Source organism: Kribbella sp. NPDC051770, from assembly GCF_040681455.1.
GTDB lineage: Bacteria > Actinomycetota > Actinomycetes > Propionibacteriales > Kribbellaceae > Kribbella.
Genome location: NZ_JBFAYT010000014.1, coordinates 1 through 55,655 on the forward strand (window position 1 = coordinate 1; position 55,655 = coordinate 55,655).

A 55,655-nucleotide genomic window follows, 5' to 3' on the forward strand; every position below is an offset into this window, starting at 1 on the left:
TACCCGACGCTCTTCGAGCTGCCGCCGCCCCACACGCTGCGGAGGCGCCGGCTCGCGCGCCGCTGGGACGCCGGCCCGCGCCGTCGCTCGTGCTTGAGCTGCCGCCGCTCCACGCGCCGCGGAGGGGCCGGCTCGCGCGCCGCTGGGACGCCGGCCCGCGCGCCGTGCGCGCTCGACCTGCGGTCGCCGCAGGTGCGCAGCGCCCAAGGTCTCGCCGGAGTGCCGGGCCGAAACCAGCACGTAGAGGCGATGCGAACGCTCGGGCGGGGCGCTCCGACTGGCTGGTGTCCGGGGCGAAGTCTCCGGCCAGTGGCGCCTCAGACGCTCTGGCCAACAGGCGGCTCAGGGGCGCGAAGGGATCGGCCCGCGCGCCCGCCCTGCGGGCGAGACTGGCTGTGCGCCCGATCAGCACACGTCCGCATCGAACCCGACGACCAGGCGGTGCGGCCGGAGCTTGCTCGCGACGACTTGCTGGAAGCCGTCCATTTGTTCCACCTGGGCTGCGAAGTCGCTGGGGGTCATCCCGAACGACCACAGGTTGTCCGGCGCAATCGCCTCCAGTTCGGCGACCACGTCGTACTTGAACGTGCAATGGAGCTGGCTGATGCCTTCGCCGATGAACTGCCGGGTGAAGTCGAGGGCGAAGTGCCGGCCGCTGGTGTCGCCGAAGTCGGCGACGCCGTACTGGACGAGCAGGCCGTCGCCGTCCTCGTCCGGTCCGAGGACGTCCTCGACCGGGACGGCGCTGAAGGCGTGGAACGTCTTCCAGGTGCGGAGGACGGTGTCGGGCGAGGGGTGTTCGAGGTCGATGCCGGCTGCGAGCAGCCGGGCGCGCAGCAGACCGGCGGTGTCGGCTGCGATCACGGGTGGGCGCTTGCACGCCACCGGCCGGGGCCTGGGTGGAGCGGGCGCTTGGCGTGGCGCCAGTACGTCGCCCAGTCGCTGGCTCGTTCGGGGTCGGGCTCGGGAGCGGGGGCGGCGGCGCGGGCGGAGACCACGGCGAGCAGGGCGGCGAGTTCCTCGGGGGAGGGGTCGCCCTTGACGACGCGGAGGACGGGAGTGCTCGCGACGGACGGGGAGTCGGCCGCGGAGAGCGAGTCAGCCGCGGGTAGCGCATCAGCCGCCGGCAGCGAGTCGGCGGCGGGCAGCGCGTCGGCGGGGCCGCGCGAGGCGCCCGCGGCGCCGGGGGAGTTGGAGGTGTCGGTCATCGGAGGGCTCCCGTCAGAGGGGGATGTTGCCGTGCTTCTTCGGGGGCAGGGTGTCGCGCTTGGTGCGGAGCAGGCGCAGCGCGCGGATGATCTCGGCGCGGGTTTCGCTGGGCTTGATCACCGCGTCGATGTAGCCGCGTTCCGCCGCGATGTACGGGTTGGCGAGGTGGTCCTCGTACTCCGTGATCAGTTGCTGGCGGCGGGACTCGACGTCGTCGGCGCCGGCCAGTTCGCGGCGGTGCAGGATGTTGACGGCGCCCTGGGCGCCCATCACGGCGATCTGGGCGGTCGGCCAGGCGATGTTCATGTCGGCGCCGAGGTGCTTGGAGCCCATCACGTCGTACGCGCCGCCGTACGCCTTGCGGGTGATCACGGTGATCATCGGGACGGTCGCCTCGGCGTACGCGTAGATCAGTTTCGCGCCGCGGCGGATGATGCCGTTCCACTCCTGGTCGGTGCCGGGCAGGAACCCGGGGACGTCGACGAAGGTCAGGATCGGCAGGTTGAACGCGTCGCAGGTGCGGACGAACCGGGCGGCCTTCTCGGAGGCGTCGATGTCGAGCGTGCCGGCGAACTGCATCGGCTGGTTCGCGACGACGCCGACCGGGCGGCCCTCGACGCGGCCGAAGCCGACGATCAGGTTCGGCGCGAACAGCGCCTGCACCTCCAGGAAGTCGCCTTCGTCGACGACCGCTTCGATCACCGTGTGCATGTCGTACGGCTGGTTCGGCGAGTCCGGGATCAGCGTGTCCAGCGCGGCGTCGGTGTCGCTGAGCTCGAGGTCGGCGGCGAAGTCGTACGCCGGCGGGTCCTCCAGGTTGTTCTGCGGCAGGTGCGCGACCAGGGCCTTCACCCAGTCGACCGCGTCCTCCTCGTCGCTGCCCAGGTAGTGCGCGTTGCCCGACTTGGTGTTGTGCGTCCGGGCGCCGCCGAGCTCCTCCTGGGTGACGTCCTCACCGGTGACGGTCTTGATCACGTCCGGGCCGGTGATGAACATGTACGACGACTCGTCGACCATCACGGTGAAGTCGGTGACGGCCGGGGAGTAGACCGCGCCGCCGGCGCACGGGCCCATGATCAGGGAGATCTGCGGGATCACGCCGGAGGCCCGGACGTTGCGGCGGAAGATCTCGCCGTACAGGCCGAGCGAGACGACGCCTTCCTGGATCCGCGCGCCGCCGGAGTCGTTGATGCCGATCAGCGGGCAGCCGATCTTCATCGCCAGGTCCATCACCTTGACGATCTTCTCGCCGAACACCTCACCCAGCGAGCCACCGAACACGGTGAAGTCCTGCGCGAACACGCAGACCTGACGGCCGTCGATGGTGCCGAAACCGGTCACCACGCCGTCGCCGTACGGGCGGTTGGCGTCCAGGCCGAAGGCCGTCGAGCGGTGCCGGGCGAACTCGTCGAGCTCGGAGAACGATCCCTCGTCGAGCAGCAGCGCGATCCGTTCGCGGGCGGTCTTCTTCCCGCGCGCGTGCTGCTTGTCCACCGCCCGCTCGGACCCGGCGTGCACGGCCTCGTCCAGCCGTTGCTCCAGGTCCGCGAGCTTCCCGGCGGTGGTGTGGATGTTCACGGTCTCTCCCATAAACCGGCAGCCTAACTGGCTAGTAGGTGTTGCGCCTGTGATGTCGGTCGCGCGGGAAGGAGGAAGAGAAAGAAAGGGAAGGAAAGCCGCGGCTGGGGTGGGGGGTGAGGCGGTGATGTGCGCGGGGCGGTGGTTGGTACTTGCTGTGGGGAATGCCGCCTGGGGGTCAGTGGGGGCCCACGGCGAAGATCTTCGTCAGGCGGGCGGCCAGGGCCAGGTCGCCTCGGACCGAGAGGCGCTGCTTCAGTACGGCGGTGACCGGGTCCTCGTTGCCGGTGACGATTCTCAGCAGCGTCGCCGGGTCGGTGCGGACCGAGATCTGGGGTGGGCCGGGTGGGGCCGGGACGAGTTCGCAGCGGCCGTCGGCGACGTGCAGGTGGTACTCGTCGAGCCCCTCGCCGTGGACGCCGCCGGCGGCGCCGGTGATCTGCCAGGTCACCACGGCGTCGAACCCGGTGGCCCGGGCGGGTCGGAGGTACTCCGGCATCCGGCGAAAGATCTCGCGCAACGCGATCTCTCGCACACCCCCGATGAGTCGATGCCGAAGCTCCCGTTCCGACGTCCGGTCCACCAGCCGGGCGAGTTCACCCAGTTCGAGCCCGGACCAGTCACCGGCCTCCAGCCAGTGCGCACTGCCACGTTCGGTCAAGCAGACCTCCCGGTGGCAGTTGCTCGGGAAGCCGCTCCCGGTGCAGGGCGAGCGACTTCCTACCGGACCGTAGGAATTTCCTACGACCTGGTAGGTTTGTCAAGTGGTCAGCCCCGACGAGCCGGTTGCGGAACCTCGCCGCCGGGCCGCGCACCTCGGCCCGGAACGCCGGCGGCCGATGATCCTCGAGGCCGCCCTGGAAGTCTTCTCCGAGCGCGGGTACGCCGGGACCACGATGCAGTCGGTCGCCGACGCCGCCGGAGTGACCAAACCGGTGGTCTACGCGTCCTTCGCGAACCGCGACGAGCTGCTGCTCGCGCTGCTGGCCCGCGAGGAGCAGCACCTGGTGCTCTCGATCATGGCCGCGCTGCCGGCCGACCCGACCGTCGGTACGCCGCAGGAGCACGTGCTGGAGGGCCTGACGGCGTTCCTGGAGACCGCCGCGAAGAACCCGCACTCCTGGCGGATCGTCTTCGGCGCCCAGTACGGCGCGGCGCCGGCCGTCGCCGACCGCGTGCGCGCCGCCCGCGCGTTCCTGGTCGAGGGCCTGCGGCTGACGCTCGTCCAGTCGCTGCCGGGCGTCACCGCGCCGGACGCGAACCTGCCGGTCCTGGCCGAGATGCTCGCCTCGATGACCGAGGCCTGCGCCCGGATGCTCGTCGTGGACGGCACCGACCGGACTCCCGCGGAGCTCGCCCGGGTGGTCTCGCAGGTCGTCGGCGGCGGCTTCGGCTCGGTCTGAGCTGCTGCGTCCGAAGAACCCGAGGCAATACCCTCGCCTTGTTCGGACACCTTCGCCTTCTTCGGACGCTACGTCTGGGGACGAGTACGTTCGGTCACGATCGGCGTTCACTGGCCGGACCATGAGGCGAGAGAGCGCGGCCACAGATATCGTGGGCGAACGTGACCGAGACCGGCAGTCAGGCGAACGCCCGCACCCGTACCCGCGCACGTTTCGAAGTCCCCGAGGAGCTGCGGGGTGATGTCCGCCTGCTCGGCGAGATCCTGGGCCGGATCCTGGTCGAGTACGCCGGGCAGCCGCTGCTCGACGACGTCGAGAAGCTGCGGGAGCTGACCATCGCCGGGGACGGCGAGGCGGCCGAGCAGCTGGTCGCGACCTGGCCGCACGAGCGCGCCGAGGACGTCGCCCGCGCGTTCACCTGCTACTTCCACCTGACGAACCTCAGCGAGGAGCTGCACCGCGCCCGCGTCCTGCGCGAGCGCGACCGCTCCGGCGACGCGCCGGCGGTGTCCGAGCTGGCCCAGGCCGTCGAGCAGATCTCCGTGGACGCCGGCGAGCAGCAGGCCCGCGCCCTGCTCAACGGGCTGGAGTTCCGCCCGGTCCTGACCGCGCACCCGACCGAAGCCCGCCGCCGCGCCGTACTGGCGACGATCCGCCGCATCTCCTCGCTGCTGGAGGAGCGCAACGACCCGCGCGCCGGTGACGCCGAGCTGGCCGAGAACCGGCGCAGCCTGGTCGAGCAGGTCGACATCCTCTGGCGGACGTCGCAGCTGCGGACCAGCCGGCCGACGCCGCTGGACGAGGTGCGTTCGGCGATGGCGGTCTTCGAGGAGACCCTGTTCGATGTCGTCGGCAACGTCTACCGCCGCCTGGACGACGCGCTGGCCGGCGACGCCGCGGGGACCCGCCCGCCGGCGGTCGCGCCGTTCGTCCGGCTCGGTTCCTGGATCGGCGGCGACCGTGACGGCAACCCGAACGTCACCGCCGCGATCACCCGCGAGGCGATGCAGATCCAGGCCGACCACGTCCTGCGCGCGCTGGAGCAGGCGACCGACGAGCTGGGCCGGTCGCTGACGCTGGACGCGGCGACCACCCCGCCGTCCGCCCCAGTACGCCGGATCCTGGAGGACGCCCGCGCGGTCAACCCGGAGCTGATCGCCGACATCGAGACCCGCTCGCCCTCCGAGCCGCACCGGCAGCTCCTGCTGCTGGCAGCGCGCCGCCTGGCCGCTACCCGTGGCCGCGACGCCGACTTCGGCTACCCGCGGGCCGCTGACTTCCTGCACGAGCTCAAGGTCCTGCAGGACTCGCTGGTGACAGCAGGTGCTCCCCGCCAGGCGTACGGGCAGCTCCAGCAGCTCATCTGGCAGGTGAGCTCGTTCGGGTTCCACCTGGCCGAGCTGGAGGTCCGGCAGCACTCCTCCGTCCACGCGAAGGCGCTGGAGGAGGTCCTCGGCGGCGGCGAGCTGTCCGACCAGACCGAGGAGGTGCTGGCCACCCTCCGGGTGATCGGCCAGATCCAGCAGCGCTTCGGCCCCGAGGCCTGCCGCCGGTACGTCGTGTCGTTCACCCGCAACGCCGGTGATCTGGCCGCGGTCTACGAGCTGGCCGACGCGGCGCTGGACGGCCGCCCGATCGAGCTGGACGTCGTACCGCTGTTCGAGACCGGCGAGGACCTGCAGAACTCGGTCGAGGTGCTGGACAACGCGATCCAGCTGACCCGGGTCCGGCACCGCCTGACGGCGAACGACCGGCGCTTCGAGGTCATGCTCGGGTACTCCGACTCCGCCAAGGACGTCGGCCCGGTCTCGGCGACCCTGGCCCTGTACGACGCGCAGGCGCGGATCACCGCCTGGGCCCAGCGCAACGCCATCCGGCTGACGCTGTTCCACGGCCGCGGCGGTGCGCTCGGCCGTGGCGGCGGCCCCGCCAACCGCGCCGTACTGGCGCAGGCGCCTGGCTCAGTTGCCGGCCGGTTCAAGCTGACCGAGCAGGGCGAAGCGATTCCCGCGCGGTACGGCAACGCAGCGATCGCCCAGCGGCACATCGAGCAGGTCACCGCCGCGACACTGCTGGCCTCCACCCCGGCGATCGAGGAGCGGGCCGCTGCGGCCGCTGATCGGTTCGGCGAGGTGGAGAAGGTGCTGGACGAGGCGGCCAAGACGGCGTACCACCGGCTGGTGAAGGCCGACGGGTTCGCGGAGTGGTTCGGCCGGGTCACGCCGCTGGAGGAGCTCGGCCAGCTGCCGCTCGGCTCGCGCCCTGCTCGCCGCGGTGTGGCGGTGTCGTCGCTGGAGGACCTGCGGGCGATCCCGTGGGTGTTCGCCTGGTCGCAGGCCCGTGTGAACGCGCCGGGCTGGTACGGGCTCGGTACGGCGCTCGCCGCGGTCGGTGACGTCGCCAAGCTGCAGGACGCGAACAAGAACTGGCCGCTGTTCCAGGTGATGCTGGAGAACGCGGAGATGTCGCTGGCCAAGACGGACCGGCGCATCCTCGGCCGCTACTTGGAGCTGGGCGACCGGGAAGACCTGTCTCAGCTGATGCTCGACGAGCACGCCCTGACCACTGAGTGGGTCCTCAAGGTGCTCGGTGGCGATCGGCTGCTGGCCGGCCGCCGCGTGCTCGGCCGCGCGGTCGAGCTGCGCAACCCGTACGTCGACGCGCTCAGCTACCTGCAGCTGCGAGCGCTGCGGACCCTGCGCACCGACGACTCCCTCGACGAGGAGCAGATCGTGCGGACCCGCCGACTGCTGCTGCTGACCGTGTCGGGCGTTGCCGCCGGCCTGCAGAACACCGGATGATGTTCGGAGACCTGGAGCGTCCTCCGCTGGACGAGAAGTTCCTGCGAGCGCGCTTGGTGCGTCCTGGTGGCTTGTGGACGCAGATCGACGTACTGACCGAGACGCCGTCCACCAACGCCGTCCTGGCCGCCGCTGCACGCACCGGAGCTCCTGAGGGCCTGGTGGCGACAGCGGAGTACCAGTCGTCCGGACGAGGGCGGCTGGGGAGGACCTGGACCACTCCGCCGCGCTCTGCGCTGCTGACGTCGGTCCTGCTGCGTCCGGACGCCGTACCGGCTGCCCGCTGGCCGTGGCTGGGGCTGCTGGTCTCGCTGGCCGTCGCCTCCGCCGTACGGCGGGTTGCCGAGGTCCCGGCGCAGGTGAAGTGGCCGAACGACGTACTGGTCGAGGACCGGAAGCTCGCCGGCATCCTGCTCGAGCGGGTCGACGGGCCGGCGGCGATCGTCGGGATGGGGCTGAACGTCACGCTGCGCGCCGACGAGCGGCCGCACCCGGCGGCGACCTCACTGGCGCTGGAAGGCGCCGCGACGACCGACCGGGTGACGGTGCTGGCCGCCGTACTGCGGGACCTGGAGGCGCGGTACCGGGAGTGGGTGGACGCGGCAGGTGATCCCGCGGTGATCCTGTCCGACTATCAGGGGCTGTCGGCAACGATCGGCCGGCCGGTCCGGGTCGAGCTGCCGGACGGGAAGTTCCTGGAGGGGACGGCGACCGGGCTCGACGCCGACGGCCGCCTGCTCGTCGACGCCGCCGACGGCCAGCACGCGCTGGCCGCCGGGGACGTGACGCATCTACGTACTAGTGGGTGAACAGCTTCGCCGCGGTGATCAGCGTCTGCACGACGCCGTAGCCGAGCAGGATCGTGACCAGCAGCCAGGACAGGACTAGGCGAGGAGTCTGGTTCATTTGGCCGCCTCCGCGGACTCGGTGCTGGACGGCTCGTGGAACTTGGCGGCGACCGGGCGGATCAGCAGGTTGGCGACGAAACCGATCGCCAGCACGCCGACCATCGTGAACAACGCCGGACGGTACGCCGACTCGGTCAGCGTGCCAGGCTTGCCTTCCCGGTCCAGGAAGCCGTTGATGATGAGCGGCCCGAAGACCCCGGCCAGCGACCACGCGGTCAGCAGCCGGCCGTGGATCGCACCGACCTGGTACGTGCCGAAGAGGTCCCGCAGGTACGCCGGCGCGGTGGCGAAACCGCCGCCGTAGAAGGACAGGATGACCGCGGCCAGCAAGACGAACAGCGCCGTGCTGTTGTGCCCGACGGTCGCCAGCAGCGCGTAGGCGACGATCCCGACGCCGAGGTACAGCGCGTAGATCGGCTTGCGGCCGATGACGTCCGACGTGGTCGACCAGCCGAACCGGCCGGCCATGTTGAAGATCGACAGCACGCCGACGAACCCGGCGGCCGCGGCGACCGCGACCGACGACTTGCCGTCGGCGCCGCGGAAGAAGTCCTGGATCATCGGGCTGGCCTGCTCGAGGATGCCGATCCCGGCGGTGACGTTGCACAGCAGCACCACCCACAGCAGCCAGAACTGCGGGGTCTTGATCGCGTTCGCGGCCGACACGTTCGCCGTGGTGACGAGGGCCTTCTGCTTCACCGTCGACGGGTCGAAGCCGTCCGGCTTCCAGCCCTCGGCGGGGACCCGGATGTTGAAGACACCGAACATCATGATCACGAAGTAGCCGATGCCGAGCGTGAGGAACAGCGCGACCAGCGCGCTGCCGCCGGCCACGGACGCGGAGTTGTTCGGGTCGTAGCCGTCGTCGTACAGGCTGAGCAGTTGGCGCGACAGCGGGCTGGCGACCAGCGCGCCGCCGCCGAAGCCCATGATCGCCAGGCCGGTGGCCAGGCCCGGGCGGTCGGGGAACCACTTGATCAGCGTCGAGACCGGCGAGATGTAGCCGATGCCGAGGCCGATGCCGCCGATCACGCCGTACCCGAGGTAGACCAGCCAGAGCTGGCCGGTTCCGATGCCCAAGGCACCGACCAGGAAGCCGGCGGCCCAGAAGCAGGCCGAGACGAACATCGCCTTGCGCGGGCCGTTGCGCTCCACCCAGGTGCCGCCGATCGCGGCCGACAGGCCGAGCATCACGATCGCGATGCTGAAGATGACGCCGATCGAGGTCTGGCTGGCGTCGAAGTGCTTCACCAGCGACGTCTTGTAGACCGAGGTGGCGTAGGCCTGCCCGATGCACAGGTGGACCGCGAGCGCGGCCGGCGGGATCAGCCAGCGGCTGTAGCCCGGGGGTGCGACGCTGTGCTCCCGGTCGAGGACCGACAAGATGGCCATCAGAACTGACTCCTTAACAGGTAGCCCCCCGGCGCATACTGGCGCACTGTATGCATTCTGTAAAGCATTAAATCATTTCGCCGGTCCGGTGGCGCTCGTCTCGTGATTGACTGATCTCATGGCGATCTCGGCGAAGTTGTTGGGTGAGGACGAGTACATCGTCGTCGACACCCGGACGCACTGGAAGGCGCTGATCTTCCCGGTGTTCCTGCTGCTCGTGGTGGCGGCCGGCGGCGGGTTCCTGGCCGCGATCGTGCCGGCCGGCAGCCTGCAGACCCCGGCCCGGATCGCGATCGGCGTGGTCGGGCTGCTGGTGCTGATCGTGTTCGGCGCCAAGCCGTTCCTGAACTGGTTCTTCTCGACGTACACGCTGACCAACCGGCGCCTCATCACCCGGCACGGCATCCTGACCCGGACCGGCCGGGACATCCCGCTGATGCGGATCAACGACGTCTCCTACGAGCACGGCCTGATCGACCGGATGCTCGGCTGCGGCACGCTGCAGATCCAGTCGGCCAGCGAGGGCGGGCACGTGGTGCTGCCCGACGTACCGCACGTCGAGATGATGCACCTGAAGATGTCCGACCTGCTCTTCGGCGGCCCGGACGGCAAGCCCGGCGACGGGTACCTGGACGACGAGGCGCCGCCGGAGCACCAGCGGATCCGCTCCCAGCGGCCGGCCGACGAGCCGGACTCGGAGACCCTGTTCAGCTCCGACGACAACGACCGGCGCTGATCTGCCCCGGGTTGCCCCAGGTTTCCCCGATCTGCCCCGGATCCGCCCCGAAATCGTCCTGATCTGCCCCAGGATGCCCCGTGATCTGCCCCGGGTTGCCCCACCCCTTCGCGCTAGCCTCGAAGAACTGACCGCAAGGCCAAGAAGTGAAGGGGTTTCGGGGATGATCGAGCAGGCCGGCGAATGGGCGGAGGAGCCGCCGCTCGTCGACGCGAGCAGACCCAGCGACGCGCGCGTCTACGACCTGCTGCTCGGCGGCAAGGACCACTTCGAGGCCGACCGGGAGCTCGGCCGGCAACTCCTCGAGGTCGTGCCGGACCTGCCGCTCTGGGCCCGGGAGAACCGGCGCTGGCTGCGGCGGGTGGTCAGGTGGCTGGCCGGTGAGCAGCAGGTCGGCCAGTTCGTCGACCTCGGCGCCGGTCTGCCGACCGAGGAGAACCTGCACCAGGTCGCCCAGGCCGTGCGGCCGCGGGCCAAGGTCGTGTACGTCGACATCGACCCGTCGGTGATCGCCCACGGCCGGGCGCTGCTGGTCGACAACGACTACACCGCGTTCGTCGCCGCCGACCTGACCCGCCCGCGCCAGGTGCTGGTCGACGAGGCCGTCGTGGTCGGGCTCGACGACAGCCGCCCGATCGCGCTGATCGAGGCCCTGGTGCTGCACCACGTCCCGGACCTCGACGACGCGCGGAAGATCCAGGCGGAGTACCTGGACCACCTGCCGTCCGGCTCGTACGTCGCGATCAGCCACGCCTGCAACCCGCGCGACGGCAGCCCGGCCGCGGAGCTCGCCGACGCCTTCGAGGAGCGGCTCGGCCCGAGCTTCCCCGATCTGCGGTTCCGGACACCCGCCGAGATCCTCACCCTGTTCGGCGACCTCGAGGTGCTCAGCCCGGGCCTGTTCCGGGTATCGGACTGGAACCCGCCCGGGGCACCGGATCCCGACGCGCCCGAGATCGACGCCGATGGCAACTTCTTGTACTGCGCGGTCGCCCGCAAGCGCTGAGCGCTAGTTTGATCCGGTGAGCGACAACCGAGTGGTCGAAGCAGCCGAGAACGTCTTCCTGGTCCGCGGTTCCGCGGTGAACTGGATCCTGCTCCGCGACGGCACCGACCTGACCCTGGTCGACAGCGGCTACCCCGGCGACCTGAACGACGTCGAGGAGTCGATCCGGTCGATCGGCCGCCGCCCCGAGGACGTCCAGGCGATCCTGGTCACCCACGCCCACGTCGACCACCTCGGCGCGGTCAACCCGTTCCACACCCGCTACGGCACCCCCGCGTACTTCGACCCGACCGAGGTCGCCCACGCCCACCGCGACTACCTGGAGCAGCTCGCCCCGCCGACCCTGCTGAAGAACATCTGGCGCCCCCGGGTCCTCCCGTGGGCCGTCCACATCCTCCGCAACGGCGCCACCCAGGACGTCGCCGCCCCGCACGCGCAGGCCTTCCCTGGTGCCGGAGCTGGAGCTGCTGGTGCTGCTGCTGGCGCCCTGGACCTCCCCGGCGCCCCCGTCCCGGTCCCCACCCACGGCCACACCTCAGGCCACACAGCCTTCCACCTCCCCGCCGTCGGCGCCGTCATCACCGGCGACGCCCTGGTCACCGGCCACCCGCTGTCACCCACCACAGGCCCGCAGCTCCTCCCCGCGATGTTCGCCCACGCTTCCCGCGCCGAACTCCTGTCGGCGCTCACGCCCTTGGAAGCCCTGGACGCCGACCTCCTACTCCCCGGCCACGGCCCCCTCCACCACGGCCCGATCGCCGACGCGGTGGTCACCGCCCGCTCCTGACGACCACGGTCGACCTGGGTGATCTCAGACAGATTCACGCGATCAAACCGTGGCAACAAGGCTCCTTCACCGTGTGACCTGCGGGTTTCACACTCCAGCAGTTGCCACCTCTGAACACCACCTGCCAACGTCCGACGGAGCACACGGTGCTGGAACGCGCATCGTATGGAGCGACGACTCGAAACCCTGACCGCCGCCTCGGCGCGGGACGCGTGGCACGCAGAACACCTCGAGGGTGTGCTTCGTGACGTGCACGAGCGCTACCAGGTGCCAGACGGCCTTGAACTATTGGAAGCGCCCGAAGATCAGCATGCCTGAGATAGCCTGAATGCAGGTCGCATGCTGAAGGAGGGCCATGACGTACCGCGAAGACCTCGTCCGGGAGCTGAAGAAGTTGGAGACCGACATCTTCTATACCGAGAAGGCCCACTTCGCTTCCGCCGAGCACTACCAGGTGCTGCACTATGTGCTTGGAGGGTTCGCGGCGGTTGCATCGGCCTCGGCCACGACATCGGCGCTCAAAGAGCGGTCCGGCCTTGCGGCGTCGCTGGCTCTAGTGGCTGCTGTCGCGGCCGCGCTCCTGACCTTCTTGAAGCCTCAGGGCATTGCTGAGCGCCATCGGACAAACGCTCGTCAGCTGGGCGACCTTAAGTTTCGTGTTCGGCAGGGGCACCAACTGGATGCGCATGCTGACTCGGGTATCGCGGACTTGGAGTTGCGGGAGCTGGTTCGTCAGTTCACGGACGAGAAGCGACGGCTTCATGCCGACGCGCCCTCGGTCGGCGCGCTCGCATTTTGGCGTGCCCAGAGGAAAATCGATGCTGGACACTTTTCGTATGACGGCACTATCGCCCAAGATGGCGGTGCTGCGTAGGACTAGTGGCCCAGCACCTGCCGCATCGCCCCCGAGGCGCGCAGCCGATGGTTCGCCATCTGAGTGCTGACCTGGTACTTGTCGGCGATGCTGTCTGCGGTCGCTCGCTTCCGCAGTTCCACGACTAAGAGCGCCCTCGGTAGCAGCAGGCATCCGGCGAGCCAGTTCGCCTCCTGCTCTTCGTCGGGGTCGCAGCCGAAGAATGTCAGGTCGCCGACTGTTTCGACCTGCTGGACTGAATGCTTGAGCAGGAGGTGCGATAGTTCGTGGGCGATGTCGCTGGAGATCCGTCCAGGGGTCGACAGCGGGTTCCAGACGACGACGTGGCGCTCGCCGATTTCGAAGGTGCAGGCCGAGAAGGCCCCAGGCTGGATGCGCTCAATCTCTTCCAGTCTGGCGATATCGATGAGGTCGCCTGCGGAGCGGAGTTCTGCGCCGAGGGAAGATGCCAGGAGTTCAAGAGGCAGGCGTTCTGCCTTTCCGATACCTAGGCGAACCCGAACCTCTGTGCTGGTGCGTTCGGCCTCGGCCTTGAATCCGCGTCGCACGTTACTTGCGCTCCTTCGAAAGCGCGGTGTACATGTCTTCCAAGACTTGTGCGAGTTTCGAACCGGCGTCGGGAAGAAAGGTCTGTCCCGATCGGAGGTGAACGCCGAACGTCGGCTGCGGGACCGCCAGTTTGTCGTACAGGTTCTGGATCAACTCAAGGATCTCGTTGGCATGCTCGGGTTTAAGGCGGGAGTCAGAGTAGAGGTGTTTTGCGATCAACTCAGGTGTCGTGTCCATCTGAGTGGCTGGGTCAAGAAGTGTTTGCCCAGGGCCACCAAGCCAGGAGACGATCCGGTCGTAGTTCTTCAGATCGGGGATGTGGCCGCGTTCCACTCGGGAGAGCGTGTTGAAGCTGACGCCGATCTCATCGGCGAGGTCACGGAGCGACAGACGCCGCCGGCGGCGCTCCGACCGGAGAGCATCGCCGAGGGGGGTCTGTGCCGGCGTCTCTGACATTGTTCAGCGGCCCCTCAGGTGGTTGTTGCGCTCGAATCCGACGATACCGGCGTGATGCTAACGGACTCTGTGGAGGATGCTCGACTGGGACACATCGTCCAGGTTGTCGGGACCGTCGCCGTACCACAGGCCAGTCGCCAACCAGAGCTCGTAATACATCAGCCATTCCATTGCCCACGGCACATAGGTGTCGGCGAACAGCATCCGCGGGTGCCAGTCCCCGTACTCGCTCAAGCACAGGTCTCCAGTGTCGTAGACGTGCGGGAGCCAACCGTCTTCATTCGGTTGTAGGGCAGGGCGAAGAACGCGGACGGACGGCGTCTGTCCGACAGCGGCCTTGAGGCGCAGGGAATAACTGCGGGTGTCTGGCGTGGGCTGGACGTCACCGAACCAGTTGAGGCGACCGCGGTGGATCTGCGCCGTGCTGCCGGGAACCAGGCGTTGCAGCGTCAGCGCCTGGATCGCCAGGTTGATCTCAGGCCGTCGAACCACCACGGAAGCTGTGCTCCTTCACACGATGCGATCCGGCCGTCATCGCGCCGACGATCAATCCGCCACTCGCTGCGCGCAGCGACCTGTCCTGGCGGGCGCCGTGCATCGTTGACGCAAGACCCCGGCTTGCAGCTTTGGCGAAACGATCACCAAAGGCTTGACCGAGCAGAGGCACCGAGTAGTCCAGACCATGCCTCAGGCCGAACTCGTCGAAGGTTTGCTGGGCGGTATCGAGCCACTCAAAAAACATCTCGGCGCGCTCGGGATCGGCAGCCCAGCTGTCCATGAAATCCTCACCGGGCTGAGCCGGATTCGGGAGCGTCCACCGGCCGTTTACCTTCACGAGGAGGTCGCCCATCCGTCCTGTCACGGACCGGAGGACCTCGTAGATGTCATCGCCGCCCTGGTATGCCATCGCCGCCAGCGTGGTGAGGACGACCGAGGTCGGCTTGCCGTCACGATCGGCGAAGTAGATGTCGCGGTGGCGTTTCAGAGCCTGTACGGCGCGCTGCAAGGTGGTCTTAACCTGCCACTCGGGAACCTCCTCGATCTCCAATTCCTTTGCCAGGATGACGCGCTGATGCTCAAGTTGCTCGACCATCTGAGCGCGAAACCATCCCGCATACCCCTTCGGGTTGGACGGCAACCAGCGGACCACGTCCTTGTCGGTGATGAGGATGCCGCCAGGCGGTGCGGGGTTCGGGATGGCGGGCAGGACGTCCAGATGCATGCCGTGCCAGGTCAGAGTGAAACACCGCGAGCACTCCGAGGTTTCCGGTGCGTCACTGTTCGGAGAGCTTCGATAGTTGCTTACAGCAACTCCGGCATCCTTCTTCAACTCCGTCTGTGTGGTCGAGAATTTGCTGACGTCTCGGATTGCCACGAGGTCGATGTCGATCCCCTCGTTGCGATCGATGTTGCGCACTACCGTTCCGAGCAGGAAGGAACCCTGCGGCATCACCAGGTTGTCCCCACGGGTGGCGCTCCAGTGGTCGTCGAAGCAGCCGCCAAGATCCGTGTACCGCGTGACCGCGAGTGCGTGTTCGGCCGCGCTGATGTCGAGGTCACGTAGACCATGATCAAGCAGCCCGTCGAGACGAAAGCCGCGGTCTGGAGTCACTGTCATGTGTCAAATGTACCACTTGCGATACAAATAGAAGCGTGCGGCGCAGGGAGCAGCAAGGTGAGAACTCGACCTCGCGGAGGAGGACAGTCGACGGCGCTCCACGCGCCGTCAGGCTGCTGTTCCGCTGGACGGACGACAAACCATCCGGGCGGGGACCTACGGCGAACTCGTCTGTAAGCTGGCCCTGTCCATGCCGGAGCGATCCGCGAGCCGATCAGAGATGCCCGCGGGCGGAAGCACTACGTCAACCGCCGAGAGAACGGTATGCACGCTCTGCGGCGCTACTACGCGAGGCATCACCGTCGCCGACGACGTCAACCTCAACGAACTCGCCGAGTACCTCGCCGACGTAGACCCAGGCTTCACTCTCCGGCACTACACCCACACATGTTGCAGCCATCCATGAGCTGGCGCGGAAGGCCGTTGACCCCAGACTTACCCGTCTCTTGTCCCTCAGGTCCCACGGAGCAGTGACGATGCAGGTCGCCGTCCGCACCCGCAGGACCTCGTGGGAGCTGGACGGCGGCCTGTCTGCCGAGAACCCTGAAATTGACCTCTGAACTGCAGAAATACTCTCAGCTGAGACCCTTCAACAGTTGCCGGGCCATCACGATGCGCTGGACCTGGTTGGTGCCCTCGTAGATCTGGGTGATCTTCGCGTCGCGCATCATGCGTTCGACCGGGTAGTCGTGGGTGTAGCCGTAGCCGCCGAGGAGTTGGACGGCGTCGGTGGTGACGGCCATCGCGACGTCGGAGGCGAAGCACTTGGCGGCGGCGCCGAAGTACGTGAGGTCAGGAGCGTTCCGTTCGGAGCGGGCGGCGGCGGCGTAGGTGAGCTGGCGGGCGGCCTCGAGCTTCATGCCCATGTCGGCGAGCATGAACTGCAGGCCCTGGAACTCCGCGATCGCCTTGCCGAACTGCTTGCGCTCCTTGACGTAGCCGAGCGCGTAGTCGAGCGCGCCCTGGGCGATGCCGAGGGCCTGGGCGGCGATCGTGACCCGGGTGTGGTCGAGGGTCGCCATCGCCGTACCGAAGCCGGTGCCGGGCTCGCCGATCATCCGCGAGGCCGGGATCCGGACGTTGTCGAAGTACACCTCGCGGGTCGGCGAGCCCTTGATGCCGAGCTTCTTCTCGGGGGCGCCGAACGAGACGCCCTCGTCGGCCTTCTCGACCACGAACGCCGAGATGCCCTTCGAGCGGGCGGCGGGGTCGGTGACCGCGAAGACGGTGTAGTAGTCGCTCACCCCGGCGTTGGTGATCCAGCGCTTCACGCCGTTCAGCACGAAGTCGCCGCCGTCGGCGACCGCGCGGGTCTTCATCGACACCGCGTCCGAGCCGGCCTCCGGCTCGGACAGGCAGTACGAGAACATCGCGTCGCCGGCCGCGACCGGCGGCAGGTACGCCTGTTTGACCTCCTCGGACGCCGACAGCAGCAGCGGCAGCGAGCCGAGTTTGTTCACCGCCGGGATCAGCGAGGTGGACGCGCAGGCGCGGGCCACCTCCTCGATCACGATCACCGTGGCCAGCGCGTCCGCACCGGCGCCGCCGTAGGCCTCCGGGATGTGCGGGGCGTGGAAGTCCGAGGCCTTCAGCGCGTCGTACGACGCCTTCGGGAACTCGGCGAGCTCGTCGACGTCCCCGGCGTGCGGGGCCACCTTGGCGTCGCAGACGTCGCGGACCGCCGCCCGGATCGCCTCGTGCTCCTCGGACAGCGCGTACAGGTCGAATGAGTTACTCACGAGTTGCAATCTACGACGGATAGCCCCAGACGACGACCTCCCGGCACCGGAAAGTGACGTACGGCGCACCCGGAGGTACTTGCGCGGGACCAGAGCCGTTCACCGGCCGGCCACCCGCCTCGGTAGAGTCGCCCGCATGACTGAGACGCCCACCGGCTCGCTGCGGATCGCGGTGATCGGGACCAACTACCTCGGGGCCAACACCGCCGCCGGCATGGCCGAGTTCGGCTTCGACGTGATCGGCGTCGAGATCGACGAGCACCGGCTGAAGCTGCTCAACGACGGCAAGGCCCCGCTGTACGAGCCGGGGCTCGACCCGTTGCTGAAGAAGCACGTGGAGTCCGGGCGGCTGCGCTTCACCAAGGACTACCGCGAGATCGCCGACTGGGCCGACGTGCACTTCATCTGCGTGGGGACGCCGCAGACCGAGGGCAGCGACGCCGCCGATCTGGCCCAGGTGAACTCGGTCGTCGACATGCTCGCCCCGCTGCTCACCCGGCCGACGCTGGTCGTCGGGCGGTCGACCGTCCCGGTCGGTACGTCGAAGGTCGTCGAGCAGCGCTTCCACACCGAGGCTCCGGCCGGGACCGGCGTCGAGATCGCTTGGCAGCCGGAGTTCCTGCGCGAGGCGCACGGCGTCGACGACACGCTGCACCCGGACCGGCTGGTCTTCGGCGTACAGACGGACGGCGCCGAGAAGACGCTGCGGCAGGTGTTCGCGACCCCGATCGCCGAGGGCACGCCGGTCGTGGTCTGCAACCTGCCGACCGCGGAGCTGGTCAAGGGCGGCGCGAACGCCTTCCTGGCCACGAAGATCTCGTTCATCAACGCGCTGTCGGAGATGGCCGACGCGACCGGCGCCGACGTCACCCAGCTGGCCGACGCGCTCGGTTTCGACAAGCGGATCGGCCGCGGGATGCTCAATGCCGGACCCGGGTACGGCGGCGGCTGCCTGCCGAAGGACCTGCGCGCGTTCATGGCCCGGGCCGGTGAACTCGGGGTCGAGGAGGTCATCACGCTGCTGCGCGAGGTCGACGACATCAACTACCGGCGCCGCGCCCGCATCGTCGACGTCACCCACGAGCTGCTCGGCGCCGAGTGGGTCGGCCGCAACGTCACGGTGCTCGGCGCCGCGTTCAAGGCGGGTACGGACGACGTCCGGGACTCGCCCGCGCTCGACGTGGCCGGCCGGATCCAGCTGCACGGCGCGACGGTCACCGTGTACGACCCGGAGGCGATGGAGAACGCGCGGCGCGTCCGCCCGACGCTCCGGTACGCCGCCTCGGCGATCGAGGCCTGTGAGGGCGCGCACCTGGTGCTGCACCTGACCGAGTGGCCGGAGTTCCGCGCGCTCGACCCGGTCGGGCTGAAGGACGTCGTCGCCGCGCCGGTCATGCTGGACGCGCGCCTGGTGCTGGACTCGGCGAAGTGGCGCGAGGCGGGCTGGACCTACCGGGCGCCCGGCAAGCCGTAGTACTCAGGCGACGGTGGCGTCGCGCATCACCGGGCGGGTCAGCGCGAAGAACCCGATCAGTGCCGTCAGGACGCTGATGCCCAGCAGGACCCCGGTGATGCCGATCCCGTCGAGGTCGGTGAAGAAACCGAGCAGCGGGTTCATGATCACCAGCGCCAGGCTCTGACACAGGACGACGACCGACTGCAGCCGGGACTGGTACTCCTTCTCGACCGAGTTCATCAGCAGCGGCAGCAGGTGCCCGGTGAACGTACCGACGCCGAGACCGCTGATGATCGCCGCGGCCATCGTCAGCGGCAGCGGGTCCAGGAAGGCGAGCCCGAGGAACCCGATCGAGGCCAGCAGCAACCCCACCGCGGCCACCAGACCGGGGCGCTGGAAGGCCCCGCGCATCAGGATCCGCAGCGCGATCAGCCCGACCCCGAGGCTGCGGACCGCGATCAGCAGCGAGGCGCGGCCGGCGTCCCAGCCGTGATCGCGGGCCAGCAACGGCAGCAGCAGGGCGTCCATCGGCATCAGCAGACCGGCCGCGAGCGTCATCGTGACCAGCAGGGTCCGCGTCAGCGGGCGCCCGAGCGCGACCTTGAGGCCTTCTGCGATCGAGCGGAACATCCCGGTGGTCATCTTCGGCGGCGGCGCGATCGCCTTGCCCATCACGATCAGCACCACGATCATCACCGCGAAGGTCAGCGCGTCGAAGCCGGCCGCGGCGGTCAGCCCGGCCCAGGCGACCAGTGCGCCACCGACAGCGGCACCGATCACGGCGAAGACCATGCCGGTGACCTGGAAGCTGGCCATCGCCCGGGGAATCTGCGCGGCCGGGACCAGCAGCCGCGGCATCGAGCGGGACGACGGCAGGAAGAACGCGTCGATCACGCCGACCAGCAGCGCGGTGCCGAGCAGCAGCCAGACCGGCTCGTCGATGGCGATCGTCACGGGGACCAGGACCGCGGTCAGCACGAACATCGCCGTACAGCTCACCAGCAGAACCCGCGGAGCACCGAACCGGTCGCCGATCGCGCCGCCGATCAGCAGCAGCGCGGCCCGCGGTGCCGCCGCGAGCAGCAGCACCAGGCCGGCGATCTGCCCGCCGTAGTGGCTGGCCGACCAGCCGATGGCGAACGTCATCGTGATGTCGCCGAGTAGCGACACAGCGGCACCGAGCAGCCAGATCCAGTAACGGACCGGGATGCGCTCAGTATCCGGTTCTGCGGGCGGAGTCACGATCGACGACCTTAGACGACAATGGTTGGGATCTCACGGCTACCCGCCCCGAGGCTGTGGAAAACCGTCTGGGGTGGGCTTTAACGCAGCTCTTCGGCGCCGTCACGCACCGCAGCGCCCTTGGCCCGGGCGAGGTCGGCCAGCGAGTCCTGGAAGTCGGTCATCTTCTTCAGCAGCTCCGGGTCGTGCGCCGCCAGGATCCGTACGGCGAGCAGCCCCGCGTTGCGGGCGTTGCCGATCGACACGGTGGCCACCGGTACGCCGGCCGGCATCTGCACGATCGACAGCAGCGAGTCCATCCCGTCCAGGTACTTCAGCGGCACCGGTACGCCGACCACCGGCAGCGGCGTCACCGCGGCCAGCATGCCCGGCAGGTGCGCCGCGCCGCCGGCGCCGGCGATCAGCACCTTGAGGCCGCGCCCGTGCGCCGCCCGCCCGTACTCGATCATCTCCACCGGCATCCGGTGCGCGGAGATCACGTCCGCCTCGAAGGTGACGCCGAACTCGGCGCAGACCTCCGCGGCGGCCTTCATCACCGGCCAGTCGGAGTCCGATCCCATCACGATGCCCACGCTCATGGCCGGTTCCTCACTCGTCGATCGTGCCGGTCAGGTACGCCGCGGCGTGCCGCGCGCGTTCGCGGACCTCGTCGAGGTCGTCGCCGTACGCCGTGACGTGGCCGACCTTGCGGCCCGGTTTCACGGACTTGCCGTAGAAGTGCACCTTCAGCCCGGGGTCGCGGGCCATGCAGTGCAGCAGCCCCAGGTGCATGTCCTCGACGTCGCCGCCGAGCACGTTCACCATCACCGTGTACGGCGCCCGCGCGGCCGGGGAGCCCAGCGGCAGGTCCAGCACGGCGCGGAGGTGGTTCTCGAACTGGCTGGTGACGGCGCCCTCGATCGACCAGTGGCCGGTGTTGTGCGGGCGCATCGCGAGCTCGTTGACCAGCAGCCGCCCGTCGCGGGCCTCGAACATCTCGACCGCGAGGATGCCGACGACGCCGAGCTCACCGGCGATCCGCAGCGCGGTCTGCTGGGCCTGGGCGGCCTGGTCGGGGTCGAGGTCCGGCGCGGGCGCGGTCACCTCGACGCAGATGCCGTCCTTCTGGACCGACTCGACGACCGGGTAGGCGACCGCCTGGCCGTGCGGGCTGCGGGCGACGATCGCGGACAGCTCGCGGACGAAGTCGACCTTCTCCTCGGCCAGGATCGGTACGCCGGAGGAGAACGCCTGTGCCACCGCGGCGGCGTCCGGGCCGTCGACGACCCAGACGCCCTTGCCGTCGTACCCGCCGCGGGTGGTCTTGAGGATGATCGGGAAGCCGCCGACGCGCTTGGCGAAGTCCTCGACGTCGGCGGGCGAGGCAACCACCTGGTGCGCCGGTGCGGGCGCGTCGATGGTGTCCAGCCGCTGCCGCATCACCGCCTTGTCCTGAGCGTGCACGAGCGCGTCCGGACCGGGCCGGACGGCGACGCCCGCGGCCTCCAGCTCACGCAGCAGCTCGGTCGGTACGTGCTCGTGGTCGAAGGTGATCACGTCGGCCTCGGCGGCGAACGCCTTGACCGTGGCCGGGTCGCGGTAGTCGCCGACCGGCGCGTCGGCCACCGCCTGCGCCGCCGACACGGCCGGGCCCTCGGCCAGCACCCGGAGCTGGATGCCCAGCGCGACCGCCGACTCCTGCGTCATCCGGGCCAGCTGCCCGCCGCCGACCATGCCCACCACGGGAGTCCCGACCGGGAGGTCTTTTCGCTCGAACTTCACCCGCCTGAGCCTAGTCGTTGCCCTCCGGCCCGCTTACATCACCCGGCGCGAGGCGGCCACTGCGGCGCGCGGGCGATTTTCGTGTCGGCCCCTGCTCCGGGTACCGTGAAAGGTGCCCCGCGATCGCCCGTTCACAGAGAGTCCACTGGTCCGTTGAAGATCTTCACCACGCTGTACCGCCAGGTCGAGCACCTGGTGCACGAAGTGGCCAAGTTCGGGCTGGTCGGTCTGCTCGGCATGGTCGTCGACCTGCCGATCTACAACTGGCTGGTGTTCAACAACCCGCTGGTCGTGTTCGGGACGCACGGTGACGGGATGCTGCACGACCGGCCGGTGACGGCGAAGTTCATCTCGGTCACCGTCGCCACCGTCGCGACGTACCTGGGCAACCGGCACTGGACCTGGCGGCACCGCGAGCGCACCGGGCTGCACCGCGAGTACGTGCTGTTCTTCGTGCTGAACGGCATCGGGCTGCTGATCTCGGCCGGCTGCCTCGGCTTCTCGCGCTACGTGCTGGACCTGCACAACGCGCTCGCCGACAACATCTCCGCGAACGTGATCGGCCTGGGCCTGGGCACGCTGTTCCGGTTCTGGTCCTACCGCAAGTGGGTCTTCCGCGAGGAGATCGCCCTCGACGAGGCCGAGCACCACCCGAAGGCCCCGGACTCCCCGGCCGCCCTCGACGCCGACAACACCGGCGACCTCCCCGTCGTCCGCTGACCCCGGACTTTCACACGTACGCCGGGAGCGCGGCGATCAGCTCACGCTCCTCGGCCACCAGTTCCAGCAGGCGCTCGGTGAATCCCTGAGTGAGGCGCTCCAGCGCGTCGCCGCGCAGGAACGCCGGGGCGAGCACCGGGCCGTCCGCGATGTCGGTGATCAGGCCCGTGCGGCCGGCGTCGATCAGCAGGTCGCCGGCGTCGGTGAGCGCGGAGCGGGCGATCGCGGTGGCCAGTTCCGGCGCCCGGAAGCGGTCGGCGAAGAACAGCGCCAGGCGCGGCTGCGGGCCGTCGTACAGGGCTGCGCGGGTGGACTCGTCGCCGGGGACCTGGTCGCCGTTGCGGCGCCAGTCGCCGTAGAAGGTGATCCAGTCGCCTGCCCAGGCGGCGATGTCGCCGCGGTTGATGCGGGTGCAACTGGTTGATGTAGGCAATGGATTCGGCGGTCGAGTGCACCGGGTGGCTGATCCACGGCAGGTCGGCCGATGGCAGGAGCTCTGTCATGGCGGCCATCGTCGGGACGTTCGAGCCACGTCCGGTGGACGTGCGGTCGTCAGGAGCGGGCGGTGACCACCGTGTCGACCCGCGACCGAAGTGTCTGTTGCGTCAACTACTCGACCTTGTGGTGACCGCTGGAGTGAGATGGGCGCGTCGCGGTCACCGGTGGCGCTGAGCCGTTCCCTCGGTGGCGGTTGTCCTTCAGACTCGGCGGAGGGCTACTGCGGGAGGCGTCGTGGTGGGTGCCAGGCGGGAGTTGGCGCGGTTGTTGCGGTCGGGGCCGTTCGAGGCGGCGTTGGATGTGGCGATCGCGGCTTCTGGGCTGTCGTTGCGGGAGTTGTCGGAGCGCCTGGAGGTGGCGGGGGTTTCGGTGAGTCCGACGGCGTTGTCGTACTGGCGGCGGGGGCGGAGCCGGCCGGAGCGGGGGGCTTCGTTGGTTGCTCTGGGCAAGTTGGAGGAGATCCTCGGGGTGCCGGAGTGTGGGCTGGTCGCGTTGCTCGGTGGGCGGCGGCCGCGGGGGCGGTGGTTGGGGCATCCGCCGGGGACGTTGGACCGGTGGAAGCTGTGGCCGTCGACGGAGGCGTTGTTGACGGAGCTGGACGCGCCGCCGGACGGGCGGCTGGCGTACCTGAGCACGAACGACGTGCTGGTGGTGGACGAGGACAAGGAGATCCGGCGGCAGCGGGTTCGGCTGGTCGCGGAGGCGGCGGTCGAGGACGTCGATCGGTGCGTGGTCTACCACGAGCTCGAGGACCCGGAGGATCTCGTGCCGGAGCTGGTCGGGGTGGCGTTCGGGCGGCGGGGACGGGTGCGGTGCGATCTGACGACGCGGCAGTTCGTCGCCGAGTTCCTGTTCGACCGGCCGCTGCGGGTGGGAGAGCACACGGTCGTCGACTACGAGCTGCGGCTGCCGGTGAGTCAGCCGCTCGATCACTTCTACCGGCACTTCACCCGGCCCGGCGGCCTCTACACTCTGCAGCTGCGGTTCCTCGGCCGGCAGCCGGCCTGGATCCGCCGGTACGAACGCACCGGGGCCGACGGCCCCGATCGGCTGGTCGGCGACCTGTGGCTGGGCGGGTCGGGGACCACGTCCCTGGTCGTCCCGCAAGTCAGATCGGGGACGGTCGGCGTTCGCTGGCTGTGGTGAAGGCTCCCAAAACCCCGTAAATCTGTTCACACCAAGGGCCTCTGACCTGCGCGAACACCTGCCCCGAACGAGTCGTACGACGACCGAACAGTTTTCGGGCCGGGCCCGCCGCGCGCTGGCTACCTTCCTGCTGTCCCGGCGACCCACCGGGGCATCCCGCCCAAGGAGGTAGTACTGATGCGCTTCTCGCGAAGATCCGCAGTCCTGCTGGCCGTCACGCTCGCCGTCACGGTGACCACCGCACTGCCCGGCCAGGCCGCCGAGCCCGAAGGCGTCGTCGACCGGTCGGCGAAGCAGCCGGTCGCCGGCGTCTACCTGGTCAAGCTGAAGCCGGGCGCGACCCGCTCCGCTGCGCTCGCCCCGGACCTGTCCGCCCGGTACGGCGGCGACGTGAAGTACACGTTCGCCAAGGTGATGAACGGGTTCGTGCTGAAGAACCTGTCCGACCGGCAGGCCCGTCGGCTGGCCGCTGACCCGGCCGTCGAAGCCGTCGTCCAGTCCGGTACGGCGCACGCGGCCGACACCCAGGACAACCCGCCGAACTGGGGCCTGGACCGGATCGACCAGCGCAACCAGCCGCTGGACAAGAAGTACACCTACCCCGCGCACGGCGGTGCCGGCGTCAACATCTACGTCGTCGACACCGGGATCCGCTACTCCCACCAGGAGTTCGAGGGCCGGGCCAAGTACGCCGCGGACTTCGTCGAGCCGCCGACCAACGGTGAGGACTGCGACCGGGTGAAGAGCCACGGCACGCACGTCGCCGGGATCGCGGCCGGCAAGACCCGCGGCGTCGCGAAGAAGGCGAACCTGTGGTCGGTGCGCATCCTGAACTGCCAGTCCAGCGGCCAGGACGTCGACATCGTCGCGGCCGCCGACTGGCTGGCCCAGAACGCGAAGAAGCCGGCTGTCGCCAACCTCAGCGTGTACGCCGACAACCCGTCGATCGGTGTGGACGCGATCAAGGGCGCGATCGCCAACGGCGTGCACTGGGCGCTGATCACCGGCAACAACGGCGGCAACGCCTGCGACTACGGGCCCGGTGGCCGCGTCGAGACCGGCATCCGGACCGCGAACGCGACCAGCTCCGACGGTCGCGCCTCGGACTCCAACGACGGCCCGTGCACCGACCTGTTCGCGCCGGGCAGCAACATCAACTCGTCGGTGAACTCGTCCGACTCGTCGTACGGCCAGTTGTCCGGTACGTCGATGGCCGCGCCGCACGTCGCCGGCGCGGTCGCGTTGCGTCTGCACGACCAGCCGAACGCGACGCCCGCGCAGGTGAAGCAGTGGATCGTCGACAACGCGACCACCGGCAAGATGACCGGAATCCGGCAGGGCACGCCGAACCGGCTGCTGTACGTGCCGAACGCGGACACCCCGCCGCCGACCGGCGACTTCGTGGTCAGCGCCGACCCGTCGTCGGGATCGGTCCAGGCCGGCAACGCGGTGAGTACGACGGTGAAGGTGTCGGCCGCCACGGGCTTCGCGGGTCCGGCGGTCGTCGGCGGTCAGCAGACGACGGTTGCCAAGTACCCCTACATCATCTCCCAGCACCGCACCGGCGGCGCGCGCCCGACCGAGCAGTCCTGCACCGGCACGGTCGTTGCCAAGCGCAAGGTTCTGATCGCCGCGCACTGCAAGTTCGCCGCGGGTGACCCGAAGTACCTGGTCTACGGCCGCGACGACCTCGCGGACACCAGCAAGGGCGTCCGGATCGAGATCGCCGACTACCTCACGCATCCCAACTACAACGCGAACGACGGCTGGCGGACCGGGTGGGACGTCGCGGTGATCACCACCACGACCGACATCCCGACCCCGGCCGGGATGGCCTACCCGGCGGTCGCGCGGTCGAGCGACAACCTGCTGCTCGGGACGATGGGCACGGCGATCGGCTACGGCAAGTCCGACGCGCAGGACGCCCAGCGCAACACCAAGCTGTACGAGGCCGTGCTGCCCACCGTCGATGGCCAGAACTGCAACGCGTTCGCCGGTCACTTCGACGACCGCTACATGTTCTGCAACGGGTACGGCGACGCCGGCCGGCCGCACCTGTGCCAGGGCGACAGCGGTGGCCCGTACGTCCACAACGGCAAGGTGTACGGCGTCTTCTCCTGGCTGCGCACCGACTGCGCGTCGTACAACGCGCACGGGAAGCTCTGGGGCGTGATGGGCGACTGGGCCAACGAGCAGATCGGCGGCGGCACTCCGCCGGCCGGTGACATCACGCTCGCCGCGAGCGGGCTGCCGACCGGCGCGACGGCCGCGTTCAGCCCGAGCGCGGTGGAGCTCGGCGGCAGTTCGCAGCTCACCGTCAGCACCACCGCCGGTACGCCGGCCGGCGACTACGCGATCACGGTCACCGCGACTCGCGGCGCGATGACCGGGCAGGCGACGTACCGGCTGACCGTCACCGGTGGCGGCGGTCCGAGCACGCTGAAGCTGGCCACACCGGGCGCGCAGACCTCGGTCAAGGGCAAGCCGGCCAGTCTGCAGCTCACGGCGACCGGAGGGCGCGGCGGCAACACGTTCACCGCGACCGGGCTTCCGGGCGGTCTGTCCGTCAACCCGTCCACCGGTCTCGTCTCCGGGACCCCGACCGGCCAGGGCAACTTCCGCCCGACCGTGAAGGTCACCGACAGCTCCGGCGCCTCGGCGTCGGCGACGTTCTACTGGTTCGTCTTCCCGTTCTGAGGATCGGCCGGCCGTCCCTGCGCGGGGCGGCCGGTTGATTTGGTCATCAATCATGACTATCTTGATTGGTGACCAAAGGAGTGGGTGATGGGTGTGCTGTTCGGGGTTGCGGTGGAGCCCTCGGTGGACGTCACGCGGGTTCGGGCGGTCGCGGCGACGGCGGAGGACGCCGGGCTGGACCTGATCGGGGTGCAGGACCATCCGTACGTCGCGGAGTATCTCGACGCGTTCGTCGTGATCGGGGACCTGATCGCGCACACCGAGCGGATCGGGTTCTTCCCCGATGTGGCGAACCTGCCGTTGCGGCCGGCGGCGCAGCTGGCTCGGGTGGCCAGCTCGTTGAGCCTGGCGTCGGGCGGGCGGTTCCAGCTCGGGCTCGGCGCTGGTGGGTACTGGGACGCGATCACCTCGATGGGGGTCGAGCGGAAGACGCCGGCGGAGGCGTTGGCCGCGCAGGAGGAGGCGATCGCGTTGCTGCGGGCGTTGTGGCGGCCGGGGAAGGTCACCGCCTCGGGGGACTGGTACGGCGTCCGCGGGCTGGCCGGGCAGGAGCCGGCGCCGGGTGGGGTGGAGATCTGGCTGGGATCGCAGGGCAAGCGGAGCCTGGCGCTGACCGGGAAGGTCGCGGACGGGTGGGCGGCGCCGATCCCGGCGTACCTGCCGTACGAGAAATGGGCCGAGGGCAACCAAATCGTCGATCGCGCGGCGGTGGAGGCCGGGCGGGATCCCAAGGCGATCCGGCGGTTCGCGCAGGTGGTGGGGACGGTCACTGGCGACGGCGCGAGAGGTGTGAAGGTGCACGGGGACGCGCCGGTCCGCGGCGGGGTGCAGGACTGGGTGGACGTGCTGAGCCGGTTCGCGGAGGACGGGTTTGACGGGTTCGTGCTGTGGCCCGAGGGTGATGCGCGGGAGCAGGCGCGGAGGTTCGGTGAGGAGGTCGCGCCGAAGGTGCGGGAGCGCCTCGGGTGAGCCGGCGGCGAAGGTGAGCCGCGGGCGAGGGCGAACCGGGGGCGAGGGTGAGCCGCGGGCGGGGCGCGCCTCGACTCAGCGCTGGTCGCGCTGGTTCGCGACGACCTTGCGAAAGGCGGCGAGGAAGCGGGCGTACTCCCGCGGGCCCAGCGCATCGCGGTGCCGCTCGCCGATCTCGGCCATGATCGCGTCGGCGGTCTGCATCTCGGCGCGGCCGCGGGCGGTCGGGACGACGAGCTTGGCGCGACGGTCGGCGGGGTCGGGACGGCGCTCGACGTAGCCGAGGGCCTCGAGCTCGTCGACGTTCTTGCCGACCACCTGCTTGTGCTGGCCCGACCGCCGAGCCAGCTCAGTCGCGCGGATGCCGTCAGCACGCAGATAAGCGAGGACAGCGCCGTGGCGAGGTGCGATGTCGTCGAAGCCGGCCTGGTGCAGGCGGCGGAACAGCTCGCCCTGGACCGAGAACAGCAACCGGCCGGCGAGCACGCCCAGGTCGGTGCCCTCGTCGCGGCGTTCGCCGTCCACCACTGCCTCCTCTGTCCAGAGTTGGCAGCACCCTACAAGGCGTCGAGGTGCCTCCGGGTCACGATCGAACGGTCCGTACGCCGCAGCAGCGCCGCCGGCCCCCGGGCGGATTCCTGGAGCACGACGCGGGTCCCGCCGCCGGGCTCGTCCAGCAGCAGCCAGGACTGGTAGAAGCTCAGCTCGTCGCTGACCGCGGCCCAGCCGAAGCGGTGCGGTGCGACCAGCTCGCCGACGATGCCGTCGAGGGTGTGCCGGTGGGTGGAGACCACGAAGCGGCAGCCGACGGCGACAGCGTCGACGAGCTGGACGTCCTGGACGTCGAGCTGCCAGACCGGCCAGCGTTCGACGTCGAGCAGGCACGCGAAGACGAACTGGATCGGTGCGGCCAGCACCCGTTGGTGGTCCACGAAACTGTCCGCGCAGTCCGGTCCCCAGCCGGGCGGCCAGTGGATGTCCGCGCTCATGCCGCCATCGTCGCGCTGATCGGTGCTGTTCAACATCTGTCAGATGACTGGCCGGGCTTGGTCGTACGCCGTGAGCGCGGCGCGCAGCGCCGCCCGGGAGGTGATCCCGAGCTTGGGGAAGATCTTGTAGAGGTGGTCGCCGACCGTCCGGTGCGAGATGAACAGCTGCTGCCCGATCTGCTTGTTGGTCAGCCCGCTGCTGGCCAGCTCGGCGATCTCGCGCTCCTGCGGGGTCAGCGGCGCCTGCGCGTCCGCGCCCGAGTGCCGCGTCATGCCGGTCGCCCGCAGCTCGGCTGCCGCCCGGTCCCGCCACGGGTCAGCACCGAGCCCAGCCAGTACGTCGTACGCCAGCGTCAGCTGGTCGCGGGCGGCGCTGGTGTCCCGCAGCCGCCGCAGACGTTCGCCGTGCACGAGTCGCACGCGGGCCAGGTCGAACGGCCACTGCTCCAGCTCCGGCCCCGACAGCGCCAGCTCGAACAGCTCCCGCATCCGCTCGTCATCAGCTGTCAACGCGCTCGCTGCGCGGCTCAGCAACTCCAAGCGTGGCGACAGCCTGCCCAGCGAGCCCATGACCTCAGCGTGAGCAGCAGCCTCGGCGCGGTGCCCGCTGTGCAGCCCGGCCTCGACCAGGTCCAGCCCGGACCACAGCGCCGTCGGGCGGTACCTGGTCAGCTCGCCCGGCCTGCTGACGCGCGCCGCGTGCCGGTACGCCGACTCGTAGTCGCCGGCGCCGACGTCGCACAGCGCCCGCGCCTGCGCGGCGAAGTACGTGATCCCCGCGGCCTGGTGCGCGACAGCTCGCCCGTTGAGCTCGTCGGTCATCCGGTGCACGGCCTCGGTCTCGCCGCGGCCGGCGGCGACCAGCGCGTGCACCCAGTGGAAGTACCAGTCGTAGAACCGCAGCCGGTGCTCGGCGCAGACCGTGATGCCCTCGTCGGCGTACGCCGCGGCGTCGGTCCAGCGGCCGCTGACGAAGCCGTCGATCCCGAGGTGCAGGAGCGCGCCGATGTGCCGCTGGGCCGGTCCCTTACCGTCCCGCCGCGAGCGGGTGAACTCGCGTTCGGCCCGCCGGAGCCGGGGCAGCCGGTCCGCGAACACGGCCGCGGTGCCGATCCGGATCAGCCGGGTCGGGTCCTCGTCGTCGGCCGTGTCGATCAGCGCGTCCAGTACGGCGACGTCCTCGCCGGTCGCCCGGGCGGGATCGGCGAACACGGTCGCGTTCACCCGCAGCAGCGGCGGCGGCTCCGGGACCAGGCGGCCGACCAGGGCGTGGAAGGTCTGCCAAGCGCGGTCGGTGCCGACGTACCAGCTGATCAGGAGCAGGTTCTGCAGCGCCTCGATCAGGTCGGTGTCGTCGGCGGCGAAGCCGTGGTCGCCGGCCGCGATCGCCCCCGCCAGCAGCCGGTGCGCGGTCGGTACGTCGCCGTCGGCGTTGATCAGCAGGTGCGCCGCAGCCGATGCCGCAGGCAACGAGTTCGCGTCGAGGGCGCCGGACTTCCGGGCGTGGTCGAGCAGCCTGGTCGCGGTGGCCAGCTCGCCGCCGGCCTCGGCGCCCAGGTACGCGGCCTGGGCGAGCCGGCTGCTGGAGCAGGTCGGGTCGGCGCTCAGCTCGGCGGCCCGGGTCAGCGCGGCGATGGCGCCGATGACGTCGCCCTGGCGGACCAGGGCGCGGGCGGCCTCGTCGAGCTGGGTGGCGATCTCGGGGTCCGGAGCGGCGGCGGAGCCGGCCAGGTGCCAGACGCGGCGTTCCGGCGTACGGGCGACGCCGGCGAGCCGGCCGTGGGCCCAGCGGCGGTCGCGTTCGGAGGCAGCGGCGACGACCGCCGCACCGATCAGCGGGTGCCGGAAGGTCAGCCGGGTCGGGCCCAGCTGGACCAGCCGCTGCTCCTGCGCCGGGGCGAGGTCGTCGAGGTCGCAGGCGTCACCGCAGGCCGTCTCCAAGCGGGTGAGCTCGAGGCCGCCGCCGAGTGCGCCCAGCAGCATCATCAGCCGGCAGCGCTCGGGCAGGTTGCGGACCCGCGCGGTGAACATCACCTGCAGCCGCTCGGTCAGCGGCAGGACCTCCGGCAGCGTCGTGAAGTCGGCCCGCTGGTCGCTGTCGAGTGCGGACGGCAGCTCCAGCAGCGCCAGCGGGTTGCCGGCCGCCTCCTCCAGCAGGCGCTGCCGTACGGCGGGAGCCAGCTCCGGGAAGTGCAAGTCGACCAGCGCGCGGGCGGCCGGTGCGGTGAGCGGTGGCAGCACCAGCTCGGGCAGGCCGGCGTTGTGGAAGAAGCCGCGCTCCTCGGGCCGGCAGGCGGCCAGGACGACGATCGGGCTGCCGACCAGGCGCCGGGCGACGAACGCGATCACCTCGGCGCTGGCGCGGTCGACCCACTGCAGGTCGTCGAGCAGGATGACCAGCGGTGTCTCGGCCGCGACGGCGCGCAGCCAGAGCAGCGCGGCGTTGGAGACGACGAGCCGGTCGGGGACCGGACCGACCTCGAAACCGAGCGCGCAGCGGAGCGCCGTACGGTGGGCCGGACTCAGCGACTCGAGCTGGTCGCCGAGCGGGAAGAGCAGTTGGTTGAGCGCCGAGTAGCTGAACTCGGCCTCGAACTGGGCGCCGGCCGCGCGCAGCACGCGGTGCGGCGTACCGGCCGCGAACTCGTCTAGCAACGCGCTCTTGCCGACCCCGGCCTCACCCACCACCAGCAGAGCGCCCCCGCGGACTCCGGCATCATCGAAGTACGCCCGGACCGTGCCGAGGTCGTGCTCGCGGCCGATCAGCCGCTCCGCCTGGTCCACGGCGCCTGGTGGCAGGTGTTTGGGATAGTCCATTTAGGTGACTAAGCTCGTGGCCTTGGTGGTCGGGAGCAGGAAGGACGGATCGTGTCGCAGCTCGGAGGGGGTCGCGTCCACGCGCACAGCATCGCGCCGGTGCGCGCACCCCGGCCACGCCCGAGCGGTTCGATTCTCGACGGGATCGGTTCAGCGGGAGCGCTCGGCGGGGGCGGCTCGTGGACAGCGTGAGCCGGCTGGTCCGCCTGGCGCGGGTGCGCGGTGAGATCGACGTCCGCTGCCTGATCGCCGGCGGGTTCGCGATCGACCACCGGCCGGCCGCGCCCGGGCTGGTGCCCTTCCACCTCGTGCTCGCGGGCTCGTGCACGGTCAGCTCCGCGGACTTCTCGGTCGACCTGGAGGCCGGTGACCTGCTGCTGCTCCCGCAGGGCGACGCGCACTTGGTCGCCACGAAGTCCGATCGTTGCCTGGAGTACACCGAGACGGCCGGGCCGTCGATCCGGGTCCGGCGTACGGCGGACGCCGAGCCCGAGCTCGACCTGTTCTGCGGGCACTACCGCGTCGACGACGGCGCCGGGGCGCTGCTGTTCCGGCTGATGCCGCGGGTCGTGCACGTCTCGCTCGACCAGCCGGCGCAGGCGCTGGCCGAGATCCTCCGCGGCGAGGCGGCGTACGACGGGCCCGGTACCGAGGTGATCGTGTCGTCGCTGCTCGACGCGCTGCTCGCGATGGCGCTGCGCAGCCGGTCCGGGCAGCCGCCGGAGAGCCCGGCGCTGTGGACGGCGATCGGCGACGACGTCCTCGGCAAGGCGATCTGCGCCGTCGTCGACCGGCCGGGCGAGGCCTGGACGATCGACCGGCTCGCGGTCGAGGCCGCGATGTCGCGGGCGACGTTCCTGCGCCGCTTCAACGCCCGGACCGGTACGACGGTCGCGGCGCTGCTGACCGGGATCCGGATGATGGCGGCCGCCGAGCTGCTCGCGGACTCGGACCACTCGGTGTCGCGGGTCGCCCGGGAGGTCGGCTACCGCTCCGACTCGGCGTTCGGCCAGGCGTTCCGGGCCGCGCTCGGGATGCTGCCGTCGCAGTACCGCAAACAGGTCCGTCATCCGGAACCGTCGCCGGACAGGTCATCTGACGGGCCCTGATCGGGGCCGGTCGGCCGAGCATGGTTCTCGCTCGAGCACCGACCGACGGAGGACCAGTGACCACCCCGCACACAGCGACCACCCCGGCCGAGGACGACGGGGGAGCTGATCAGCCGGGCGGCCATCGGCCCGGCGGCGGGCGGGTGGAAGGCGGGCGCGAAGCAGGCAGGCATGACGCGGGCGGGCGCGAAGCAGGCGGGCGCGAAGCAGACAGGGAGGCGGGTGGGCCGGCCCGGGGACACGTCCCCGGCGGAGCCGGTCCGGAGCGGTTGCCGCTCAACACCTTCGCCATCGGGTTCGGCTTGGCGGGGCTCGCCGAGGTGTGGACGAACGCGGCTCCTGCTCTCGGGCTGCCCCGCGCCGTACCCCAGGCGTTCTGGGCGATCGCCGCGATCGCCTGGTGCTGGCTGATCGTCGCGCACGCCGTACGAGGTGCCCGGAGCTCGACCTCGCTCGCCCAGCAGCTCCATCACCCCGCGCAGGGATCACTCGCCTCGCTCGCCCCGGTGACCGCGATGCTGCTCGCCGGCGACCTCGCCACCTACTCGCTCGGCGCCGGGCGCGCCTTCTTCCTGCTCGCGCTGCTCGTCTCGACCGTCTTCGCCGCTTGGCGCCTCGCCTCCTGGTTCGAAGGCCAGCTCAACTTCGAGTCGATGCACCCCGGCTACCTGCTCCCGACCGTCGCCCCCGGGTTGGTCGGCGCCAGCTCCGCGGCCGGTGTCGGCTTCCGCGGCCTGGCCTGGGCGCTGTTCGGCGTCGGGATCTTCTTCACCGTCATCATGACCGCGATCCTCGTCCTGCGGCTCGCCTTCCACGCGCCGCTGGCCGACCCGCTGCTGCCGACCACCGCGATCCTGGTCGCGCCGCCCGCGGTCGCCGGGATCGCGTGGTTCGCGCTGAACGGCCGGGTCGTCGACGCGGTCGCGGAGGCGACCGCGGGCGTCGGCGTACTGCTCGTCCTGGTGCAGGTCGCGATGCTGCCGCGGTACCGCCGGCTGCATTTCTCGCTCGGGTTCTGGTCCTTCACCTTCCCCTTCGCCGCCGCGGTGGCGTGGACGGAGGAGTGGCTGGAGATCGAGGCGATGCCCGGCCGGCGCGTGGCGACCGGCGTGCTCGCCGTCCTGATGACCGCATTCATCGCAGCGATCGCAGTCGAGTCGCTGCGACTGGTCACCCGCCGACCTGGCCGGTGACCGCCGATCGAACCGAACGGAGAAAGACCATGCCCATGATCACCGGTGCTGACGGCAACGAGATCTTCTACAAGGACTGGGGATCGGGCCAACCGCTCGTCTTCAGCCACGGCTGGCCGCTGTCCTCGGACGACTGGGACACCCAGATGCTGTTCTTCGTCAGCCAGGGCTACCGGGTCGTCGCGCACGACCGCCGCGGCCACGGCCGGTCCGAGCAGGTGGCGACCGGTCACGACATGGACCACTACGCCGACGACCTGGCCGCGGTGACCGCGCACCTGGACCTGCAGGACGCCGTACACATCGGTCACTCGACCGGTGGCGGCGAGGTCGTCCGCTACCTGGCCCGGCACGGCGAGTCGCGGGTCGCCAAGGCGGTGCTGATGTCGGCGATCCCGCCGCTGATGCTGCAGACCGAGGCCAACCCGGGCGGTACGCCGATCAGCGTCTTCGACGACTTCCGCGCCCAGCTCGCCGCGAACCGCTCCGAGTTCTACCTGGCCGTTGCCTCCGGCCCCTTCTACGGCTTCAACCGGGACGGCGTCGAGAAGCGCGAGGCGCTGGTCCGCAACTGGTGGCGCCAGGGCATGGAGGGCGGCGCGAACGCGCACTACGAGGGGATCGGGGTGTTCTCCGAGACCGACTTCACCGAGGACCTGCCGAAGATCAGCGTGCCGACGCTGGTGCTGCACGGCGAGGACGACCAGGTCGTTCCGTACGCCGACTCGGCGCCGCTGACCGTCAAGCTGCTGCAGAACGGGACGCTGAAGTCGTTCCCGGGCTTCCCGCACGGGATGCCGACCACGCACGCCGACGTGATCAACGCCGAGATCCTCGACTTCATCAAGTCCTGAAGGGACCACCATGGGTGACAGGAACAAGCCGACCGTCGTACTGGTGCACGGTGCGTTCGCCGAGTCCGGCGGCTGGGGACCGGTCGCCGACCGGCTGCAGTCCGAGGGGCACCGCGTGATCGCGGCCCCGAACCCGCTGCGCTCGGTCGCGTACGACGCGGCGCAGGTCCGGGCGCTGATCAACACGATCGACGGCCCGGTCGTCCTGGTCGGGCACTCGTACGGCGGGATGGTGATCAGCAAGGCCGCGGCGGGCGCCGGCAACGTGTCCGCGCTCGTGTACGTCGCCGCGTTCGCGCCGGTGGAAGGCGAGAGCGGCGCGAGCCTGTCCGGGATGTTCCCCGGCAGCACGCTCGGCGAGACCCTGCGCCCGGTCCCGCTGCCGGACGGCAACCAGGACATGTACGTCGCGCCGGAGCTCTACCACCACCAGTTCGTCGCCGACGTCCCGGAGGAGCAGGCGCGCCTGATGGCGGCGACCCAGCGCCCGATCACCGCCGCGGCGCTGAACGAGCCGGCCGCCGGCGACCAGGCCTGGACGGAGATCCAGAGCTTCTTCCTGATCGCCGAGGCCGACCGCAACATCCCGGCCGCCGCCCACCACTTCATGGCCGACCGCGCCAAGGGCGAAGTGGTCTCCATCGAAGGCGCCTCCCACGCGGTCTTCGCCTCCCACCCGGATGAGGTCGCCGACCTGATCCTCCGGGCCGCCAAGACCAGCTGACCCTGTGGACGAAGGGCCGCCGCCCAGCACTCCCGCTTGTAAACTCAACGAGGAAAGGGCAGGCGGGCGGCGGCGCTCACTCAGCCGGACACAGCACCAGGCCCAGCGGCCGCGCACCGGCACCACTCCGCGCGGCCGCTGCCCTGGCGCCAACCCGCTGTCGCAGGCCAAGGCGAGCTCCCGCGGTTGGCGCCTGGACAGCTTCGGCCGCTTCGCGGTGATGTTGCCGGGGCCCGGCCGACGTTCTGCCGCCGGGCCGCGGAGCTACCCGAGGGGGTGGCCTCTGCTGTGCTGGTGCCGGGGCAACCTCGGTGGTCTCCGGGCTGAGGTCTCCGTCCGTGGATCCATCGCCGGCGACGAGGAGTCCGTGGCCGCTCAGGTGTGCTGGTCCTGCGCTGGGCGCAGGACCAGGCCCAGCGGCCGCGCACCGGCACCACTCCGCGCGGCCGCTGCCCTGGCGCCAACTGCTTGCCGCGCGGCGGACCGGTTGTCTGGGGAACCCGGCAGCAGGAACCACAGGCGGGAGCGGGGATGGACTGGCCGCGGGCAGTCTCCGCCGGCTACCTGCTCAGGTGTGCTGTTCCTGCGCCGGACGCAGGACCAGCACCGTGATCACCAAGGCCAGGACGATGGCGGTCAGGGCGAAGGGGATCGGGAGGATCGGGTCCAGCAGGACGAGTACGACGGCCGCGGGGATCACGGTGTTGACCACGCGGTCGGCGTACCGGCGGACGGCGATCAGCCAGATGCCGAGGACGAAGACGGCGATCGGGACGGTGACCGTGAAGGAGGCCGCGATGCTGCTGAGTTCGGTGTGGCCGGTGAGGGCGTCGATGGTGACCTCGATGCCGGCCGAGAAGGCGCCGGCGGCGGCGAAGACGAAGTAGTGGACGTAGCCGTAGCGGACCGAGTTCGCGAAGGTGGTGATCGACTTGTGGTGCGGGGGCCAGAAGTAGATCCACCACAGCGCGGCGGTGACCACCAGGGTGAGGACCGAGACCGAGATCAGCGGGCCCAGGGCGACGTCGTCGTGCAGGGCCTCGATGATCGCGTTGGCCGAGCCGAGCAGGCTCTCGCCGAGGAGGATCAGGGCGAAGAGGCCGTAGCGCTCGGTGATGTGGTGCGGGTGCCAGGGGGTGACGCCGCCCTTCTCGGCGACGACCGGGATGGCCAGTTCGGCGGCGATCAGCACCAGCAGGGCAACGGCGTGGGCGGGCCCGGAGAGCGTGAGCTGGAGCAGCCAGAAGACCTGGGTGAAGACGATGCCGGCCGCGTAGATCCGGGTCGTCGTACGCAGCGGATCCGGGTTGCGGGAGGCGCGCAGCCACTGGGCGACCATCGCGATCCGCATCACGACGTAGCTGAAGACCATCACGTGGTAGTCGCCCTCGGCGAACGCCGGGCCGATCCCGGCCGCGAGGACGAGCACGCCGCCCATCTGCACGAAGGTGAGCACCCGGTACAGCCAGTCGTCGGTGGCGAACGATGTGGCGAACCAGGTGAAGTTCATCCAGGCCCACCAGATGCTGAAGAACACCAGCCCGTAGTTGAGCAGCCCGTCGACGACGTGCCCCTCGCTGAGCGTGTGGTGGAACTCCGAGGCCGCGATGCTCACCGCGACCACGAAGACCAGGTCGAAGAACAGCTCCAGCGAGGAGGCGGTCCGGCCGGGCTCGCCCGGGTCGCGCGGCCGCATCGGCACCAGCCGGAACCGGGTGGGGGCGAGTGACGGTGTGGTCACGACGAACTCCGTTCGAACGAGAGACCTGATGGTCATAATCTGTGACAGTAATAGATCATGACCATCAGGTCGTCCCGTGTCAACGCAGCGCGGCCCCGACCTCCGCCAGCCGGTCGGTGTAGACCTTCGCCATCCGCCCGTCCTTGCCCGGGCCGACGTTCAGCAGGTACTGGTAGCCGTGCTCCCGCTGGTACGTCTCCTCGGCCACGATGTCCTCAGTGGTCCGCGGCGGCAGCGACTGGTCGGTGTTGAACCAGTCCCAGTTGCTGGTGCTGATCATGTCCGACATCTGCACCGGCTCGGCGATCCCGGCCGGCGGCCGCCCGTCCTCGTACTCGAGCACGTCCGAGGTCGCGATCGTGTCGTTCTTGTCGTTGTTCACGATCACCGTCCCCGGCGACACGTTCCGCACGAAGTCCCGCACCTGCTCGAACGGGATCTTCTGGTAGCCGGGCACGTAGGTCCACGCGTCGAACCAGAGCTGGTTCACGAACCCGTACTGCGTGAGCAGCTCGCGCAGCTGGTTGATCACCAGCTCCGGCGTCTCGCCGTTGGTCCGGTCCCAGATCGAGTAGTACAGCCCGACGCCGAGCCCGGCCTTGCGGAACGAGTCGGCGTACTGCCGCACGACATCGCCCTGATAGGGGCTGGAGGCAACGTCGTAGGTGTTCGAGGCGGTGTCCCAGAGCGCGAACCCGTCGTGGTGCTTGGTCGTCAGTACGCCGTACGACATGCCGGCGCTCTTCGCCGCCGCGGCCCACTGGTCGGTGTCGAGCGCGGTCGGGTTGAAGACGCTCGGCGACGTGCCGGGCGTCGCCCACTGCTCGTTGGTGTACGTGCCGGGCCCGTAGTGGATGAACATGCCGAACTGGTTGGTCCGGATGTGCTCGGCGACGTTCGGCTGGGTCAGCGGCTCGGTGCCGAAGATCTGCACCTCGGCGAGCGTCAGGTAACCGGTCAGCGCCGACTGGATCCGCACGTACCGCGCGGTCCCGCGCAGGTCGACGCTCTTGTCGGCGCCGATGTTGCGGACGCGAGTCGCGGTCACGCCCTGCTGCCGCAGTGTGCGCTGCAGGTCCGTCGAGGCGAACGGCCGGTCCGAGGTGAGCACGTAGAAGTCGCGGAGCCGGTCGGTGCAGCAGTCGGTCCGGTTGAAGACGCGCACCGAGGTGAGCCGCTTCGACGTCCCGAGATCGGCTTGCCACCAAGGGGTTTTCTCGCTCGTCGTGTTGCTCAGCGAGCTGCCGCTCCAGGCGCCGTTGGTGTTGCCGTCCTGGGCGCGCGTCGGCGCGCCACCGTCGGCGACGCTCGACTGCGAGGTCTTCGCGGCGAGCGCCAGGTTCCGGTACGGCGACGGCTTGGCCGGCGCCGCGCTGCGGACCTCGACCTCGGCCAGCGCGAGCGGGTTGTGACCGGCCAGCTGGATCCGGACGTACCGGCCCTGCCGGCCGACCGGGACCTCTACTTTCATCGCGACCCGGTCGACGTGGATCGCGGTGACACCCGGCTGGCGCCGCGTCTCCGCCAGCGAGTTCGAGGTGAACGGGCTGTTCGAGACCAGCACGTAGAAGTCGGCCAGGCGGGCGACGCAGCAGTCGGTCCGGTTGTAGATCGCGACGCCGCCGATCTGCCGGCGCGCCTCCAGGTCGACCTGCCACCAGGCCTCGTCCTGCTCGGCGGTGTGGGTCAGCGAGCCGTTCCAGAACCCGCCGTCGCGGTTGCCGTCGACCGCGCGGGCAGCGGGAGCGGCGGTCTCGTACTCCGAGCTCTGGCTCGCCGTACGGCCGAGGGCGAGGTTCGTCTGGTCGGTCGTCGGATCGGCCTGGGCGCCGGGTGCGCCGAGCGTCGCGGCGAGAAGTACCAACCCCAGCAGGGCCGGCACGAGCCGGCGGCTGCGGGAAAGATCCACTGTGAGCACAGTGATCCCCTGTCTGTCGTGGGCGGACGACAGGAGAGTAGGGAATTAATTCGGAAAATACTAGATCGTATAGGATCTCGGTTTTACCTGGCCTGGTGATCCAGCACGGCCGGTTCAGGAATCGTCGGATCCGGATCAGGTCAGCGGCTTGAAGAAGTGCACGTCCTCGGCGCCGCCGGGGATCCCGCGGGTGCGGCCGGTCTCGACGTAACCGTGGCGCTCGTAGAACCCGGGCGCCTGGAAGGTGAACGACGAGACGCACGCGCGGTCGCACCCGCGGCGCCGGGCCTCTTCCTCCGCGGCGACCAGCAACTTGCTGCCCCAGCCGTCCTGGCGGCTGTCCGCGCGGACCCAGAGCATCTCGATCCCGAGCAGGCCGCCCCACGTCCACGCGGTCAGGCCGCCGACGAGCTCGCCGGCGTCGTCGACCACCTTGACCGACAGCTCGCCCTGGTCGTCGGCGGTGGTCCCGGTCGCTGGGAAGTTGACCTCGTCCAGCCCCGCGGAGAGACGCTCGCTGAGGTCCTTGTCGCCGTCCCCGACACTCATCGTCGTATCCGTCATGCGGGCCAGTTTGTCAGCGCGAAGGTCAGGCCATCGCGGCCTCGTGCAGGGCCGCGGCGACGGCTTCCACCGCCGGTGTCCGGGTCGCGCGCGTCAGCAGGAAGACCTCGCGGTCGATCGGTCCCTCGGCAAGCGGCCGAACAGCGACCCCCGGTACGCCGTACCCGAGCACGAGATCGGGCAGCAGTGCGCAGGCGCCCGCCGTACGGACCATCTCGACCAGGATCAGGAAGTCGTCGGAGGCGTAGCGCAGATCGGGCTCGAAATGGCCGAGATCGCGGCACGCGCGGATCTGCATGTTGCGGTGCCCGGTCCCGGGCTGGCAGGCGGCCCAGCGTTCTCCGGCGAGGTCGGCCATCCGGACTTTCGCGTTGCCTGCTTGGGGATGCGACTCGGGCAGGACGAGCCGAACCTGCTCGTGGACCAGCGACTCGCGGGTCAGATCGGCGTGCACCGGGCGTGGTTGGCCGGCGTACTCGTCGCCGACGACGGCGTCGAGCTGGCGCAGCCGCAGGGCCGGGATCGACTCCTCGACCTCGGCCTCGGTGACCTCGACACGGATGCCGGGATGGCTGGCGCCGAGCGTCGCGACCGCGGGCGCGACGATCTGCAGGAACGCCGACTGGAACGCCGACACCCGGACGACGCCCGCCGGGTGCCCCGCGGCGATCGCGGCGACCTCGGCCTCGGCCGCCTCCAGGCCGTCGAGCAGCACCGCCGCGTGCCGGACCAGCGCCTGGCCGGCGTCGGTGAGCCGGACGGTACGACCGGTCCGTTCGAGCAGCTTGGCGCCGGCCTCACGCTCGAGCACCGCCAGCTGCTGGGAGATCGCGCTGGGCGTGTAGCCGAGCGCGCGGGCGGCGCCGTGCATCGTTCCGCGGGCGTGCAGCTCGCGGAGCAGGCGAAGGCGGCGAAGATCCAGCATCGTGCAGCAAATCTACTCGGTGTCATGCAGAAACGTGAGATGGACCTGAACGGTTGAACGCTGTCAGCATCGTCGCGTGGGTCCTCTCCTCTGCCTCCTGTCCGCCGCCTGCTTCGGCGCGATGGCGATCTTCGGCAAGCTCGCGTACGACGCCGGCGTCGGTGTCGGCGACCTGCTGCTGGTGCGCTTCGCGATCGCCGCCGTGCTCCTGCTGGTCGTCGCCGGTACGACGGGCGCGCTGCGCGGCGTCCCGCGCCGGTCGCTCGTGGCCGGGCTCGCGATGGGCGGGATCGGGTACGCGACGCAGTCCGGGCTGTTCTTCGGCGCGCTCGGCCGGATCGACGCCTCGCTGCTTGCGCTGATCCTGTACGCCTACCCGGCGCTGGTGACGGTCGGCGCGATCCTGCTCGGCCGCGAGCGGGCGTCGCGCCGCCGGATCGCCGCGCTCGTGCTGGCCTCGGTGGGTACAGCGCTGGTGCTCGGCGGGGCGGCGACGGGCACACTCGATCCGCTGGGCGCCGCGATGGGCTTCGGCGCGGCTGTTGCCTACATGGTGTACATCCTGGTCGGGGACCGCGTGGGCGCTGCAGGTGGCGACCGGCCGACCGGCGTGGCCCCGGGCGCCGCGGACGGCGGCCTGCCGGCCGGTGCCGACGGCGGCCTGCCTGCCGGTGCCGGGATTCCGCCTGTCGCCCTCTCATCCCTCGTCTGCACCGGCGCGGCGTGCACCTTCGCGCTCGCGTCCGTCGTACGAGGCGGGCCGCAGTTCGGCTTCGCGCCCAGCGGCTGGCTCTGGCTGGTCGCGATCGCCGTGATCAGCACCGTGGCCGCGATCCTCGCGTTCTTCGCCGGGATGGCCCGGGTCGGGCCGTCGGCGGCGTCGATCCTGTCCACGCTCGAACCCGTGGTCACGGTGTTGCTCGCGGCAACGATCTTCGCCGAGAACCTCACCGTGCCTCAGGTTCTCGGTGGCGTGGTCGTGCTCGGTGCGGTGCTGGTCGTGCAGTGGCCGGCCCGGAAGCGAGCGCTGGTGCCGGCCACCTAGCTAGTCCGGCAGCATCCCGCGCTAGTCGCCAGCATCCCCGCGCTAGTCGGCAGCATCCCCGCGCTAGTCCGGCAGGATCCCGCGCTACTCCGGCAGCATCCGGCGCTAGTCCGGCAGTGCACCCCGCTCGACGACGTGCAGGGCGACCGAGCTCAGCCGCTGGTTGCGGTCCTGCGAGTACCGCTTCAGGACGCCGAACGCCTGCACCGGGTCCAACTGGTACCGCTCCATCAGCCGCCCGACGGCCTGGCCGACCTCCTTGCGGGAGTCGATCGCCTCGTGCAGCGAGACCTCCAGCCGGGCAGAGGCGATCGCGATCGACGCGTGCAGCGCCAGCAGCCGGGCGGCCTCGCGGTCGCCGTCGCGGAAGACGAACGGCGAGGCCGAGACCAGGTTCAGTACGCCGCTCGTGGAGTGCGCGGTGTGCAGCCGGATCGCGAGCGCGCTGCGGATGCCGTTCGCCGCCGCGGTCGGTGCCCAGCGCGGCCACCGTTTGTCGGTCATCGTGTCCTCGACCAGAACGTCCTCGTGATCCTTGATCGCCAGCAGGCTCGGCCCCTCGCCGATCTCGACCTGCAGCTGATCAGCCGCCGTGACCAGCTCGTCGGTCGCGGCCACGGTTCGCGGCTGTTGCCGGTGCATCAGCAGCACCGACGCGTGGTCGTAGGGCAGGACCTCGACCGCGAACTCGAGCACGGACTCGACCGTGGCCAGGACCCCGACCCGATCGTGCAGATTCATCGCCAGCTCGCCGTAAGCGCCGGCCTGTTCGGTCATTCTCGTCTCTCCACGCGTGAGCAGGGAGCCGAGGCGCCGGTCTCTGGACGCCCCCAGTACGTGCGCCCGATTTTACCCACTCGCTCCGGGGACTGCGGGTTCGCCCAACTTCGCGCGGCTCTCGACGGGCGGTCTCCCCGCTCACGCCGGGTGACAACCCGCACACCAAGCGGTAGCGAAAACGAAAAGATTCGGGTTATCCCCATTGCGCTGAGTGGTCGATCGGATACATGCTGCGGAAGGTTGTATCCAGCAACTGTCGTGCGGCCCGTGAGAGGGAGCCTGCTCCCGCCGCTGACTGGACCGAGGAGAACCGATGACCTTCCGCCCCCGCCCCCTCGTGCTCGCCACGCTGAGCTCGTTCGCCCTGGTCGCCGCCGCGGCCGGTGGCGCTGTCGCCGCCGTCGCCCCCGAGGGCGCGGCCGCCGTACCGCAGGTGAAGGCGCCGGCCGCCACCGACACCGACGGTGACTCCCTGCCCGACGCCTGGGAGACCAACGGCTACGACGCCAACGGCGACGGCGTCGTCGACGTGAACCTGCCCGCGATGGGCGCGACGCCGAACAAGAAGGACCTGTTCGTCGAGATGGACTACATGGAGGGCCGGCTCGCGAGCACCGCCGCCCTCGACCGGATCGTGCAGACCTTCGCGTCGGCGCCGGTCAGCAACCCCGACGGCAGCACCGGCATCCGTATCCACCTCGACGCCGGCTCCGCGCGCGGTACGGCGTACGACCTCGGCGGCGGCAACCAGGTGCCCTACGACAGCAACCTTCAGCCCGCCGAGGCGCAGACCGACGCGATCAAGGCGACGAACTTCGCCTCCGCGCGCAAGGCCGTCTTCCACTACATGCTCTGGGCCGACGACTACGACAACACCTGCAGCAGCGGCAACGCGTTCGCGATCCCGAACGACACGTTCATCGTGACGATGGGCCCGAAGTGCCAGTGGACCGTCACCGAGAACATGAACGTCGGCACCTTCATCCACGAGCTCGGGCACGACCTCGGCCTCAAGCACGGCGGCACCGACCACGTGAACTACAAGCCGAACTACCTGAGCGTGATGAACTACCACTTCCAGTTCGACGGTGTGCCGCGGACCAGCGGCCCGGCCTGGTTCAGCTACTCGAACTTCGCGCCGCCGTCGCTGAACGAGTCCAGCCTGAAGGAGTCGACCGGCCTCGGCAGCGCCGCGGCGAGCTGGAAGACCAAGTGGAAGTGCCCGAACAACACCACCCGGACCTCGGGCGCGGCCAACCTCGGCATCGACTGGAACTGCGACGGCGACACCGCCGACACCGCGTCGGCCGACATCAACCGCGACAACAGCCGGACCACGCTGACCACCCAGAACAACTGGGCCAACATCCAGTTCGGCGGCGGTGACGTCGGCGGCGGCGCGTCGCAGAACAAGGTGAAGACCCCGGCGCACGAGCTGAAGGAAATGACCGTGCACGAGTACCAGCACGAGCACTGAGTACGGCGAACGCGAGGTGGCTGATGCGGCAGGAACTCGCCGGACCTGCCGCTCAGCTGTCCGGGACACCTCACCCGTCCCCGTTACCGTTGACGGGTGAGTACCACCGAGCTGGCTGAGCAATTCCGCAACGAACTGATCGAGCTGCGCCGGGCGCTGCACCAGGCACCGGAGCTGGGGCTGGAGCTGCCGAACACGCAGGCGCTCGTCCTCGCGGCACTGCGTGATCTCGACCTCGAGATCACGCTGGGCGGCCAGCTGAGCTCGGTCACCGCGGTCCTGCGCGGTGCCGGCGACGGCCCGGCGGTCCTGCTCCGTGGCGACATGGATGCCCTTCCGCTGACCGAGCGGCTCGACCTCCCGTACGCCTCCCGGCACCAGGGCCGGATGCACGCCTGCGGTCACGACCTGCACACCGCGATCCTGGTGGGCGCTGCCAAGGTTCTGCACGCCCAGCGCGACCAGCTCGCCGGGGACGTGGTCTTCATGTTCCAGCCGGGCGAAGAGGGCTACGCCGGCGCGCGACTGATGATCGAGGAGGGTGTGCTCGACGCGGCCGGACAGCGAGTCGTCGCGGCGTACGGGCTGCACGTGCAGTCCACCGAGACGCCGCGCGGGCACTGGCGCAGCAAGGCCGGGCCGCTGATGGCCGCGGTCGGCCAGTTGGAGATCCGGGTTCTCGGTGCCGGCACGCACGGCTCGCTGCCGCACCGCGGCCAGGACCCCGTACCGGTGGCGGCGGAGATCGTGCTGGGCTTGCAGACGATGGTGACGCGGCAGTTCGACGTCTTCGACCCGGTGGTGGTGTCGGTCGGGCGCCTGGTCGCCGGGACGACGTCGAACATCATTCCGGCCGAAGCGAGTCTGGACGCCACCGTGCGGGCGTTCTCGGCCGCGACCATGGAGAAGGTGGAACGAGCGGCTCGGCAGCTGGCCGAGCACGTCGCCGCGGCGCACGGACTGACCGCCGAGGTGACCTTCACGCCCGGCTACCCGGTGGTGAACAACGACGCCGAGGAGTTCGCGCTGGCCCGGGACGCGGTCGTCGACCTGTTCGGAGCCGAGCGCTTTCACGAGTACGCGCACCCGACGATGCCGGCCGAGGACATGGCCTACGTGCTGGCCGAGGTGCCGGGCGCGTTCCTGCATCTCGGCGCGGCGGCCACCGACGACTGGGACAACGCTCCCGCGAACCACTCGCCGTACGCGGCGTTCGACGACTCCGTCGTACCCGAGGGGGCTGCGCTGCTGGCCGAGCTGGCTCGCCGCAGGCTGGCGCGCGGCTGATACCGGCCGGGACGACGAAGGGGCGCTCACCTGTGCGGGTGAGCGCCCCTTCGGCTTGCCTCAGGACAGCGAAGCGAGCGCGTCGTTCCAGGTCTTCGACGGCCGCATCGCGGCGGCGGCGAGCTCCGGGTTCGGCTGGTAGTAGCCGCCCAGCTCGACCGGGCTGCCCTGGACCGCGAGCAGCTCCTCGACGATGGTCTGCTCGTTGGCCGCCAGCGTCTCGGCGACGCCGGCGAAGGCCTTGGCCAGCTCCGCGTCGTCGGTCTGCTTGGCCAGCTCCTGCGCCCAGTACAGCGACAGGTAGAAGTGGCTGCCGCGGTTGTCGATGCCGCCGACGCGGCGGGTCGGCGACTTGTCCTCGTTCAGGAACGTCGCGGTCGCCCGGTCCAGGGTGTCGGCCAGGATCTGCGCCCGGGCGTTGCCGGTGGTCTGGGCCAGGTGCTCGAAGCTCGCGGCCAGCGCGAAGAACTCGCCCAGGCTGTCCCAGCGCAGGTAGTTCTCCTTCGCGAACTGCTGCACGTGCTTCGGCGCCGAACCGCCCGCGCCGGTCTCGAACAGACCGCCACCGGCCATCAGCGGCACGATCGACAGCATCTTCGCGCTGGTGCCGAGCTCGAGGATCGGGAACAGGTCGGTCAGGTAGTCGCGCAGCACGTTCCCGGTCACCGAGATGGTGTTCTCGCCGCGGCGGATCCGCTCCAGCGACAGCTTGATCGCGTCCACCGGGGCCAGGATCTTCAGCTCCAGGCCGTCGGTGTCGTGCTCGCCCAGGTACTCGTTGACCTTGGCAATGATCTGCGCGTCGTGGGCGCGGGTCTCGTCCAGCCAGAACACCGCCGGGTCGCCGGTCGCCCGGGCCCGGGTGACGGCCAGCTTGACCCAGTCGCGGATCGGCGCGTCCTTGGTCTGGCAGGCGCGGAAGATGTCACCGGCCGACACCGTCTGCTCCAGTACGGCGTTGCCGTCGGCGTCGACCAGCCGGACGGTCCCGGTGGTGGCGATCTCGAAGGTCTTGTCGTGGCTGCCGTACTCCTCGGCCTTCTGCGCCATCAGGCCGACGTTCGGGACCGAGCCCATCGTCGCCGGGTCGAAGGCGCCGTTGGCGCGGCAGTCGTCGAGCACGACCTGGTAGATCCCGGCGTAGCTGCTGTCCGGCAGTACAGCGAGGGTGTCGTGCTCCTGGCCGTCCGGGCCCCACATGTGACCCGAGGTACGGATCATCGCCGGCATCGACGCGTCCACGATCACGTCCGAGGGGACGTGCAGGTTGGTGATGCCCTTGTCGGAGTCGACCATCGCCAGCGCCGGGCCGGCCGCGAGCTCGGCGTCGAACGACGCCTTGATCTCGTCGCCCTGCGGGAGCCCGGCCAGGCCGTTGAGGATGCCGCCGAGGCCGTCGTTCGGGGTCAGGCCGGCGGCGGCCAGCTGCTCGCCGTACTGGGCGAAGGTGTTCGGGAAGAAGGCACGCACCACGTGGCCGAACACGATCGGGTCGGAGACCTTCATCATGGTGGCCTTCAGGTGCACCGAGAACAGCACGTCGTCGGCCTTGGCCTTCGCGACCTGCGCGGTGAGGAACTCGCGCAGCGGCGCGACGTGCATCACCGACGCGTCGACGACCTCACCGGCCAGCACCGGGACCGACTCGCGCAGCACCGTCGTGGTCCCGTCGTCGCCGGCCAGCTCGATCCGCAGCGTGCCGTCGGCCGGGATCACGACCGACTTCTCCGTCGAGCGGAAGTCGTCGGCGCCCATCGTCGCGACGTTGGTCTTGGAGTCGGCGGTCCAGGCGCCCATCCGGTGCGGGTGCGTCTTGGCGTAGTTCTTGACCGAGGCGGGCGCGCGGCGGTCGGAGTTGCCCTCGCGCAGCACCGGGTTCACCGCGGAACCCTTGACCTTGTCGTAGCGGGCCTGGACGTCCTTGTCGGCGTCGGTCTTCGGCTCGTCCGGGTAGTCCGGCAGCGCGTAGCCCTGGCTCTGCAGCTCCGCGATCGCGGCCTTCAGCTGCGGGATCGAGGCCGACACGTTCGGCAGCTTGATGATGTTCGCCCCGGGCGTCTTGGCCAGCTCGCCGAGCTCGGCCAGCGCGTCCGGGATCTGCTGCTCGGCGGTCAGGAAGTCCGGGAACAGCGCCACGATCCGACCCGCCAGCGAGATGTCCCGGGTCTCGACGGCGACCCCGGCCTGCCCGGCGTACGCCTGGATCACCGGCAGGAACGAGTACGTCGCCAGCGCCGGCGCCTCGTCAGTGTGGGTGTAGATGATGGTCGGGTCTGTCACCGTGTACTCCGCTCCCAGTGTGCCAACGTGCAGGGTGCCAAGAAGATGGCGCCCTCCACCTTAATGGCGCCACACCGTCACACCGGCCGCGGGTTTCGGTGACCTCGACCACCTCACCAGGGCGTGTACTGAGGGTGACGCCTCACACGATCGCCTGCTGGGCCGTTTCATCGGTGAACCCGGCGAGAGGAAGCGCGATGAACAACCGGCACACCGTGATCGGCACCAGCCTGGGGGACCTGACCTTGGTCGCCTCCGGGGAGGCGCTGGTGGGGGTCTACTTCCCGAACCACTGGCCGAGGCCGGAGGTGCTTCTCGGGGAGCGGGTCGAGGGTGACGAATTGCTGACGCAGGCCGCTGGGGAGGTGCTGGCGTACCTGGCCGGTGAGCGGATGTCGTTCGACGTGCCGATCAGGCTGCTCGGTGACGCGTTCCAGCGGCGGGTGTGGGGGCTGCTGGCCGAGATTCCGTACGGCGAGACCACGACGTACGGCGAGTTGGCCGAGCGGTTGGGGGACAAGGCGCTGGCTCGTGACGTCGGGCAGGCGGTGGGGCGGAACCCGCTGTGCGTGGTGCTGCCGTGTCATCGGGTGGTCGGCAAGGGCGGGAAGCTCACCGGGTACGCCGGAGGGCTGCGGCGCAAGCAGCTGTTGCTGGAGCTGGAGGAGCCGGTCGGCGCTCGGCTGTTTTAGAGCTGGGGCGTGTAGGCGCTGGCGGGCCAGGCGGCGAGGACCTTGGTTCTGAGGGTGGCGCCGAGGCGGGCGTAGAAGCGTTGGGCGGCTTCGTTCTCGACGCGCATGCCCCAGGTGATGGTGAGGCCGTCGGCCTGGCGGGCGAGTTCGAGCATCAGGAGGCGGCCGATGCCCGCGCTGCGGTGTCGTTCGCGGACGTACAGGTCGTCCAGGGCCAGGACGTCGCCGCCGGACCACAGGTGCAGGCGGCGTACGGCGGAGACGTAGCCGGCCGGTTCGCCGTCCTGCTCGGCGAGGAGGACGGTGACGGCGTCGTCGGCGAGGAGCTCTCGCCAGCGGGCGGCGGTGACGGTGACGTACTGGCCCTCGTCCTGGTGGTCGGCGATCTCGCCGATCAGGGTGCGGACGAGCTCGGCGTCGGCGGGGACTGCACGGCGGATGGTCGTGGACATGTCCAGCAGCGTACGGAGCCGGCCGGGTCAGAGGTGCTTGTTCGCCTGCAGGGTCGTGAGGGCCTGGACGGTGGCGATACCGCGCCAGTCGAGGGCCTGGCCGGGGGACCAGTGCAGGTAGTCGACGTCCCAGCCGCCGTCGTCGTGCTGGCCGGCCGCGAGGCGGTCGAGGTCGGCGTCGAGCTGGTCGGCGGTGAACAGTGCGCGGCTCGGCGTACCGGGGTGGGGCGAGAGCGTGATCGGGGTGATCTTCTCGTTCTCCGTGCCGCCCTCGACGGCGAGGCTGCCGGTGCCGTCGAGGGCCGGCCGGAAGCGCTCGATCGCCGCGGCGGCGCGGGCGGGATCCGGTACGGCGTCCAGGAAGTCGAGGGCGAACTTCACCGTGTAACCGCCGACGCCGTCGGCCTGCTCGAGCGCCGTCCAGCACCATTCGGTTGCCTTAGGCAACCACGGGTGAGTGGAGCCGGCCTGCCAGAGCTTGCCGGCGATCGCGTAGGTGAGGAAGCCGCTGTCCGGCGCCGGGACCATCCACGGTGCGCGCGGGAAGCCGTCGGCGCTCGGGAGGACGGTCGGTACGCCGCCGTCGGGGTTGGTGATCGTGGTCAGCCAGTCGCCGATCTCGCCGACCAGCGGGTGGTCGAGCGCATCGACGGCGGCCAGGACGTCGAGCGCGTGCAGGACGGCGGAGGTCTGGCTGCCCGGGCAGCGAACGTCGGGTTCGAGCGCGTGCCCGAAGCCGCCGTCGCTGGTTCGGTAGGCGACGAGCGCGTCGACGACCTGGTCGGCCGGGGCGCCGTGCAGCAGCACGGCGAGCCGGTGCCGGTCGATCAGTCGCGCGTTGGCGAGAACGAACTGTTCGGCTGCGGTGAGGTCGGTCATGGGTACGACGCTAGGCCCGGGCGGCCGGTGGGGTCTTTCAGGAATTGGACGTGCTTCGGGCCGCGGTGAGGGTGGCGTTCTTCAGGAGCTGGCCGTGCTTCAGGCTGCGGTGAGGGTGGCGTTCTTCAGGTACTGGCCGTGGTTCAGGCTGCGGTGAGGGTGGTGTCCTTCAGGCCGTGGTTCAGGCTGCGGTGAGGGTGGCGTTCTTCAGGTACTGGCCGTGGTTCAGGCCGCGGTCAGGGTGGCGTCCTTCAGGAACTGGAGGGGAGTCAGGCCGGTCAGCCGGCGGACCTCGTCGTTCATGTGGGCCTGGCTCGCGTAGCCGGCGGTGAAGGCACGGGTCGCGAGCGGGTCGTCGCCCGGCTGGGCGATCAGGCGGCGGAGGCGGGCGACGCGGGCGAGCATCTTCGGGCCGTAGCCGACGGCGTGCTGGAGGCGCCGGTTGAGCTGGCGCTCGCTGATGCCGAGGTCGGCGGCTGCTGCGGAGACCTTCGCGTCGGGCTCGGCGAGGCGCCGGGCCGCGGCTACCGCGAGCGGGTCGGGCGCTGCGCGGCGTTGGAGAACGGTCTCGGTGAGCACGCGGAGGCGCTGCGCGGGATCGGCGGCTTGAAGGGCTTCGGTGAGGTCGCGCCCGGCGGCGCCCCAGACCAGGTCGATCCCCACCCGAGCGTCGCGCAGCTCGGCGGCAGGCAGACCGAGTACGGCGCCAGCGGCACCGGGGCGGAGCCGAATGGCACAGCTTGTTTCAGCTGGGTCATCTGCTTCAGCGATCCAGGGACCGGTGTCTGGCCCGGCCACCACCAGCCCCGGCTCACTCCCGAGCCACACCAGATCCACGCACCCGTCCGGGATCACCCGCGTCGTCTTCCCCACCACCGGCTCGCTCTCCCACAGGCAGGCCACCAGCGGCTCCAGACCCACCGGAGCCCGGTACTCGCGGTAACCAGCCATGTCCTCGACCATAACGCTGCCCACCGACAACCGAAGAACAAGAGCATTAGCCTGACCACTCATCTACGAGAGGACCTGCCGATGCATCTCGACTACCCGATCCGGACCGAGCGCCTGGATCTGCGCCCGCATCGGCGCGAGGACCTCGACGACCTGCTGGCCTTCCACTCCGACCCGGACGTCGTCCGCTACGTCCCGTGGCCGGTGCGCGACCGCGCGCAGGTCGAGGCCGCGCTCGAGGTGAAGCTGGGGCAGGGCGAGCTGACCGAGCCCGGCCAGTGGCTCGTGCTCGCGATCGAGCTGCGGGAGACGAAGACCGTGATCGGCGAGGTCCTGCTCAAGTGGGCCAGCGAGACCGACCGCCAGGGCGAGCTCGGTTACGCGCTGAACACGGCGTACCACGGTCGTGGACTGGCCGCCGAAGCCGCTGACGCGATGCTCAGGATCGGGTTCGAGGAGCTGAAACTGCACCGCATCTACGCGCTGATCATCGACGGCAACACCGCCTCGGCCCAGCTCGCGACCCGGCTCGGCATGCACCAGGAGGCGCACCTCGTGCACGCCGCGTTCTTCAAGGGCGAGTGGATCGACGACCTGGTGTTCGCGATCCGCGAGGACGAGTGGCGAAGCCTCCCGGGCCACCAGGTGGACCCCGGGTGAAACGTTCGGGCCGCGTTCCCCGATAGACCCCAGAGAGGGGGCCCGGGGCAATGAAGATGACGGGGGAACCGGCCTGGCGGCTGATCGCGCTGCTGCGGCTGGTCGAGCGTGAGCCGGCCGAGCAGGTCGAGGCGAGCGGTGAGGACGTCGTACTGGACGCCTGGTTCGGGCCGAACTCGCCCGGATCGAGGTCGCCCAGGCCGTGGGCGTGCCTGCACCCGGCCCGGCGGTCCGAGCCCCCGACTTCCTGACCCTGATCTCCGACACTCGGCGTCATGGATTGACCACACCTGGTGTGGGCACTTGACTGGGGAGAAGGAGGTAGAGATGGCGGCTACGGGGTTCTTCGGTGGACAGCGCTATCGGATCGTCTGGACGGCCGTGGTCGGGTTCCTGCTGCTGGCCGGGGCCGGCGCCGCCGTCCTGCTGATCAGCCCGACCACCTGCCTGATGACGTTCGTGATGGGCGCGGGCACGGTCGGCTCGGTCTACCTCAGCGCAGGTCTCGCCGACGGCCGACCGGGCCGCCAGGTCGCGCGCCAGGTCGCCAAGTGGTCGCTGCGCTCCGGCGCGCTCGCGCTCGCCCTCTGCGGGTACGTCGTGACCGCCGGCTGGACGACGATCGCGCTGGTCGTCGCGGTCGCGGCGACTTCGCCGTACGTCGTGAAGCATCTCTGGACGCCGGCCTCGACCGTCGAGCAGTACTCCGACGAGGAGCTGTGCCTGGCCTGGTGCCTGAGCACCACCGCGCTGGAGTCGGCCGGGAGCGCCGACGAGCGGCTGGCGATCACCGCGACCCGCCTCAGCTACCTCGACGAGCTGGAGCGCCGCCAGCCGGAGTCCTTCACGGCCTGGATGGAGACGACGCCCGGGCCGGCCGCCGACCCGAGCGACTTCTTCGTCCGGACCGACCACCACACCTCCCCGGAGTAAGAATCAGTCCCGGAGTAAGAATCAGTTAAGCCGCCGTTCACCTTGTTCCGGGCCGGGCGGGCGGTCAGTAGCATCGTCCGGATGCCGGGGACGACGAGTGGCGGCGTGATCCAGCTCCGGGACCAGGTGGTCGTCGGACGGGACCCCCAGGACACGTACTTCTTCCTGACGATGCCGCGGAACGTGCTGCGCACCCATCCGCTGGTGGTGCACACCACCGGTGTCACCGACCGCTGCGCGGTCACCGGCGACCAGGTCACCCAGGTGCTGGCCAGCGGCGACGAGATGTTCTCCGCGACCTGGACCGTCGGCCGGGCCGACTGGGGCCGGCGCTGGACGGTCAGCACCGACCAGTACGGCTGGCGCGGTGTCGGCGCCGAGGTCGACTACCTGTTCGACCCGGTTGCCGAGGGCACCCGTCTGACCCGGGTGATGACGATCCGGCTCGCGCCCGGGCACCAGTCCTGCGCGGCGCTGCCGCAGTTCACCGACCGGTCGGTGCCGAAGCGCTTCCTGTCCAACGTCAAGCACCGGGTGGAAGCGGTCCGCGCCGCCTTCTCGTTCTGAGCGAGGGACTACGCGGTGGTCTTGATGATGTCCTTCAGGAGCTCCTCGGTCTCGCGCGGCGTGCCGGCGGCGACCGACAGGGCGTCCATCGTGATCACGTACTTGTCGAGGTCCTCGCGCTTGTCCAGGTAGACGGCGCTGGTGAGGTGCTCGATGTAGACGACGTCGGGCAGATCGGCCTCGGCGAAGCGAAGGATGCTGAAGGCGCCGCCGGTCGCGGCGTACAGGCCCTTGTCGAACGGGATGACCTGCAGCGTGACGTTGGGCCGCCGCGAGACCTCCAGCAGGTGCTCGAGCTGCTCCCGCAGTACGCCGGGGTCGCCGACGCCGCGGCGCAGGACCGACTCGTCGACAACGGCCCACAGCCGCAGCGGCCGCAGTCCGCGGGTCAGCACGGCTTGCCGCTCGATCCGCAACGTGACCAGTCGTTCGACCTCGGCCTGCGGCAGCGGCGCTTCGCTGTGGCCGAGCTGCGTGACGGCGCGGGCGTACCCGGCGGTCTGCAGCAGGCCCGGGATGAACTGCGACTCGAAGGTACGGATCATGTCCGCGGCGACCTCGAGGCCGAGGTAGGGGTGGAACCAGTTCGGGGTGAGGTCGTCGTAGCGCTGCCACCAGCCGGGGTTGTTCGCCTGCTGGGCGAGCTCGAGCAGCCGTTCGCGCTCCTCGGCGTCGTGCATCCGGTACAGCGTCAGCAGGTCGTCGACGTCGCGCGGCTTGAAGCCGACCTTGCCGAGCTCGAGCCGGCTGATCTTCGACTCCGACCCACGGATCGCCCAGCCCGCGTCACCGCGGCTGATCCCGGCCTCCTCGCGCATCCGGCGCAGGTGGGCCCCGAGCATGATCCGCAGGGCGGTCGGACCGCCCAATGCGCCCTGCTCCTCGGTCACCGCGATCCTCCCCAGTCGACTTCTCCCGCGACGTGCCCGCCGATCTTTGCACGTCCGGTCCGCCGATGGGGAGTCCGGACCCGCTACTGGGTGTGATATTTCCGCTCCGATGTGGATAGGCTGGGAACTTCAGCCGAATCTCCCCGAGTGAGGTCGCCGCATGTCCGATGCCACCAAGGCTCCGAGTTCCGTCCCGGTGGGTGTGGACACCACCAGGGCCAGTATCGCCCGGGTGTACGACGCCTTCCTGGGTGGCAAGGACAACTTCGAGGTCGACCGCGAGGTGCTGCGTGGGGTCCAGGCCGCCGCGCCGCAGGCCCAGGACCTGGCCTGGTCGAACCGGAACTTCCTGATCCGCTCGTGCCGGTTCCTGGCCGGCCAGGCGGGGATCACGCAGTACCTGGACTGCGGATCCGGTCTGCCGACCGCCGAGAACACCCACCAGGTCGTGCAGCGGATCCAGCCCAGCGCCAAGGTGCTCTACATCGACAACGATCCGGTGGTGCTCGCACACGGCCGCGCGCTGCTCGAGGAGAACGAGAACACGCTGTTCATCAGCGCCGACATCTTCGAGCCGGACGAGGTGCTGAGCAAGCCCGAGGTGCGTGAGTTCCTCGACTTCAGCCAGCCGATCGCCGTGATGCAGGCCGGCACGCTGCACCACTACATCGGCACCGAAGGTGCGCAGATCATGCAGAAGTACGTCGACGCGGTGGTCCCCGGGTCGTACACGGCGATCTCGCACTTCTTCGACCCGGAGACTCCGGAGCACACCGAGGTCGCCCAGCGGATGGAGGAGAAGTTCATCCACAGCCCGATGGGCAGCGGCAGGTTCCGCACCCGCAAGGAGCTGATGGAGTTCTTCCCCGGCCAGGAGCTGGTCGATCCGGGCCTGGTGCTCTGCGACGACTGGTGGCCGGACGGCCCGCGGCTCAAGCCGCTGAACCAGGTCGAGGAGTGCATCGTCGGCGCCGTCGGCCGGAAGGTCTGAGTTCTACGACGTCTCCGACACCAGTACGGCGGTGGTGCCGGGTTCCAGGGCGCGGAACAGGTGCGGGAGGTCGCCCGGGTAGGCGATGTAGTCGCCCGGACGCAGCTCGACCGGCTCTTCGCTGAGCCCGACGAGGGCGCGTCCGGTGCTCAGGACGACGTGCTCGATCGTCCCGGGCATGTGCGGGTCGGACTTGCGGCCGGGGCCGGGGGAGATCGTCAGCCGGTAGATGTCGCGGCGGGCGTTCGGCGGGCAGGACGCGACCAGGGTCGCGCTGTAGTCCGCCTGCTCGGAGCGGATCGCCGGGCCCTCGTCGGCCCGGATCACCTGGACCTTCGGGCGCGGCGGGTCGATCAGGTCGCCGAACTGGATCTCCAGCGCGACGCAGAGCGCCCAGAGCGTCTCGACGCTCGGGTTGCCGGTTCCGGACTCCAGCTGCGACAGCGTCGACTTGGCGACGCCCGCTCGTTTGGCGACCTCGCTCAGCGACAGGCCGGTCCGGGCGCGTTCCCGGCGCAGCGCGCCCGCGATCACATCGAGTGGTGCCTTGGCGTCCAACGGTGTTCGCTCCAAGAGTGTTCGCTCCATCGGTCCATGCGTTCGACTTGACGAACGCCGTACGGTCTGTTCATCATAAAACCCATGCGTTCGATCTGGCGAACACTCGACCCGGGACTGGCCCGCGACATCGCGCTGGTCTGCCTCGCCGACGGCGTCGTCGGCCTCTCGTACGGCGCGATCAGCGTCGGCGGCGGGCTCAGCCTGTGGGTGCCGGTGGCGATGTCGCTGCTGGTCTTCGCGGGCGCGTCGCAGTTCCTGTTCGTCGGGATCGTCGCCGCCGGTGGCTCGCCGATCGCCGCGACCATCGCGGGGCTGCTGGTGAACAGCCGGCACGTCGCGTTCGGGCTCGCGGTCAGCGACGTGATCGGCGGCGGCTGGCGGCGGATCCCGGGATCGCACCTGATGACCGACGAGAACGTCGCGTTCGCGCTCGGGCAGGAGGAGCTGCGGCACAAGCGGGCGGCGTACTGGCTGTGCGGGATCGGGATCTTCGTCTGCTGGAACGCCGGGGTGGTGATCGGCGCGCTGGCCGGGTCGGTGATCACCGACACCGACGCGTTCGGGCTCGACGCGGCGTTCCCCGCCGTGCTGCTCGCGCTGGTGCTGCCCGCTCTGAAAGACAGAGCGACCCGTACGGCGGCGCTCGTCGGCTCGGTCGTCGCGCTGGCGGCGACACCGTTCCTGCCCGCCGGTCTGCCGGTGCTGCTCGCGCTGGTCGGCCTGCTCTTCTACCGACCGATCAAGACTCTGGAACCCGCCTGATGGACAACCCCGCCCTGGTTCTCGCCGCTCTGCTGATCCTTGCCGCAGGCACCTTCGCGCTGCGGGTCG

The 55,655-nt window shown here is 70.2% G+C and carries 55 protein-coding genes (1 of these 55 running past the window's edge); 27 read left to right on the plus strand and 28 right to left on the minus strand.

Annotation, left to right across the window (positions count from 1 at the left end; translation table 11 throughout):
- Positions 1–405 precede the first annotated feature (405 nt).
- From AB0M01_RS33475 to AB0M01_RS33490, 4 genes are all read right to left on the minus strand, one after another.
- The gene (locus tag AB0M01_RS33475) at positions 406–864 is read right to left on the minus strand and encodes a hypothetical protein (RefSeq protein ID WP_363676490.1); all 459 of its coding nucleotides are present in this window, start codon (positions 862–864) and stop codon (positions 406–408) included.
- Positions 861–1,208 (minus strand): acyl-CoA carboxylase subunit epsilon, encoded by a 348-nt coding sequence (locus tag AB0M01_RS33480; RefSeq protein WP_363676491.1) that lies wholly within the window; start codon positions 1,206–1,208, stop codon positions 861–863. Before AB0M01_RS33480 ends, AB0M01_RS33475 begins: the two co-directional genes overlap by 4 nt.
- Positions 1,209–1,221: 13 nt before the next feature.
- On the minus strand, positions 1,222–2,799 hold the full coding sequence (locus AB0M01_RS33485) for an acyl-CoA carboxylase subunit beta (RefSeq protein ID WP_363676492.1): 1,578 nt from the start codon (positions 2,797–2,799) through the stop codon (positions 1,222–1,224).
- Between the two features lie 166 nt (positions 2,800–2,965).
- Positions 2,966–3,448 carry an SCP2 sterol-binding domain-containing protein gene (locus AB0M01_RS33490; protein WP_363676493.1) on the minus strand — a complete coding sequence of 161 codons (483 nt, stop codon included), beginning with the start codon at positions 3,446–3,448 and terminating at the stop codon, positions 2,966–2,968.
- A 103-nt stretch (positions 3,449–3,551) separates the two neighbouring features.
- Between AB0M01_RS33490 and AB0M01_RS33495 the strand changes: the two genes are divergently transcribed.
- The 3 genes from AB0M01_RS33495 to AB0M01_RS33505 all read left to right on the plus strand — a co-directional run bounded on the left by AB0M01_RS33495 (position 3,552) and on the right by AB0M01_RS33505 (position 7,800).
- Positions 3,552–4,190, plus strand: coding sequence for a TetR/AcrR family transcriptional regulator (locus AB0M01_RS33495; RefSeq protein ID WP_363676494.1), 639 nt, complete (start codon positions 3,552–3,554; stop codon positions 4,188–4,190).
- Between the two features lie 161 nt (positions 4,191–4,351).
- The gene (locus AB0M01_RS33500) at positions 4,352–6,991 is read left to right on the plus strand and encodes a phosphoenolpyruvate carboxylase (RefSeq protein WP_363676495.1); all 2,640 of its coding nucleotides are present in this window, start codon (positions 4,352–4,354) and stop codon (positions 6,989–6,991) included.
- Positions 6,988–7,800, plus strand: coding sequence for a biotin--[acetyl-CoA-carboxylase] ligase (locus AB0M01_RS33505; RefSeq protein ID WP_363676496.1), 813 nt, complete (start codon positions 6,988–6,990; stop codon positions 7,798–7,800). Before AB0M01_RS33500 ends, AB0M01_RS33505 begins: the two co-directional genes overlap by 4 nt.
- A gap of 93 nt (positions 7,801–7,893) precedes the next feature.
- On the opposite strand, the gene AB0M01_RS33510 is transcribed toward AB0M01_RS33505, so the two are convergent.
- Positions 7,894–9,291, minus strand: a complete 1,398-nt coding sequence (locus AB0M01_RS33510; protein WP_363676497.1) for an OFA family MFS transporter — start codon at positions 9,289–9,291, stop codon at positions 7,894–7,896.
- Between the two features lie 118 nt (positions 9,292–9,409).
- Here AB0M01_RS33510 and AB0M01_RS33515 point away from each other — a divergent pair, with 118 nt between their 5' ends.
- The 4 genes from AB0M01_RS33515 to AB0M01_RS33530 all read left to right on the plus strand — a co-directional run bounded on the left by AB0M01_RS33515 (position 9,410) and on the right by AB0M01_RS33530 (position 12,694).
- Positions 9,410–10,027: a PH domain-containing protein gene (locus tag AB0M01_RS33515; protein WP_363676498.1), complete on the plus strand. Its 618-nt coding sequence runs from the start codon at positions 9,410–9,412 to the stop codon at positions 10,025–10,027.
- Positions 10,028–10,190: 163 nt separating this feature from the next.
- Positions 10,191–11,033 (plus strand): SAM-dependent methyltransferase, encoded by an 843-nt coding sequence (locus tag AB0M01_RS33520; protein WP_363676499.1) that lies wholly within the window; start codon positions 10,191–10,193, stop codon positions 11,031–11,033.
- A 16-nt stretch (positions 11,034–11,049) separates the two neighbouring features.
- Positions 11,050–11,820: an MBL fold metallo-hydrolase gene (locus AB0M01_RS33525; protein ID WP_363676500.1), complete on the plus strand. Its 771-nt coding sequence runs from the start codon at positions 11,050–11,052 to the stop codon at positions 11,818–11,820.
- 355 nt (positions 11,821–12,175) lie between these two features.
- Positions 12,176–12,694 (plus strand): SLATT domain-containing protein, encoded by a 519-nt coding sequence (locus AB0M01_RS33530; RefSeq protein WP_363676501.1) that lies wholly within the window; start codon positions 12,176–12,178, stop codon positions 12,692–12,694.
- Positions 12,695–12,696: 2 nt separating this feature from the next.
- Here the strand turns inward: AB0M01_RS33530 and AB0M01_RS33535 are convergent, their stop codons facing one another.
- The 5 genes from AB0M01_RS33535 to AB0M01_RS33555 form a co-directional block, all read right to left on the minus strand.
- On the minus strand, positions 12,697–13,242 hold the full coding sequence (locus AB0M01_RS33535; RefSeq protein WP_363676502.1) for an ImmA/IrrE family metallo-endopeptidase: 546 nt from the start codon (positions 13,240–13,242) through the stop codon (positions 12,697–12,699).
- A gap of 1 nt (position 13,243) precedes the next feature.
- Positions 13,244–13,699: a helix-turn-helix transcriptional regulator gene (locus AB0M01_RS33540; RefSeq protein WP_363676503.1), complete on the minus strand. Its 456-nt coding sequence runs from the start codon at positions 13,697–13,699 to the stop codon at positions 13,244–13,246.
- 57 nt (positions 13,700–13,756) lie between these two features.
- Positions 13,757–14,194: a hypothetical protein gene (locus AB0M01_RS33545; RefSeq protein ID WP_363676504.1), complete on the minus strand. Its 438-nt coding sequence runs from the start codon at positions 14,192–14,194 to the stop codon at positions 13,757–13,759.
- Complete coding sequence (locus tag AB0M01_RS33550) at positions 14,175–15,317, minus strand: nucleotidyltransferase (protein ID WP_363676505.1); 1,143 nt, start codon at positions 15,315–15,317, stop codon at positions 14,175–14,177. Before AB0M01_RS33550 ends, AB0M01_RS33545 begins: the two co-directional genes overlap by 20 nt.
- Before the next feature lie 575 nt (positions 15,318–15,892).
- Positions 15,893–17,056 (minus strand): acyl-CoA dehydrogenase family protein, encoded by a 1,164-nt coding sequence (locus tag AB0M01_RS33555; protein WP_363676506.1) that lies wholly within the window; start codon positions 17,054–17,056, stop codon positions 15,893–15,895.
- 136 nt (positions 17,057–17,192) lie between these two features.
- On the opposite strand from AB0M01_RS33555, the gene AB0M01_RS33560 reads away from it, so the two are divergent.
- On the plus strand, positions 17,193–18,530 hold the full coding sequence (locus tag AB0M01_RS33560; RefSeq protein ID WP_363676507.1) for a UDP-glucose/GDP-mannose dehydrogenase family protein: 1,338 nt from the start codon (positions 17,193–17,195) through the stop codon (positions 18,528–18,530).
- Between the two features lie 3 nt (positions 18,531–18,533).
- Here AB0M01_RS33560 and AB0M01_RS33565 read toward each other — a convergent pair whose 3' ends face one another.
- From AB0M01_RS33565 to AB0M01_RS33575, 3 genes are all read right to left on the minus strand, one after another.
- Complete coding sequence (locus AB0M01_RS33565; protein ID WP_363676508.1) at positions 18,534–19,754, minus strand: MFS transporter; 1,221 nt, start codon at positions 19,752–19,754, stop codon at positions 18,534–18,536.
- An 80-nt stretch (positions 19,755–19,834) separates the two neighbouring features.
- Positions 19,835–20,332: a 5-(carboxyamino)imidazole ribonucleotide mutase gene (gene purE, locus AB0M01_RS33570; protein ID WP_363676509.1), complete on the minus strand. Its 498-nt coding sequence runs from the start codon at positions 20,330–20,332 to the stop codon at positions 19,835–19,837.
- Between the two features lie 10 nt (positions 20,333–20,342).
- On the minus strand, positions 20,343–21,515 hold the full coding sequence (locus AB0M01_RS33575; protein WP_363676510.1) for a 5-(carboxyamino)imidazole ribonucleotide synthase: 1,173 nt from the start codon (positions 21,513–21,515) through the stop codon (positions 20,343–20,345).
- Positions 21,516–21,668: 153 nt separating this feature from the next.
- On the opposite strand from AB0M01_RS33575, the gene AB0M01_RS33580 reads away from it, so the two are divergent.
- Positions 21,669–22,235: a GtrA family protein gene (locus AB0M01_RS33580; protein WP_363676511.1), complete on the plus strand. Its 567-nt coding sequence runs from the start codon at positions 21,669–21,671 to the stop codon at positions 22,233–22,235.
- Between the two features lie 10 nt (positions 22,236–22,245).
- Here AB0M01_RS33580 and AB0M01_RS33585 read toward each other — a convergent pair whose 3' ends face one another.
- Complete coding sequence (locus AB0M01_RS33585; protein WP_363676512.1) at positions 22,246–22,668, minus strand: hypothetical protein; 423 nt, start codon at positions 22,666–22,668, stop codon at positions 22,246–22,248.
- A gap of 302 nt (positions 22,669–22,970) precedes the next feature.
- Here AB0M01_RS33585 and AB0M01_RS33590 point away from each other — a divergent pair, with 302 nt between their 5' ends.
- The 3 genes from AB0M01_RS33590 to AB0M01_RS33600 all read left to right on the plus strand — a co-directional run bounded on the left by AB0M01_RS33590 (position 22,971) and on the right by AB0M01_RS33600 (position 27,545).
- Positions 22,971–23,879: a helix-turn-helix transcriptional regulator gene (locus tag AB0M01_RS33590; protein ID WP_363676513.1), complete on the plus strand. Its 909-nt coding sequence runs from the start codon at positions 22,971–22,973 to the stop codon at positions 23,877–23,879.
- Between the two features lie 177 nt (positions 23,880–24,056).
- A complete protein-coding gene (locus tag AB0M01_RS33595; protein WP_363676514.1) occupies positions 24,057–26,576 on the plus strand; it encodes a S8 family serine peptidase in 2,520 nt (839 codons plus the stop codon).
- 87 nt (positions 26,577–26,663) lie between these two features.
- Entirely contained in the window at positions 26,664–27,545 is an 882-nt protein-coding gene (locus tag AB0M01_RS33600; RefSeq protein WP_363676515.1) for an LLM class flavin-dependent oxidoreductase, read from the plus strand.
- A 75-nt stretch (positions 27,546–27,620) separates the two neighbouring features.
- On the opposite strand, the gene AB0M01_RS33605 is transcribed toward AB0M01_RS33600, so the two are convergent.
- From AB0M01_RS33605 to AB0M01_RS33615, 3 genes are read right to left on the minus strand one after another with little or no spacing between them, the layout of a single operon-like run.
- Positions 27,621–28,070 (minus strand): MarR family winged helix-turn-helix transcriptional regulator, encoded by a 450-nt coding sequence (locus AB0M01_RS33605; protein ID WP_363676516.1) that lies wholly within the window; start codon positions 28,068–28,070, stop codon positions 27,621–27,623.
- 32 nt (positions 28,071–28,102) lie between these two features.
- Entirely contained in the window at positions 28,103–28,534 is a 432-nt protein-coding gene (locus AB0M01_RS33610; protein WP_363676517.1) for an SRPBCC family protein, read from the minus strand.
- 39 nt (positions 28,535–28,573) lie between these two features.
- Positions 28,574–31,351: an AAA family ATPase gene (locus AB0M01_RS33615; RefSeq protein ID WP_363676518.1), complete on the minus strand. Its 2,778-nt coding sequence runs from the start codon at positions 31,349–31,351 to the stop codon at positions 28,574–28,576.
- 179 nt (positions 31,352–31,530) lie between these two features.
- On the opposite strand from AB0M01_RS33615, the gene AB0M01_RS33620 reads away from it, so the two are divergent.
- The 4 genes from AB0M01_RS33620 to AB0M01_RS33635 are packed head-to-tail and all read left to right on the plus strand — an operon-like array spanning position 31,531 to position 35,231.
- On the plus strand, positions 31,531–32,460 hold the full coding sequence (locus AB0M01_RS33620) for an AraC family transcriptional regulator (RefSeq protein WP_363676519.1): 930 nt from the start codon (positions 31,531–31,533) through the stop codon (positions 32,458–32,460).
- A gap of 56 nt (positions 32,461–32,516) precedes the next feature.
- A complete protein-coding gene (locus AB0M01_RS33625) occupies positions 32,517–33,653 on the plus strand; it encodes a hypothetical protein (protein ID WP_363676520.1) in 1,137 nt (378 codons plus the stop codon).
- 29 nt (positions 33,654–33,682) lie between these two features.
- Positions 33,683–34,507, plus strand: a complete 825-nt coding sequence (locus tag AB0M01_RS33630) for an alpha/beta hydrolase (RefSeq protein WP_363676521.1) — start codon at positions 33,683–33,685, stop codon at positions 34,505–34,507.
- Between the two features lie 10 nt (positions 34,508–34,517).
- A complete protein-coding gene (locus AB0M01_RS33635) occupies positions 34,518–35,231 on the plus strand; it encodes an alpha/beta hydrolase (protein ID WP_363676522.1) in 714 nt (237 codons plus the stop codon).
- A 568-nt stretch (positions 35,232–35,799) separates the two neighbouring features.
- On the opposite strand, the gene AB0M01_RS33640 is transcribed toward AB0M01_RS33635, so the two are convergent.
- From AB0M01_RS33640 to AB0M01_RS33655, 4 genes are all read right to left on the minus strand, one after another.
- Positions 35,800–36,972 carry a low temperature requirement protein A gene (locus AB0M01_RS33640; RefSeq protein ID WP_363676523.1) on the minus strand — a complete coding sequence of 391 codons (1,173 nt, stop codon included), beginning with the start codon at positions 36,970–36,972 and terminating at the stop codon, positions 35,800–35,802.
- Between the two features lie 79 nt (positions 36,973–37,051).
- A complete protein-coding gene (locus tag AB0M01_RS33645) occupies positions 37,052–38,881 on the minus strand; it encodes an alpha-L-fucosidase (RefSeq protein WP_363676524.1) in 1,830 nt (609 codons plus the stop codon).
- A 144-nt stretch (positions 38,882–39,025) separates the two neighbouring features.
- The gene (locus AB0M01_RS33650; protein ID WP_363676525.1) at positions 39,026–39,454 is read right to left on the minus strand and encodes a GNAT family N-acetyltransferase; all 429 of its coding nucleotides are present in this window, start codon (positions 39,452–39,454) and stop codon (positions 39,026–39,028) included.
- A 25-nt stretch (positions 39,455–39,479) separates the two neighbouring features.
- Entirely contained in the window at positions 39,480–40,379 is a 900-nt protein-coding gene (locus tag AB0M01_RS33655; protein WP_363676526.1) for a LysR family transcriptional regulator, read from the minus strand.
- Positions 40,380–40,455: 76 nt separating this feature from the next.
- Here AB0M01_RS33655 and AB0M01_RS33660 point away from each other — a divergent pair, with 76 nt between their 5' ends.
- A complete protein-coding gene (locus AB0M01_RS33660) occupies positions 40,456–41,424 on the plus strand; it encodes a DMT family transporter (RefSeq protein ID WP_363676527.1) in 969 nt (322 codons plus the stop codon).
- 105 nt (positions 41,425–41,529) lie between these two features.
- Here AB0M01_RS33660 and AB0M01_RS33665 read toward each other — a convergent pair whose 3' ends face one another.
- The gene (locus tag AB0M01_RS33665; RefSeq protein ID WP_363676528.1) at positions 41,530–42,201 is read right to left on the minus strand and encodes a GAF and ANTAR domain-containing protein; all 672 of its coding nucleotides are present in this window, start codon (positions 42,199–42,201) and stop codon (positions 41,530–41,532) included.
- Positions 42,202–42,517: 316 nt separating this feature from the next.
- On the opposite strand from AB0M01_RS33665, the gene AB0M01_RS33670 reads away from it, so the two are divergent.
- Positions 42,518–43,681 carry a hypothetical protein gene (locus AB0M01_RS33670; RefSeq protein ID WP_363676529.1) on the plus strand — a complete coding sequence of 388 codons (1,164 nt, stop codon included), beginning with the start codon at positions 42,518–42,520 and terminating at the stop codon, positions 43,679–43,681.
- Between the two features lie 96 nt (positions 43,682–43,777).
- A complete protein-coding gene (locus AB0M01_RS33675; protein WP_363676530.1) occupies positions 43,778–44,968 on the plus strand; it encodes a M20 family metallopeptidase in 1,191 nt (396 codons plus the stop codon).
- A 60-nt stretch (positions 44,969–45,028) separates the two neighbouring features.
- Here AB0M01_RS33675 and AB0M01_RS33680 read toward each other — a convergent pair whose 3' ends face one another.
- Positions 45,029–47,248 (minus strand): NADP-dependent isocitrate dehydrogenase, encoded by a 2,220-nt coding sequence (locus AB0M01_RS33680; RefSeq protein ID WP_363676531.1) that lies wholly within the window; start codon positions 47,246–47,248, stop codon positions 45,029–45,031.
- Between the two features lie 197 nt (positions 47,249–47,445).
- Between AB0M01_RS33680 and AB0M01_RS33685 the strand changes: the two genes are divergently transcribed.
- Positions 47,446–47,940 (plus strand): methylated-DNA--[protein]-cysteine S-methyltransferase, encoded by a 495-nt coding sequence (locus tag AB0M01_RS33685; protein WP_363676532.1) that lies wholly within the window; start codon positions 47,446–47,448, stop codon positions 47,938–47,940.
- Here AB0M01_RS33685 and AB0M01_RS33690 read toward each other — a convergent pair.
- The 3 genes from AB0M01_RS33690 to AB0M01_RS33700 form a co-directional block, all read right to left on the minus strand.
- Positions 47,937–48,392 (minus strand): GNAT family N-acetyltransferase, encoded by a 456-nt coding sequence (locus tag AB0M01_RS33690; RefSeq protein ID WP_363676533.1) that lies wholly within the window; start codon positions 48,390–48,392, stop codon positions 47,937–47,939. The two genes, AB0M01_RS33685 and AB0M01_RS33690, sit on opposite strands and share 4 nt — an antisense overlap.
- A gap of 27 nt (positions 48,393–48,419) precedes the next feature.
- Positions 48,420–49,271: a hypothetical protein gene (locus tag AB0M01_RS33695; RefSeq protein WP_363676534.1), complete on the minus strand. Its 852-nt coding sequence runs from the start codon at positions 49,269–49,271 to the stop codon at positions 48,420–48,422.
- Positions 49,272–49,496: 225 nt separating this feature from the next.
- A complete protein-coding gene (locus tag AB0M01_RS33700) occupies positions 49,497–50,222 on the minus strand; it encodes a helix-turn-helix domain-containing protein (RefSeq protein ID WP_363676535.1) in 726 nt (241 codons plus the stop codon).
- Between the two features lie 81 nt (positions 50,223–50,303).
- Between AB0M01_RS33700 and AB0M01_RS33705 the strand changes: the two genes are divergently transcribed.
- The 4 genes from AB0M01_RS33705 (at position 50,304) to AB0M01_RS33720 (ending at position 52,382) form a co-directional block, all read left to right on the plus strand.
- On the plus strand, positions 50,304–50,882 hold the full coding sequence (locus AB0M01_RS33705) for a GNAT family N-acetyltransferase (RefSeq protein ID WP_363676536.1): 579 nt from the start codon (positions 50,304–50,306) through the stop codon (positions 50,880–50,882).
- Between the two features lie 50 nt (positions 50,883–50,932).
- Positions 50,933–51,133: a hypothetical protein gene (locus AB0M01_RS33710; RefSeq protein WP_363676537.1), complete on the plus strand. Its 201-nt coding sequence runs from the start codon at positions 50,933–50,935 to the stop codon at positions 51,131–51,133.
- Between the two features lie 76 nt (positions 51,134–51,209).
- Positions 51,210–51,815, plus strand: a complete 606-nt coding sequence (locus AB0M01_RS33715) for a hypothetical protein (RefSeq protein WP_363676538.1) — start codon at positions 51,210–51,212, stop codon at positions 51,813–51,815.
- 81 nt (positions 51,816–51,896) lie between these two features.
- Positions 51,897–52,382 (plus strand): hypothetical protein, encoded by a 486-nt coding sequence (locus tag AB0M01_RS33720; protein WP_363676539.1) that lies wholly within the window; start codon positions 51,897–51,899, stop codon positions 52,380–52,382.
- Positions 52,383–52,390: 8 nt separating this feature from the next.
- Here the strand turns inward: AB0M01_RS33720 and AB0M01_RS33725 are convergent, their stop codons facing one another.
- A complete protein-coding gene (locus AB0M01_RS33725; protein WP_363676663.1) occupies positions 52,391–53,224 on the minus strand; it encodes a helix-turn-helix transcriptional regulator in 834 nt (277 codons plus the stop codon).
- Between the two features lie 208 nt (positions 53,225–53,432).
- Here AB0M01_RS33725 and AB0M01_RS33730 point away from each other — a divergent pair, with 208 nt between their 5' ends.
- A complete protein-coding gene (locus AB0M01_RS33730) occupies positions 53,433–54,263 on the plus strand; it encodes an SAM-dependent methyltransferase (protein ID WP_363676540.1) in 831 nt (276 codons plus the stop codon).
- 3 nt (positions 54,264–54,266) lie between these two features.
- Here the strand turns inward: AB0M01_RS33730 and AB0M01_RS33735 are convergent, their stop codons facing one another.
- The gene (locus AB0M01_RS33735) at positions 54,267–54,851 is read right to left on the minus strand and encodes an XRE family transcriptional regulator (RefSeq protein ID WP_363676541.1); all 585 of its coding nucleotides are present in this window, start codon (positions 54,849–54,851) and stop codon (positions 54,267–54,269) included.
- Positions 54,852–54,905: 54 nt separating this feature from the next.
- Between AB0M01_RS33735 and AB0M01_RS33740 the strand changes: the two genes are divergently transcribed.
- Together AB0M01_RS33740 and AB0M01_RS33745 are read left to right on the plus strand one after the other, a co-directional pair.
- Entirely contained in the window at positions 54,906–55,586 is a 681-nt protein-coding gene (locus AB0M01_RS33740; protein WP_363676542.1) for an AzlC family ABC transporter permease, read from the plus strand.
- Positions 55,586–55,655 carry the 5' end (the start) of an AzlD domain-containing protein gene (locus AB0M01_RS33745; RefSeq protein WP_363676543.1) on the plus strand. The gene runs 254 nt beyond the window's last position, so 70 of the gene's 324 nt are visible here — the first part of the coding sequence; the start codon lies at positions 55,586–55,588; its stop codon lies beyond the right edge, outside the window. The genes AB0M01_RS33740 and AB0M01_RS33745 overlap by 1 nt, the downstream gene beginning before the upstream one ends.

What these genes read in the sequence shown, in the direction of transcription:
- AB0M01_RS33480 (WP_363676491.1), bottom strand. Translation starts at nt 1,208, where the DNA reads ATGACCGACACCTCCAACTCCCCCGGCGCCGCGGGCGCCTCGCGCGGC.
- AB0M01_RS33595 (WP_363676514.1), top strand. Translation starts at nt 24,057, where the DNA reads ATGCGCTTCTCGCGAAGATCCGCAGTCCTGCTGGCCGTCACGCTCGCC.
- AB0M01_RS33690 (WP_363676533.1), bottom strand. Translation starts at nt 48,392, where the DNA reads ATGTCCACGACCATCCGCCGTGCAGTCCCCGCCGACGCCGAGCTCGTC.
- AB0M01_RS33705 (WP_363676536.1), top strand. Translation starts at nt 50,304, where the DNA reads ATGCATCTCGACTACCCGATCCGGACCGAGCGCCTGGATCTGCGCCCG.
- AB0M01_RS33520 (WP_363676499.1), top strand. Translation starts at nt 10,191, where the DNA reads ATGATCGAGCAGGCCGGCGAATGGGCGGAGGAGCCGCCGCTCGTCGAC.
- AB0M01_RS33485 (WP_363676492.1), bottom strand. Translation starts at nt 2,799, where the DNA reads ATGGGAGAGACCGTGAACATCCACACCACCGCCGGGAAGCTCGCGGAC.
- AB0M01_RS33710 (WP_363676537.1), top strand. Translation starts at nt 50,933, where the DNA reads ATGAAGATGACGGGGGAACCGGCCTGGCGGCTGATCGCGCTGCTGCGG.
- AB0M01_RS33725 (WP_363676663.1), bottom strand. Translation starts at nt 53,224, where the DNA reads ATGCTCGGGGCCCACCTGCGCCGGATGCGCGAGGAGGCCGGGATCAGC.
- AB0M01_RS33730 (WP_363676540.1), top strand. Translation starts at nt 53,433, where the DNA reads ATGTCCGATGCCACCAAGGCTCCGAGTTCCGTCCCGGTGGGTGTGGAC.
- AB0M01_RS33700 (WP_363676535.1), bottom strand. Translation starts at nt 50,222, where the DNA reads ATGGCTGGTTACCGCGAGTACCGGGCTCCGGTGGGTCTGGAGCCGCTG.
- AB0M01_RS33735 (WP_363676541.1), bottom strand. Translation starts at nt 54,851, where the DNA reads ATGGAGCGAACACTCTTGGAGCGAACACCGTTGGACGCCAAGGCACCA.
- AB0M01_RS33510 (WP_363676497.1), bottom strand. Translation starts at nt 9,291, where the DNA reads ATGGCCATCTTGTCGGTCCTCGACCGGGAGCACAGCGTCGCACCCCCG.
- purE (WP_363676509.1), bottom strand. Translation starts at nt 20,332, where the DNA reads ATGAGCGTGGGCATCGTGATGGGATCGGACTCCGACTGGCCGGTGATG.
- AB0M01_RS33615 (WP_363676518.1), bottom strand. Translation starts at nt 31,351, where the DNA reads ATGGACTATCCCAAACACCTGCCACCAGGCGCCGTGGACCAGGCGGAG.
- AB0M01_RS33695 (WP_363676534.1), bottom strand. Translation starts at nt 49,271, where the DNA reads ATGACCGACCTCACCGCAGCCGAACAGTTCGTTCTCGCCAACGCGCGA.
- AB0M01_RS33650 (WP_363676525.1), bottom strand. Translation starts at nt 39,454, where the DNA reads ATGACGGATACGACGATGAGTGTCGGGGACGGCGACAAGGACCTCAGC.
- AB0M01_RS33560 (WP_363676507.1), top strand. Translation starts at nt 17,193, where the DNA reads ATGACTGAGACGCCCACCGGCTCGCTGCGGATCGCGGTGATCGGGACC.
- AB0M01_RS33685 (WP_363676532.1), top strand. Translation starts at nt 47,446, where the DNA reads ATGAACAACCGGCACACCGTGATCGGCACCAGCCTGGGGGACCTGACC.
- AB0M01_RS33665 (WP_363676528.1), bottom strand. Translation starts at nt 42,201, where the DNA reads ATGACCGAACAGGCCGGCGCTTACGGCGAGCTGGCGATGAATCTGCAC.
- AB0M01_RS33715 (WP_363676538.1), top strand. Translation starts at nt 51,210, where the DNA reads ATGGCGGCTACGGGGTTCTTCGGTGGACAGCGCTATCGGATCGTCTGG.
- AB0M01_RS33515 (WP_363676498.1), top strand. Translation starts at nt 9,410, where the DNA reads ATGGCGATCTCGGCGAAGTTGTTGGGTGAGGACGAGTACATCGTCGTC.
- AB0M01_RS33600 (WP_363676515.1), top strand. Translation starts at nt 26,664, where the DNA reads ATGGGTGTGCTGTTCGGGGTTGCGGTGGAGCCCTCGGTGGACGTCACG.
- AB0M01_RS33610 (WP_363676517.1), bottom strand. Translation starts at nt 28,534, where the DNA reads ATGAGCGCGGACATCCACTGGCCGCCCGGCTGGGGACCGGACTGCGCG.
- AB0M01_RS33550 (WP_363676505.1), bottom strand. Translation starts at nt 15,317, where the DNA reads ATGACAGTGACTCCAGACCGCGGCTTTCGTCTCGACGGGCTGCTTGAT.
- AB0M01_RS33740 (WP_363676542.1), top strand. Translation starts at nt 54,906, where the DNA reads ATGCGTTCGATCTGGCGAACACTCGACCCGGGACTGGCCCGCGACATC.
- AB0M01_RS33670 (WP_363676529.1), top strand. Translation starts at nt 42,518, where the DNA reads ATGACCTTCCGCCCCCGCCCCCTCGTGCTCGCCACGCTGAGCTCGTTC.
- AB0M01_RS33505 (WP_363676496.1), top strand. Translation starts at nt 6,988, where the DNA reads ATGATGTTCGGAGACCTGGAGCGTCCTCCGCTGGACGAGAAGTTCCTG.
- AB0M01_RS33540 (WP_363676503.1), bottom strand. Translation starts at nt 13,699, where the DNA reads ATGTCAGAGACGCCGGCACAGACCCCCCTCGGCGATGCTCTCCGGTCG.
- AB0M01_RS33720 (WP_363676539.1), top strand. Translation starts at nt 51,897, where the DNA reads ATGCCGGGGACGACGAGTGGCGGCGTGATCCAGCTCCGGGACCAGGTG.
- AB0M01_RS33635 (WP_363676522.1), top strand. Translation starts at nt 34,518, where the DNA reads ATGGGTGACAGGAACAAGCCGACCGTCGTACTGGTGCACGGTGCGTTC.
- AB0M01_RS33530 (WP_363676501.1), top strand. Translation starts at nt 12,176, where the DNA reads ATGACGTACCGCGAAGACCTCGTCCGGGAGCTGAAGAAGTTGGAGACC.
- AB0M01_RS33630 (WP_363676521.1), top strand. Translation starts at nt 33,683, where the DNA reads ATGCCCATGATCACCGGTGCTGACGGCAACGAGATCTTCTACAAGGAC.
- AB0M01_RS33655 (WP_363676526.1), bottom strand. Translation starts at nt 40,379, where the DNA reads ATGCTGGATCTTCGCCGCCTTCGCCTGCTCCGCGAGCTGCACGCCCGC.